Here is a 57,671-nt window from a genome sequence, read left to right on the forward strand (position 1 = left end):
CGCTCTCAGTCTCCCGAAGGAAACCTACCGCTCGGCTTGCATGTGTTAGGCCTCCCGCTAGCGTTCATCCTGAGCCAGGATCAAACTCTCCATTGTATGTTTTTCCTGACCCGCTCAAAGTTTATTACGCTTTAGTTTTTTTCTTACTTGGTTGTTATATTGTATGTCAATGATCTTTTTTCTTTCCGCAATCTATAAGGAATCTTTTCTGTCGTTCTGTTCCTTATTTGCGGTTGCAAAAGTAAGTATTTATTTTTTAATGGCAAAATGTTTTTAAAGAAAATTTAAAGTTTTTTAACTAACCCTAAATCCTTTCAAAACCTTTATCCTTATTAACTTCTGCTCCCCGTTTAACCGGACTGCAAAGATACAAACTTTTTTAACTCCCACAACTTTTATTGCTAAAAATTTTAAAAGGTTTTTTCCTATATCCTAAAGTTAATCCTAAATAATTATGCTTATCTAAAAGCTCTTCTGCGCTACTGTATAACTCTCGTTTTTCAGTGGGGCAAAGATAACAACTTATTAATACGCAAAACAAACTTATTTAACATAAAATTCATGATTTTGTAATATTTAATTCTAAACAATTGATATTCAAATAGAAAAAGTTTAAACAATAGTTTAAACTTTTATGTTATTTATGCAGGAAAAGGCTTTATGGCTTATTTTGTGAGTAGATAAGGCTTAAGAATTCGGCAAAAGATTTTTCCAATCCTATAATATCGCCGGATTTAAGGTTTAATCCGCCAGTTCCTGAAGTGTCTGATTTTATTTTTGCTGAAGAAGCCTGAAAATACAGGTTTTCCTCATTGTTTTTAGGCTGAACTTTAATTGTAGACCCTAAAAGCTTCTTTGTAGATACTGTGTATATTTCTCCCGGAATAATATCAAGGGTAAGGTAAGACCTCGGAGCCAATACATAGTCCTTCTTATTGATATTAATTTTCTGATCTTTATCTGAGGAAGCAAAAACATACAACCTTCCCTTCTGCACCGCCAGATTTTCTTTAGGCGTATAGTAAAGGGCTATTCTATAGTTTGCCGGATTGAGAGGCTGCGGAGTTCCATCAATATTCTCAAACGGTTTAAGTGAAAATGTATTGGCTCCTATTTCTTTTGCCTTCTTATATATTAAGGAAAAAACTTCTGCATCATCATTTGAGAATCCCTGGACTTCAATTTCGCCCAAATATTCGGCACCTGTTACCGACTCTGCTTTTTTATAGAGAAACTTATCTGTATTGTCATTCGTTTTTTCAACTTTTGAAAGGTATACATTCTGCGCATTGCAGAAGGAAATACAGAATATGGAAAGGGCAAGTGCCAGATTCTTCATCATATTATGGGTGTATTAGTAATTTAACGGATTCTTCAAGACTGTTCTCCCAATGTTTAGGCTCAATCCTGTAGATTTCTTCTATTTTATCGAGAGACATTGTACTTCTGGCCGGTCTTTTAGCAGGCGTAGGATACTGTTCTGTTGTAAGAGGATTTAATTTAACTGATGACTCTGAAAACTCTGCAATCTTTTTTGCAAATTCAAACCAGGTTGTTTCGGGATAGTTTGAGAAGTGAAAGATTCCGAAAGTTTTATTGGGTGTTTCAATAATATCCATGATTGCTTCTGCAAGATCATTCGCGTTGGTAGGCTGGCCGAACTGGTCTGCTACAATTCCTAGTTCTTCTTTCTGAGAAAACAGGCTCAGCATGGTTTTAACAAAATTCTTATTGAATTCTGAATATAACCAGGAGGTCCTTAAAATGATGGTCTTTGGATTGATCTCTAACGCCAATTCCTCTCCTTTTCTTTTTGATTCACCATATATTCCTGTAGGATTGGTGAAATCATCTTCAGAATAAGGAAGATTGGTATCTCCGTCAAAAACATAGTCGGTAGAAATATGAATGAGGATGGTTTTATGGTCTGTACAGGCCTGCGCAAGATAGGCAACTCCATCAGCGTTCACGGCAAATGCCTTGTCTGCTTCTTTTTCTGCCTGATCTACGGCTGTATACGCTGAAGCGTTGATGCAATAGTCAGGCTTGTTATCATAAAAGAAACTACTGACCTTATCTTCGTCTGTAATATCTAAGGTTTGTGAATCTGTGAATATGAATTCGTATAAGTGTTCAAAATCCGGTGCTATTTTTCTGATACAGTTACCCAACTGTCCGTTACTTCCTATTACGGCTATTTTTTTCATCTGCAATATTATTAGTTTACTTTTCAAATGACTGCTAAAACTGATTTTTAGCTGATCAAGAATTTTTTGCGTTCTGGGATCTTAAGAACTTCACTCTCGGCTGGAAATCTTTCTGCTCAAGGTCTACATAGAACTTTCCGAAGGTTTCTCTGATATCTTCCGGATGAACTTCTGACCTTCTGGTTTTAAGATTAAAATAAATCACAGTCACCCACAGTACGGCATGAACTGTTTTTTCATCCAGGCTTTTCATGAGGATCTCAACTTTAGCGGTTCTGTCCTGAACTTCGATGGTTTTGCTGCTGATCACAACCTGGGTATTGTACCTTACTTCTTTCAGATAAGCAATTTCGTTCTGAATAGCAATCCATGTACATCCTGTCTTTTTGGTATATTCTTCGTACGTAAATCCATAAAATGTTTCTACATGGTCTTCTCTGGCATTGAACATATAATCCAGATATTTCACATTATTCAAATGCCCAATTGGATCACAATCGCTGAACCTGACTTTTACGGTTGTTGATACTTCTTTTTCCATAGCGCAAAAATAAAAAAACCGCCCCTAAAAGAGACGGTTAATTTATAAAACTTTGTTAATTTATTAGTTGATTCCTAATTCTTTCTTAACAGCAGCTGTTGCATCAGGACCTCCTTTGTAAACAAAAGCACCAGAATTTGCATCCAGGATAAATTCGTATCCGCTAGCTTTAGCTACTTTCTCGATAGCATCATTCAGTTTTTTCTCGATAGGACCGAAAGCTACATCCTGCTTACCTTGAAGATCTTTCTGAGCTTTGTCCTGCATTTGCTGGATTTCTTCTCCTAATTTCTTCATTTCAGCTTCTCTAGCTGTGTTTTCTTCAGCAGTTTTTTTAGGAGCTTCAGTTTGATATTGCTGATATTTAGCTTGAGCAGCATCCGCTTTTTTCTTGATTTCAGCTTGTTTTGTATCAAGGAAAGTCTTTATGTCTGCATCTGCTTTTTTCTTTTCAGGCATTGCATTAAGAATTCCCATTAAATCTACAGAAGCTATTTTCTGAGCTTTTGCCATACTTACCGATACAACCATTATAACCGCGGCAAATAATACACTTAATTTTTTCATAATTGGTAAAATAAATAATTTAATTTGTTTTTAGATTTTAATTTTTGGTAAAAGTTAATTGAGTGAATTACTTTTTACTTTTACTGCTTGTCTTTTCTTTTTTTTCTGTACCCTTCAGTAAGATGGTCAATACTTTTTCTGTATAATCGTATCTTGGAAGAAGGAAGATAACATTGTCACTAGTTTTATCAAGAACTGTGCCCAATCCGTTTTTCTCAGCCATGGTTTTTACAGCACTCCAGATCTGATCCTGAAAAGGTACCACCAGATTTGTTCTAAGCTTTGTAATTTCACCATTGACTCCAAAACGTAAGCTGGTAGTGGTTTTGATGTTTTTTTCAAGATCCATTACTTCTTTTTCACGAAGTTTCAGCTGATCTCCTATCAATAATACTTTTTCACTTTCAAATGCAGCTTTTTTTCTTTCGTATTCAGACTGCAGATTTTGAAGTTCTGACTGCCAAGTATCAATCTGCGAGTTTAATCTCGCTTCTGCTTCTTTGTATTGCGGCATTTTATCCAGGATAAGCTGCGTATCTACTACTCCTAATTTCTGGGCGTTGGAAAACCCGAAAACCAGGAACAATACAAATGTGAAAATGAATTTAAAATTTTTCATATTTATGATTATAATGATTGGTTCATCAAGAAGTGTGTCTTCCATCCGGATGGTTCTGTACCGCTCACGGTTCTGTCAAATCCATAAGCAAAGTCAAATCCGATCAAACCAAAAGCTCCCATGTAAACTCTTACACCAACACCTACTGATCTTTTCAGCTGGAATGGGTTGTAGGTACTCCACGAGTTCCATACGTTCCCCCCTTCTGCAAAGGTAAGTGCATAGATCTTAGCGGTCTGGTTCATAGAGATCGGGTATCTTAGCTCTAATGTAAATCTGTTGTAGATTGTACCTCCACCTCTTTGGGTAATATCGTCTCTTTCTCCTCCGTATGTGGAAGCATTTTCATAACCTCTTAAAGGAATCAGTTCTCGACCGTCATATCTACCACCGAATAAACCAGTTCCACCTACATAGAATCTTTCGAATGGCGGAGCTCCAAGTTTTTTGTTATATCCGTCCATGAATCCCATTTCTGCGGAAGATCTCAATACAAGTTTTCCTGCTACTTCATTATAAACATCAGCTTTGAACTTGATCTTGTAGAATTCCATCCACTTGTACTTGTCCACCGGTGTCATTGTAGAATAATCTTTATTGCTGAACAATGAATAAGGTGCCGTCAGTTTAGCGGAAAGTTCAATATTTGAACCCATTGTCGGGAATATCGGGTCAATACCGGCAGAGTTTCTGCTTAAACCTAAGTTAAGACTTAAGTTATTGGCATCTCCGTAATATTCCGTTGTATCTCCAAACTGGAACGGATAGTTCTTAAATGTATATTTCTGGAACTGAAGTCCTGTGTACAGGGAGAAATAATCATCCGGCCAGTTCAATAATCTGTTCAGACCTACTGATGCGGAGAAGATATTAAGCTTCTGATCGTTTCCACTGCTGTCATTATATTTTACTCTGGATGTATTCAAACTTACGGAAAGCGCGGTAGGTCTTGTACCGAACAACCATGGCTCAGTAAATGAGATCCCGTAGTTCTGGAAATACTGACCAGCCTGTGCCTGGATAGACAAAGTCTGACCGTCTCCCTGAGGTACCGGCTTAAAGTCTTTGAATTTAAGGAAGTTTTTTAACGAGAAGTTGTTGAACGTCAATCCAAGGGTACCGATAAAGCTGTTACCTCCGTAACCTGCCTGTAACTGTACCTGAGAAGATCCTTTTTCAACCAGTTTCCAGTTGATATCTACGGTATTATCCTGCTGATTCGGCTGAATATCCTGACCTACCTGCTGTGGATCGAAGAAGGTCATCCCTGCAAGATCGAAGTAGGTTCTTTTAATTTCTGTCTTTTTGAAAAGCTCACCCGGTTTTGTTCTCAGCGCTCTTAATACAACGTGGTCATGGGTAGTGGTATTTCCCTGCCAGGTTACTTTATTCCAGGTAGCCTGCTCTCCTTCGTTGATTCTGATCTCAAGGTTTACGGCGTCTCCGGACACAGATTTCTCTACCGGTGTTACGCTGGAGAAAAGGTAACCGTTATTCATGTAAACAGATTTGATATCTGAATCATCTTCTTTACCTCCGTCTTCTCCTACTTTTTTGTTGAAACCTACAGCATCGTAGATATCTCCTTTCTTATATCCAAGCAATCTCTGTAAGTACTCAGTAGCATAAACTGTATTTCCGGTGAATGTAACATCCCCGATATAATACTTCTTACCCTCATTAAGCTTTACATTGATTTCGAAATTGTTTCTTTTGTTTCTCCATACGGAATCAGAAACGATGGTTGCATCTCTGTATCCAAGGGAGTTATAATAGCTGATAAGACTCTGCTTATCTTCCTGATATTTTTCTTCGATGAATTTTGAAGATTTAAGGATTCCTCCGATACCAAATCTTCTTTGTTTGGTTTCTTTGAATGCCTTTTTTCTAAGCTTTGCATCCGTTACGCTCTGGTTACCCTCAAATTCGATATGGTCAATTTTTATTCTCTTGCCCTTATCTACAGTGATGGTCCAGTCTACCATAGACGGATCATTTGCATTGACTTTATCCTGAATGGTGATTTTAGCATCAGCAAACCCTTTTTTCACATAGTCCTTAGGCACTTTCGTTTTAAGGCTGGAAATCAGGTTTTGAGTGATTTTTGTTCCCGGTTTCAGGTTGTTGTCCTTTGTAAGTTTTTCATTTTTGGATTTACCAATCCCTCTCCCTGCGAATTTTACTTCTCCAAGTTCTTTAAGGTCTTCAAGGTAGAATCTTAAAACTACGGTCTGCCCTTCAATACTCTGAACATACACTTCAACTTCTGAAAAAGACTGGGTATCCCATAGCTTTTTAACAGCGTTGCTGATTTTCTGTCCGGGGATATCTACCACTTCGCCTTTCGTTAAGCCCGTAAATCGTAAGATCTGAGCCGGCGTATATTTTTTTACCCCATCTACAACAATGTCTTTAAGAGTGTAAGTTCCTGCTTCATTTTCTGCGTGTACAGCACTATTTACTTTGGTGCTGTCCTGAGGAGTTACTTGTCCATAAAAATGTGCCGAAGCAGCAAACATGATGATGGGTAATAGTCTAAACTTCATTTTATCGAGTCTTTCTTTTCTTTAAATTTATTGGGCTTTGATCTGATCGCCGGTTAATCCGTATCTTCTTTCCTTATTCTGATAATCTACGATACACTGGAAGAAGATATCTTTTGTAAAATCCGGCCATAAGACATTTAGAAACTGTAGTTCTGCATAAGCAATCTGCCAAAGAAGGAAGTTGCTTATTCTTATTTCCCCGCTGGTTCTGATCAGCAGGTCCACAGGAGGAAAGTCTTTTGTATAAAGGTAGCTTTCGAATAATTTTTCATCAATATTCTCAACATCTACATTTCCCTCTTTCACATCGGAGCTCACCTTTTTCACGGCCTCCAATATTTCATTCTGGGATCCGTAGCTTATTGCCAGTACCAGGTTTCCTTTTGTGTTTTCTTTTGTAAGCTCTATTACACGCTCCAGCTGCTCTCTCACAAGGAGAGGTAGTTTCTCAAGATTTCCTATCACATGCATTCTGAGTCCTTTGCTGAAGATCTCTTCTGCTTCAAGCAGTAAGGTTTCTACCAGCAGATTCATCAGTGTACTTACTTCCTCAGCCGGACGGCTCCAGTTTTCGGAAGAAAATGTATACAGTGTTAAATAGGGTATATCTATTTCATTACAGGCATTAATGGCATTTCTTACTGCATTAATGGCATTCTTGTGGCCGAAAGTTCTTTCTTCGCCACGAGTTTTTGCCCATCTTCCATTACCATCCATAATGATGGCGACGTGTTTCGGTAAATTCTCAGAATTTATTTTATCTTTAATCAACGACATATTAATTAATCACAATAGCATGGCGGTCTTCCGAATGAATAGGTAAGACCCAAACTGAAAGTATTCATCCAGTCTTTGGACCTTTCATCACCAATATTTCTTTTGCCTAAAAGTTCTTGTTCTCTTTCTTTTGAAACTGCATAATAGTTTCCTGACTGCAGCAGTGAACCACCGGTAGCAGGATCCAGAATATCTCCATTAAAACTGGACGTTAAATCACTAGACAATAGTCTGCTGTGATCCAGCTGATCCGTAAGTGTATATCTGAATGTAGCTTCCGCAAATATAGCCCAGCTGTGGTTGAACTTATATTTTAAACCTACCCCAAACGGGATATGCATTGTTACTTTTTTTCCTAATGAATATACCGGTGTACTTTTAAAGTCCAGTTCATTAAGAGGAGCCTGTGCTACCCCGTCTGCATCTCTTCTGAAATCATGCACAAGATCTGCTTTGGGAGCATCAAACATCAATGCACCGATACCTCCGAAGATGTATGGGCTCACCATGCTTACCTGCTCATTATTAACAGGGAAAAGATTGTATTCGAACATTAAGCTTGCTTCGTATACGTTATTTTTTCCGTATGAGTTTCTATTCACTCTATATTCTTCTTTCGCAGCTTTATCGCTGAACTGGATCTGGTTGTATCCAAGGTCCAATCTCACGGTTTGATGCGGATTAAAATTAAATCTATATAATAAACCTCCATAAAAGGGGAATCCCCACTCTGACATCCTGTCCAAATCCAACGGCTTTTGTAAAATATAATTGGTCCTCCCTATGTCCCCCACCAGGTTACTCATACCTAGACGAACTCCCAATTCGTTTCTTTGTGCTTTAACACTTACCATTCCAAGGAAGGCAATAAAGCTAAACAATAATTTTTTATTCATAAAAGAATATGGATTTATGGTTATTTTAAAATTTAATTTTTGCAAATATAAAACTTTTTTATATTAATGATATTCTTAATGTATAGTTAAAAATAAACAAAAAAACATAATTTGTTATAAAGTAAACGGCAAAGTGGCAAAAATATTCTTTTTTCCTTAGATTCCAAATACTGACCGTATAAAAAAACCCCCATTTGCTGAGGGTTTAAAACGCTATTTTTTATTAAATATTGTTTGTACCTTATTCCGTATTCTTATCAGTAGCGGTTCTTTATAATTTTTATCTTCATCAAAATAACCGTAGCCATATCCATATCCGTAACCATATCCGTAGCCCTGCTTCGTGTTATAATCATTATAAATAAGTCCTAAATGATTGATCTCTTCGCTATGATACTTCTCAGTGATCATTTTGAGCATGTATTTTTCAGTATATTCATGACGCACCACATAAATATTGGCATCAGAATGTTTCATCAGTTCATAGGAATCCGCTACCAGACCTACCGGCGGCGAGTCGATGATAATGAAATCATATCTTTCTTTAAGCTCTTCAATAAATTTGATATTCCTTTCACTCATCAGAAGTTCTGAAGGATTGGGAGGGATCGGTCCTGAAGTTGCTACGTCCAGATTCGGGATCTTGGTATTGTTGATGATCTGCTCCAGTCCTACTTCACCGGTAAGGTAATTGGAGATCCCATATTTATTATCAATTTTAAAGTCTCCGAAGATCTTAGGTTTTCTAAGGTCCATCCCGAGTAATATGGTTTTCTTATCGCTTAATCCTATTACTGAAGCAAGGTTGATGGAAACATATGTTTTTCCTTCTCCACCAATGGAAGAGGTCACCAAAATAGTTTTTCCTTTTCCTTCTTCCTTATTATTTTCCATCAGAAACCTTATACTGGCTCTGATTCCTCTGAATGCTTCTGATACTGATGACTTAGGCTGTTCAAGAACAGTAAGCATATTCTCGTTGCTGTTGTTTCCGATCACCCCAAGAAGCGGGATCTTCGTTGCGCTCAATAGTTCTTTAATGTTTCTGATCTTATTATCCAGAGCCTCTCCAATCAGGATGAAAAGCAACGGGAATAAGAGCAGCCCGCCCATAATTGCCAGCTTAATGGCTTTTACATTAGGGCCTATAGGAGACTGTCCAAGATTCTTGGCAGGGTCAATTACTGTAATATCAGACTGGTTGGTCGCTACTTTCATCTGCGCCTCATTCTGTCTGGACAACAAGCTATTGTATGTAGCTTCTATCATATTATATCCCCTTTCTGCATCTAAATATCTTCTTTCTTTTTCCGGATATGAGTTCAGATCACTATTAGCTTCAGCTACCTGATTGTCTATTTTACTGATCTCATCATAATATTTCGTATAATAATTTCTTAAAGTACCGTTTGCCCCCGTTTTGGCTTCATCAATAAGCCTGTTTACCTCTTTAATAGGTTCAGAATTGGGCCTGTAAATAGTGGCCATTTCTCTTTTCTTAGTATACAATGCTTTCAGTTCTGTAACGGATGCAGAAAAGAAACCGTCCTCAAAACCAGCAGCATTGGTGCTGATCATCCTATCAAAATCCTGGGCCTGAAGTGTTGATTTAATGCTGTTCAGAGAGGTTATTTTACTTATAATATCCGCTTTCTTGGCTTCAAGGTCTTTTATTTTATCCAAAGACTTTTCGTCTCTGTCTTTAATATTATATAGTTTCTCAGAGGTTTTCAGATAATTCAGCTCTGCCGCACTCGAATCCAGCTTTTTACGGATATTGTCAAGATTGGCCTGCAGATAAAGGTCTGTATTCTTATTAACGATATTCTTGTCGGCAAGTCTTTTCTTCTGAAGCTCAGTTACCGATTTATTTAAGAAGTTGACTGTACTGTTAAGGTTAAAGCCTTTTTTCTTAATGATCATGATGGTTCCAATTTCCTTATCGAAATCTACCCCAACTGTGGATATAATCTCATTAACGCTCTGATTGACAGAACTAAGCACAACAATAATGTTATCAACTTTTATTTTAGGGATCTCCGGGTTTCTAACCAGTCTGAACCTAAGATTCGGGGAATTGTACCATTCATTGATCTTTATGATCTTGTTGGCAGGTCTGTTATAACTGCTCACCGGCTGAAAACCTTCCACTTCAAAATTATACAAATTTGTAGATTGTCCCTCTTCCGGAAGAATCACTTCATAGGAATCCCCTCCTTTCGGGATCAGGGTAATCGCGTAATTGATCTGCTGAAGGTGCTTTTTGTCTATCTGCAGGAAAACCGGTGAATCCGTTTTGTCTATATAAGTTGATTTAATAACTCCTTTAGTCGAGTAATTAACGAAAAGATCAAGCTCTTTTACCAGGAACTCGTTATGAGATCTGGACAAAAGCATCTTTTTCAGGTACATTCCATCCTGATTTCCACTCTGCCCCCAGATAAAGTTGATAGACTGGTTGGGTGTAAAATAACTGGACGTATTATTGGACACACTCAATGAAAGGTCCGAAGAATAAATATTCTGCGCGTAATATTTACCATATACCCACGAAATGATATAACCTATCAGTAATACAAATGCAAACCAATACCAGTTTTTGAGAATTCTTTTCACAAAATGCTCCATATCAAATAATGCAAACGATCCGTACTTTTCCTTCGGGGTATCGTTTTTTGCTATTTTCGCGTCGTTCTCTGGAATCATGGTTAAAGGTTTTTAAGAAGCAGATAGATTGATAATGCTGTCGTAATCACCGATACCCCAGTCGTTAAAGTCTGTACAGGATCTTTTCCGAATCCGTTCAAGCTTTTTCCTCTGGTATTCAGATAGATCTCATCTCCATTCTGTACATAATAGTATGGGGAATTCATAATATCTTCACGGGTAAGGTCTATTTTTGCCACCTTGATTCCTTCCGGCAGTTTTCTGTGGATAACGATATTTTTACGGTCAATGGTCCTGTTTAAACCTCCGTTAATAGCTATCGCTTCTGTAATTGTCAGCGTATTTTTATGGGCTACTTTTTCACCTGAAAGGCCTGTAGTTTCCACATCTCCCAGTATATAATAAGTGATTCCGTCTGTATTCAGTCTTACTTCCGCTTTACCTTCCTGAAAGTTTTCATTTACTTTTTCCTGAAGCTCCAGGGTAATATCTTCAATTGTTCTTCCTTCAGCTTTTACATATCCTATTCCGAATACATTGATATCTCCTTTGGAATCCACCTTCAGACCATTAAAATAAAAACTGACGTTTCCTCCATTAGATCCACCGCCGCCGCCGATTCCTCCTACTCCACCACGGCCTCCCATTGGAGAGCTTCCGGAACCCGTAACGCCTCCCGAAGAGTTCAGAGAAGAATAAAACTGAGCCGCATCTCCTTTTGGAGTGGTCACAATATTAAGGTTAAGAATGTCGTTTTTGGTAATTCTGTACGTGGGAATATTGTAGGGAATAAGTCCTTCTTCATTAATGACCAGGCTTTCGCTGGGCTGCATGTATCTTACATCTTTTTTGGTGATGCAGGATGTAATAAAAAAGGGGAATAGTAAAAATAAATACTTTAAGTTCTTCATCATGTTTGAATGTATTGCAAAAGTAAAAATTAAATTGTTATTTTCTTATTATTTCGTAAACGATAGATCAAATCCGGTAAATATGCTCCAAAGAAACCTAATAAAACAATAATCAGCAGCAACAGATTGATATTAATATGCCTCAGATAATAAGCTACCGCTACGATCATGAGATAATACACAATAATATAAAATGTGGAACGCCTGTGCGTAAGATCCAGTTTCAGAAGTTTGTGGTGAATATGGTTTTTGTCTGCGTCGAAAGGCGATTTCTTATTGCAGAGTCTTATAATAATCACATTCAGGGTATCCACAATTGGCAGAATAAGAATTGCTACGGCTACCGCAGGAGCAGACTGAAGGTGATACCTCGGTACATTGGGAAGCTCTCTATCTATAAAAATATCAATAAAGCAAATGGAGGTAAAAGCCAGCAGGAAACCTAACAGCATAGATCCCGTATCGCCCATGAAAATTTTATTGGTTCTGTAATTGGATAAATTGTAATAAAGAAAAGCCAGCACGGTTCCTATAATGATTGCCGACAAAACGACCAGCGGATAATTATATTCCCCCAATCTGTAGTAGCTTATCCCGAAAAGAGCACTGCATATCACCGAATATCCTCCGCCCAGACCATCAATCCCATCAATAAGGTTGAATGCATTGATCAGAACAATAAACGTAATAATGCTGAAAATCACACTGACAATATATCCCATCTCATAGATTCCGAAGATCCCGAAAAGACTTCTGATCCTGATGTCCGATCCTATGACCACCAGTGAGGATACGATGATCTGTGCCACAAGTTTTTTATAAGCCCGCATGACCACAATATCATCCATCACCCCAACATATAAAAGGATAATTAAAGACGCGAATAAAAATTTATAGAGATCAAAAAGTTCATAGGCAAAGATTGATGCACAGATTCCGATGGAATAAAAAATGGCAATTCCTCCAAGATTGGGAATTTTTCTGAGGTGGGAACTCCTTATTCCAGGCTCATCCATAAGATTTTTTCTTCTGGAAATCTTAATGATGGTAGGTATAGAAAAAAAGGTGATTAAAAAAGAGAATAGAAAACCTAACCCTATTTTTACGTAAAAAATAGAAATCCCTGATTCGCTTAAGAACAATTCAAAATTCTTCATTTTTTTTTATCAAGTACAGCTCAATGCGTCTCATAAAACCTATCAAACAGCTCACAAGAAGCTATGTGTCAAAGTCTTGCTGATGGCTGAAACCATTGCACTTATCATTTGTGTTAAATTATTTTTCTTATCAGTTTCTTTTGCCCGGCAAAAAACAGCAGATAAAAAATCTTTTTTTTCAACGGCAAAGATAAAAGATAATTCTTACCAAAACGACTATAGTTCAATATATCTTGAATATTTATTTTCCTTTCTTTCATAAAAACAGCCAGTTCATCCGCCATTTTATTAAAAGTTTTCTCATCCTTCACAAAAGCGACATACGCGAGAAAAGAGTATACTCCTTCAAAGATCTGAAAATTTTTCAGTTCCTTTTTTTTATGGGAGTAAGCAGATTTTTCAAATGCATATTCCACATCTTTTACGGCTTTCAGGATATCCAGTCCTTTTTCGGTGTGCGTTTTCGTGATAGAATCCGTACGTTCCAGATACTGATAATGAAAATTCTGGGTCTGGGCAATAACAGGACATTCCAGAAGCAGCTGCGGAATGAGTTGAATATCTTCAAAATGAACTCCTTTTTTGAATTTCTTCTGATCAAAAAGTTCTTTTTTAAACAATTTGTTGCAGGCAAAATAACTGAGGTCTGAAAAAACGGAAAAATGATCTTCCATCTCTATCTTTTCAGCCATATTGGGAATCTGCGTCAGTTTTTGGGTGATTTCACCATTCTGATCCACTTTCTGGATATTGCAGATTACCATTTTAGCGTTATGTTTCCGGGCGAGCTGCAGCATTTCTTCAAACATCGTTGCTGTAACATAATCGTCGCTGTCCACAAAACCTATATATTCTCCCGAAGCTCTTTCCAGTCCGAAATTCCGGGCATCACTCAGACCGCCATTTGCTTTGGTGAAAGCTTTTATTTTATCAGGAAATTGAGCGGCATACTCATCAATGATCAGTGCAGAATTATCTTTGCTGCCATCATCCACCACCAGGATTTCGATGTCCTGAAGGCTTTGGTTCACCAGAGAATCCAGACATTTGGCCAGATAATTTTCTACATTATATACGGGAACTATAATTGAAACCATTATTTTACGCCTTCTAAATTAACGATACTTTTAGCTAAAAAATCACTGAATTTCTGATAACCCAGCTTATTTAAATGAAGCGGGTCCGCATATAAATTACGGTCTTTATCAAAATCACGGCTTACTTCATCAAAATTCAGCATCACTACTTTCTGATCCAGTCCGCTTGTTTTCAAATCTTCCTGTAAAGTCTTTCTGTAGTCAGGGATTTTAAATGCTGTGCCACCGTTCAAAACCAGCTCTGCGCTTTTGTTACTGAGTGCGCTGATGATATTTTTCCGTTTAAAATCTTCTTCCAGTCCGAACTCCGGCATGGAAACCACTACCGGTTTGATGTTGTAATTCAGCAGTGTTTTAATGATCATCACCATATGATGGCTGTAAAACTGAGGCCCCAAATGCATCGCAGCATCATTTACCCCAGCGATTACAATGCAATACTCCGGTTTTTCCTCGATGATTTTTTTGGAGGAAAATTCTTCACCATCCTCTTTAAAAAGGTTTTCGTAAATCCTTTTGGTCTTGGCTCCGGGATTTCCGGATGAATAAATTTTCGCGGGAACTCCCTGAGCTGAAAGCTTTTTTTCTAAAAGCGAATCCAGATTCAGCCGTACGACCCAGCTGTCGCCGAGAATACCGATCTTAAGCCCTTTTTCCGCCTTTGCTTCGGAAATGAAATAGCTTTTCTCGCCTGCATAGGAGTATTTATTCCAGAAATAGACCACAGTGAATATTCCTAACAGCAGAATAGCACTTAAAAATATCTTCTTTTTCATCTTGTTTGTGTATACTTAAAAGGTCAGCCTGGGATTAAGCGTTCCTCTTTTTGCTTCTTCAAAATCCTTTTTGGAACACGGAATACAATTTTCTATATTATCATCGTCTCCGAAATACCACAGATTGCTGAATGTATCCCGCTTGAAAGCATATTGGTCATCATCAATCAAAACATAGAACAGTTCAAAATGTCTTTCTCTCGGGTGCGACCTTTGGATATTGATTCCTTCGATCAGGTACCAGATCATCTGAGCCAGCAATTGATGATTCAGCTGGTTTTCTGAATAAATATTATAATTGAAAATTCCAACAGATTGTAAATTTTCGCTCAATCCGATTTCCTTCATGTAAGCACAGATTTCTCTTCTGTTCAGCCCATTCACCTGTGGATTCATTGAAAAAGGCTCACTGAAACTTTCAATGGCATCACAGTTCAGGGTAACCAGATCTGCCTTCCTGAAAAACGGCTCGGTTTTCTCTGTTGAATTCATCATTTCTGCCAGACGGACAATATCAAACTGTACTTCTTTAATCAACCTTACAGAATCTGTTTCGTTCAGATGTTTCTGATAGCCTAAATGATGATAGTTTTTAATCGAAAAATTCTTGGACCCCAATATTTTTCCTAAAAAGGTCAATTCATTAATAGTTTCGCCCTGCTGAAGGGAGATAATATTGCTGATCTGGGTATAGTTTATGTTTTTCTTGTGAAAATTCAGCGTTGAAAACATGGAAAAGGCAAAATCATTGGACCCGCCGATAACTACCGGCAGCGCTCTTTTGTAATGACACGCAGACAAAACCTCCTGCAGAATATAATGAGAATCCTGAACCGATTTCCCCGAAACCAGATCTCCAAGATCTACAATGGGAATATCAAAATCCAGTTTTGAAAGTTTATAAAATTCTTTTCTTACCGATGTGAAATCCTGTACTTCCGCATCACCGCCCGCTCCTCTGTAATCCGAAACAAAGAGAAGCACAATGCTGTCTTCTTTGATATCTTTCGTGATTCTGCTGCCGATCTGCCAGCTTTCTGCTTTGAAATTCCTTGGTGAAATGATAAAATCTTCAAAATCCATATTTTTAATCTGAAAACTTGAGAATAAGTTAGTGTATTAAATTACTTTTCCGAACAAACATACAAAAAAACCACAGCAAGTATACAGGCTGTGGTGTATTTTGTTCATAAAAAAAGCCGTCAACACTTAATGTTAACGGCTTTGTATACTTCTATTAATATTACTTCTTTTTTGCGGCGGTCTTTTTTACTGCCGTTGTTTTTTTAGCAGCAGGTTTTTTGGCAGCAGGCTTCTTTTTCTCAGCAAAAGCGTTCTTGTCCTGATCTGTGATCCACTTTTTAACCTCATCCAGGGATACATCTTTCAGCTCTTCCGCATCATATTTTGTATCATCTTTTTTCTTCGGAATCTTGAACATGGCTTTCCCGAATTTTACAAAAGGTCCCCATCTTCCATTCTCAATAGAGATTTTTTCTTTCTCCCATTGCTGGATATAACGGTTGGCTTCTTTTTCCAGTTTGGCATCAATCAGTTCATCGATGTCACTCTGGGAAAGGTTGTCGAAATTATATCTCTTCGGAACATTTATAAATATATCCTTGTATTTGATGAACGGTCCGAATCTTCCAGTTCCTTTTGTTACAGGATCTCCTTTGTAGCTGGCAATCGGAGCATCTGCTTTTTTCTTTTCGTTGATGATCTCTTCTGCACGCGCCTGGCTTACAGAAAGCGGATCTTCACCTTTTGGAATACTGATAAATGTTTCGCCCCATTTCACATAAGGTCCGAATCTACCTACTCCCACGGAAACGGGTTGTTCTTCAAATGCATTCAGTTCAAAAGGCAGTTTGAAAAGTTCCAGTGCCTCTGCCAGAGAGATGGTTGCAATGTTCTGCCCTGTCATCAGTGAAGCAAAGATTGGCTTTTCTTCATCTTCCGTCTCACCGATCTGGATCATAGCTCCGAATCTTCCGATTCTGGCATGAACATTTTTACCGGTTTTAGGATCTACTCCAAGAAGTCTGTCGCCATTCGCACGATCTGCATTTTCTTCTACATCTTCGATTCTCGGGTGGAACTTGGAGTAGAAATTGGTCATCATTTCCTTCCACTTCTGGTCTCCGTTGGCAATTTCGTCAAAACTTTCTTCTACTCTTGCCGTAAATCCGTAGTCCAGGATTTCTTTGAAGTTATCCGTAAGGAAATCATTCACTACTTCCCCGATATCTGTCGGTACAAATTTATTCTTATCGCCCCCGAATTTTTCTTCAAGAACTTCTTTTTTGATCTTATCTTTTGTAAGAGACATTCTCACCACTTCACGGGTTTGAGGATCTATCTCCCTTTTATCTACATATTCCCTGTTTTGAATGGTCTGGATCGTCGGTGCATACGTAGACGGACGTCCGATTCCCAATTCTTCCAGTTTCTTCACCAGACCTGCTTCCGTGTATCTTGCGCTTGGTCTTGTGAATTTTTCTGAAGCTGTGATCTTTTTGTAGCTTAAAATTTCGCCTACACTGACTTTAGGAAGGAGTTTTTCATTGTTTTCTTCATCATCATCCTCTGTTTTTACGATTCCGTAAGCTTTTAAGAAACCATCGAAAATGATCACTTCACCCTGCGCTTCAAAATGCTGAGGCAATGATGCATTCCCAATTTCAATCACCGTTTTCTCAATTTTGGCATTAGCCATCTGAGAAGCAAGGGTTCTTCTGTATATTAACTGGTATAATCTGTTTAATTGAGCATCCCCGATACTTTTCACGGCAAAATCTGTAGGACGGATCGCTTCGTGAGCTTCCTGTGCCGATGCAGATTTCGTAGTATAATTTCTTGGTGAGGAATATTCAGCTCCGTATTCTGAAGTAATCTGCTTTTTAGCGCCTTCTATAGCTTCCTGCGAAAGGTTCACAGAGTCCGTTCTCATATAGGTAATGTATCCTTCTTCGTACAGCCTTTGTGCCAGACGCATGGTATTGGTTACATTGTATCCCAGTCTTGAAGAGGCTTCCTGCTGCAGCGTGGAAGTGGTAAACGGTGCAGATGCGGAACGGGTTCCGGGTTTTGTTTCTACATTCAGAACTTTGAATTCCGTTGTTTTTGCTTTTTCAAGGAATTTTTCTGCGTCTTCTTCTTTTTCGAAATCTTTTTTAAGTTTGGCTGCGATTTCCTGTTCGTTGTTATTCAGGAAGATCCCGTCCAGCTTGAAACTTGCTTTCGGACTGAACTCTCGGATTTCTTTTTCTCTTTCAACAATCAATCTTACGGCTACAGACTGCACCCTTCCTGCGGAAAGACCCGGTTTTATTTTTTTCCAAAGAACGGGAGACATTTCAAAACCTACGATCCTGTCCAGAACTCTTCTTGCCTGCTGGGCATTTACAAGGTTCTGGTCAATATCTCTTGGATTATCAATGGCTTTCAGAATGGCATTTTTAGTAATCTCGTGAAAAACGATTCTTTTCCTGTTTTCAGGCTTCAGTTTCAACTCGTCAGCAAGATGCCATGCGATAGCTTCTCCTTCGCGGTCCTCATCGGAAGCCAGCCATACCATTTCGGCTTTCTTTACAGCAGCTTTTAATTCTGTAACCAGTTTCTTTTTGTCCGCCGAAACTTCGTAATCGGGACTGAATGTGGCAAGGTCAATTCCCATTCCTTTTTTCGGAAGGTCACGGATGTGTCCGAAACTTGATTTCACTTCAAAATCCTTCCCTAAATACTTCTGAATAGTTTTTGCTTTTGCCGGTGACTCTACGATTACTAAATTTTTCGACATTCTAAAAATTTTTTGCAAAAGTAAACCTTTTTTATTAGATAGGTTTTTGGAATTACATTTTATTTAGCAATTCAAGGGGAGCAACAAACACTCTATAAAGAATTCCCTCGAATGTAAAACCTCTTCCCGACATCTCGACTCTGTAGATTAATGAGAAAATAATAATGAACAGTGTGATATAAAAGCTTTTATTAATAACGATAGGTCTAAACACGTATGCACAAACGTTTTTCTCTAATAATAAAGCAAAAAGTACAATCGTAAGCATCATGTGAATATACATCCACCTCCCCCAGTCTATAGCCAGATAAAACAGTGGAAAAGAAAATAAGAACGCACCAATTAATAAAATAGATACCACCTTTCGGTTATTTAGATATTTTAAATAATACCCGATATGAAAAATACTTAAACCCAGGCTTATCAAATACAACAGGTATTCGTTAAGATGCTGTTTAATATAATCTCTTTCATTTATATTCCAATATAAAATTCCGTAGGTAGGATGAACTCCCTTTTTGGCAAGAATCTGCAGGGACATTCCTTCGTTGATATTCTTACCGAACTTTAAAATCAAAAGTGCAGGGATTCCAACCGAGAGGAAATATTTAATATATCTTTTAAATTCCCGCTCCCCGGTTTTCAGATATAATGCAATGGCAAAATAAGGAACATAAAACAAAACCACTTCATGAAAAAAAGTTGCTAAACAAAGTGTAGCACAGAAAATATATTCTTTATTTTTCGAAAGCTTTTCATTATCCAGAAGGTATACAAACCATGTGAATAAAAGAAAAACTATAAATTCTTTTTTTCCTACATAACTCACTGTATTTAAAAGCCCTACAAATCCTATGGGTGAGAGCAGCAGTGACAGATAAAGAAAGTCAGTAAATTTATACCGGATGAGCTTAATGAACAGTAAAAAAAATCCTGAAATAATTGAAAACTGGGCCAAATAAACAAGATAATTGAGTCTTAAATTCGTAAAATCCTGAAGCAAAAAGAAGAAACTTCCCGACAAGCCTCTTCTTTTAAAACCGCCATCCTGATAATTGATCAGCCAATCTGCAAGGATATATCCGTCGTCTTTAAGATTGTAATAATAAGTAAATAACAGTGTATAAGCAGCCGTAACTGCAACAAGAAGATAAATAAAAATCTTGAGATTGAAATAGGGTACAATTTTTTCTAGCATCATTTGTGTGTTTAAAATCTGGAACAAAAAAAAGAGAAACAAAACAGCTTTTGTTTGGATTTCATCATTTTAGAGCGTCTAAAATATTGAAATTAAACTAATTAGCTTTTTGTCTCTCCTTAATTACGTACCGAATTTCTTACCTATTTCTTGATAATTTTCACAATTTCTTTTAAATCATTAATTGTTAAAAAGTAGATACCGGAAATCAAAGAAGAAAGATCCGTTTTACCGTTTTTAAACTGCCCTGATTTTACAAGCTGACCAGACATATTAAAAACCTGATAATCATAATCTTTATTCTCCTGTGTCTGAATATGAAGCACATCCTTTACAGGATTCGGGAACAGGGAAATTTTGTTTTCACTTACTTTTTCCTTCACCTCATCACTGCTCAGCGCGACAGATTCTCTACCTGAAGCAAGAGCGGTGACCTGCTGTCCCGGGATAGGTCCGGCTTCATTGCCCCGAGCATCATACTTCATTTTTACACATCTGCAGCTGGCCCCGAAATAAGGATCATTATTATCGTTAAGCGCTATAAACCTGTTGGCTGAAGAGGCTGCATCAAACAGGACATTAATGGATCTGCCCAGATAATTCGCTGCGAGAGCACCCGTCCATGCTCCCGGATACTGGAAATTAACGGTATTAAATGTACCCTGAGCAGATTGGTTGGCAATCACACTTCTGAATCCTCTTGAGCCTGAGTTAGGAAAATTCCCTACTCTGTACGATGGACCTATGAACATATAGCCAATTGTAGATGTTGTAGAAGGGTTTCTCACCCTTGTTCCTGAATACTCCGTCATCACACTGTAAAAAGTACCTACCTTTTTATCTTTCTTATACCATGGTGACATTCCGAAGTCTTTATTTGAAACCAGTGCAACATCTGAAAGGTCCGGAATTCTCCAGCCTTCTGGACATGGGTCAAACGGGGATTTCTCTCCACCTCTTCCCCATCTGTCCGCAGCAAGATTAGGCTCATCTGCCAGCCAGTCTGTTCCGTTGGTATAATTGGGATTGGAGCCGTTATAAGACGCAAAAGCACTCGGAATCATGTATACCAGTGGGTTTTTCACTGAGTAAGATAATACTTTCGCAACTTTATCGGCAGGCCTGTCCGTACTCTGCACTGCTGAACCTGCTGCATAGGTATTGTAAGGAATGATATAACCTCCCGACATATTATTATACGCGGCCTGACTGAGCGTGGTATAGGTAACGGTGCCTTCACTGGACACCCTTCCCAGGAAAATACTAAAAGAAGCCCTGTTATCTGCATTCTGAAATGTAGGAATCGGGTCTTTTCTTCCCCACTGATAATGCATTCCGGTAGAAGCCCGGATTTTTGCCAGCTCTGAAGCGGTTGGAGTAAGCCCGTTAGCCACCATCGGGAACGCATCTACAGCTCCCAGATTCCTGTCCATAAATTCAGTCTGAAGCACGACATCTGCTTTATTCACATAATTGATATAATTGGTTGCCCCAGCCTCCGGAAGTTCTGTGACATAGTTAAAAGAACCTATTGCAGAATCTGTGATCCAGATGTGCCAGCTCCAGTAGACCGGAGCCGTAATATTTCCATTATGAAGGGTTATTACAGCGTTTCCACTCTGATTGGGATTGATCTCAACTGAAATCATTGAGGAACTGAGATCCTGCAGCGATGAAGGACTGGGTTTAATGACTGAAACTTTACCGATGAGCCCGGTATTTGTGCTCCATAATACGTTGGCTTTTAGATTATCAAAACTTGAAGGGATCAGTATTTCCGGATTGTTCAGAATCTGGCTTTGTACAGCAAATGCTTTGCTTACAGGAATATCAATCTTAAAACCCTGAGGACTTTTTACAGCCTGATAGGTATTGGGATTATTAATTCCCTCCCTGTATTCCTGCGGCGGGGCGAGATATTCTGTTGGGAAATCGTATTCATTGACAATATAGAGCGGATCTTTTATGCATCGGCAGCCATTGGCTTCGGAAGTATACATTCCTGACATCGGCATATAAAAATACCGCCCTACGATTCCGGGATAGCCGGGATCGGGAATATCAGGCTGTCCTTTATCGGGAATCATAAAAAGCCCTCTGGTAATAACTGCCGGTGAAGCGTCAAAATGCCTCGCCATCGTTGCCGTCCAAAGTGCCACATGATGCTGGTCGGTATACTGCCCCAAATGAGCTGCCCTGATCAGCTGCCCAGTTCCGGGGAAAACGCCCATATTATTGCCTCCTGCATTTGACAGATCAAAACCCAGATTAGGATATACTTTAAACCCGGTCATAAAAGCAGGAGCTCCAGCATCAGTAGGTTTTACAATATGGTATTTGCTTGCCTCAAAAACATTTTTGCCCATATTGGTCCTTACTCCAAAAGGAGAGAAATCCATCCTGATATCGTCAATATAGGACTGCGACCCTAAATTGGCAACAAGCATTGACGGAATTCTCCATCCGTTCGGACACGGATCATAGGAAGATTTATCCTTGTAAGGTTTTGCATTTCCATCGTTATTATACCCCGTGCTGATCATTCCCTCGGAATTATCGGACCAAAGATTAAGCTCCGAAAGCCGGTTATCCGGAAGTCCTGCAAAACGCCCAAACCAGTTGACCGGAAGATTCACGTTGTTGTTATAGTATGCCTGGCCGCTGTTATCATCTTTATTGACGTAAATAAGACTCAGGGGATTTTTTACAGCCGTTCTTACATTATTGATCACTTCCGCGCTTGCAAGCGGGATGAATTTCGTAAGGTTATCAATATTGGTAGCATTGGCAAAGTTCTTTGCTCCTCTATGTCTTACACGTCCTACGGAACCTGATACTTCATAGAAATCATTTCCTCTGGTGACAAGAGGTGGAATCGGGTCTTTTCTTCCCCACTGGAAGAGCAGTCCGCCGCTTCTGTTCCAGTCTGATGAAGTAATGGAGTTGCTTAAAGCTCCAAGATTACGGTCCATCCAGCCCCAATCGGAATCCGGAATAGTTTCTACTGTTCCATCCGATCTCATTCTGGAAATATTATCAAAACTTTTATAGACGGATCCGTTGGAAGGATCGTCAGTCACCCAGATATGCCAGCTCCAGTAAATCTCACCATTGACTCTAAAGGCTATGACTGCATTTCCTTTTTTGGTTTTATTGATGGGGACTTTTATTTTGGCATTCTGATCAGAATCCAGAATTTCAAGTGAATATTTGGTTCCTGACTTAATCAGTCCGTGAGTGTCTTCCCACAACACATCAGCTGTCACTTTTCCGGAAGGGATTCCGGTGCCTTTAATGTATTGATCTTCCGTCCACATGGCATATGCCTTTCTTACGGGAATCAGCAGGCCTTCACTGTTTTGAGCGGGGTCAAAAATATAGCTATTGGGGGCTTTCGTCCAGTCGGGAGCAGTTACCCTGGCTGCAGATGTACGTACTGTATCTGCTCTTGACGTTATGGTCTTCGTAAATGTATACGAAGGAAGAATTTCATTTAATTCTCTACTATTCTTGGAATAGGCACAAATCGACACTAAGCAAAAAATTGCCGCAAAATTTTTAACTGAATTTTTCATATCCTTGAACTTGTGTGCCGTTCAAGCAATACAACATTTAAGCCTTTACCGTAACAATAAATCATAAATAACACAAATAAAATCATAAATATTCTAATTGTATTACCGATAATCTAACAGTAAAAGATTACAAATACAAAAACGGCACAAATCGTTTCAGCTGCAAATGTAATTTTTTCAGCGTAAATAATTGAGCAGAAAAATTAAATTTAATGGAACCTTAAATCATAAACTGCAATACACAAAAAAAAGACAACCTTCAGGCTGTCTTTATATCATTTAATTCTATAAATCTGCTTTACGGGAGAATATGGTTGTTATAAAGTTCAATAGTAAATCTGCCGACTTTGATGTTATTAAAGTAAGAGAATACGACAAAATTGAAAATAACAAGGGCAATGATAAAAGAGTAAATCATTTTTTTCATCCCGCTCGACACCACATACATCGTATTGACAATGATCACATAAGAAAAACCAATAAATGCTCCCACAAGTCTGGATGAGAATACGGGATTATTCCTGAATATAAAGTAAAAACAGATCCCCACCACCGCATAATTCCTGTGGTATTCATAATACGGATAGAGCTCTTTCATCTTGGTATCGAAGAAGAACAGGAAGAATGTGAGAATCATCATCATGGCCTCAGGAATCCCGAATCCCCCGTTCAATCGTTCTATGGACTCATTCATATACCCGTTTAAGCCATCCACAAGAATGTTATCCGACGCCATACTGTTCATAAAATCCCCAAAAACCCGGTATACTTCAAACGGAGAGAGAAATACTGAAATGATGATCATAATCAGCATAATGGTTTTATTCAGCGGTACGCGCGCAAACCAGTACATGGGAAGAAACAGGTAACTCACGGTGTGAATCCCTGATGCTATAAATATGAAGAACAGGTAATGCCAGAGCTTCCGCTGTTTGATGTACCGTACGGCAAAATAAACAATAAATGTAGCAAGGTTCTGCCTGATCTGTCCGCTTTCCCCCACAAAGAAGTAAGGAATAAACATGAACAGGGTAAAAGTAAAGGGATAAAATGTATTGTCTTCCGTATATTCAATCTTAAAGAAAATAGCAAAGATGGATATGACTAAGGTGAGCGCAAAGAAAGGGGCATCAAAGACATTCAGAAGGATCTTATTAATTAAGGTATAGAGCCATTCCACATCCAGCTGGTCGGGACCTTCCATATGGAGCATCTTCATGAAAATACTGTAGTAGCTCTTCGTGTCGGAATAGATGTACAATCCTTTGTAACTTCCATAATCCGGTCCTACGTTGTTACGGAAACCTACCAGTAAAATAAGATAAATTCCCAGAAACCAAAACCATTTCTTATCTACTTTTTTTCCGAAAACCTCCTGTACACTGAAAAAGAGCATATAGGCAATGGCCACTATAAAATATGGATGCAGTATACTCATACGGATTCAAAGTTTTTAAACCGCTGCGGTATACAAAAGGAAAGCCCAGGCCTTGAAAAAGAAAGGCAGGACCGCAGAAAAGGGAATACTATTGATAATAGAAATCCGTTTATTTTTTCATCATTTTTTTTCAACATATCTAAAACAGATTCTTATTTCTTTTAAAATAATATGGGTTTAAAATATATTTTCTGAAAGGGAACTTTTGCAAAAGTAGAATATTTTTTTATTCTTCCTAGAATATTTTGTTGATTTTCAGACAAAACTTATAGCCTAAATGTTTTGAACTAATACTGAAAAAATTAAATTTGCAGACTTGATCTCACCATGTAATGCATCGCTTTTTTATTTTTTTATATTATCTGATTTCTAAAAACAGAATTCTTTCTGCAGTTATTGCTTTAGGAGTTGCTTTATTGTGTGGATTTTTTGCTTCAAAGATTAATTTTGAGGAGGATATCAACCAGATTATTCCTAAAAATGAAAAGTCTGACCTTACGGCAAAAGTTCTCAAACAGCTTAATTTTTCGGATAAGATCATCGTTATTATAGAAAACAAATCCAATGAAGACAGTTTTCAGCTTTCTGAAACCGCCGACACTTTTCTGCAGAAAACAGAGCCTTTAAAGAAATATATCGGTTCGGTTCAGGGAAAGGTGAACGACAGTGAGATTTCGGAAACATTTGATTTTGTCAATCAGAATCTTCCTCTCTTCCTTGATGAAAACGATTATAAGGAAATTGAAAGAAAGCTTCAGAAAGACAGTATTTCCAGGCAGGTAGAGAATAATTATGTGTCTCTGGTTTCGCCAACCAGTCTTGTCACAAAAGAATTTATCAAAAAAGATCCGCTAGGTATTACTTATTTAGGTATTAAAAAATTAAATGCTTTAAATATCAGCAAAGATTTCAAGCTGGAGGACAATTATATCGTTACCAAGGACGGCAAAAACCTTCTGCTTTTCATTGATCCGAAAAACAAAAGCAACGATACCAAGGGCAACGAAGTCTTCATTAATCAGCTTAATGAGATAAAAAACAGTATTAACAAACAATTCAAAGGAAAAACCGAGATCAGCTATTTCGGATCTCCGGTGATTGCCGTAGCGAATGCACAACAGATCAAAAAAGACATCCAGAACACGGTGATGATCTCCATGACCGTTTTATTGGTTCTGCTGATTTATTATTTCAGAAACTTTTTCACCCCCATCATTGTATTTCTTCCGACTGTTTTCTCAGTATTGCTGGCGTTGCTGATTCTTTACTTTATTAAAGACAAAATTTCAGCAATTTCTTTAAGTGTGGGAGCTATTCTTATAGGGATTACGATAGATTACGCACTGCATATACTGACGCATTACAAGCACAATAACAATATTGAGGAGCTTTACAAAGAAATCACACAGCCCATTGTTCTGAGCAGTGCCACGACGGCAGTTTCTTTTCTGTGTCTGGTTTTTGTACGTTCTGAAGCCCTGAAGGATCTTGGCCTTTTTGCCGCGATTACCGTTATCCTGTCTTCCGTTACCGCATTGATTATTGTTCCGCAGCTTTATAAACCCAAACCGACAGAAGAAAAACACAGCACGAATTTTATTGACAAAATTGGCTCTTACCCATATGAAAAGAACAAACCTTTAATCATAGGATGCTCTCTTATTATTATTGCCTGTCTTTTCGGTTTCAGGCATGTGGGTTTCAATGAAGATATCGGAGACCTGAATTATATTCCAAAAGAATTAAAAATAAGTGAAGCCAAGCTGCAGAAGCTTTCCGACATCACTTCAAAATCCATTTATACCATTTCTTACGGAAACTCAGAGGAAGAAGCACTGGCCAGAAACTCCCGACTGAGCAGTTTCCTCGACAAAGAAAAAAAGGAAGGAAAAATCCTGAGCTACAGTTCCCTCGGAAATGTGGTGCTCTCTGAAAAAGATCAGAAAAAAAGGATTGAAACCTGGAATACATTCTGGGATGCGGATAAAAAAAGCCGTACCGTTTCTGAACTGGTGAACAGCGGGAATCAGTTTGGGTTTAACAGCAGTGCTTTTGACAATTTTAATGAAGTTCTGAATAAAAATTATACGGAGTTAACTCTCAAAGATTACGAAAAAGTAAAAGCATTACAGATCTCCGAATTCCTGAGCAATGAAAACGGTTTTTACACGGTTTCCAATGTGGTGAAAGTAGATGAAAAGAAAAGAGATGCTTTCATCAGAGATGTTGAGAAAAACCATGATGCCCTTGCCATCGACCGCCAGCAGATGAATGAGAATTTTCTGGGATTACTGAAAAGAGATTTCAGCACGCTGATTAATTACTCGCTTCTGGCCATTGTTCTGACCATCATTGTTTTCTTCAGAAATTTTGAACTTACCCTTCTCACCATGTTTCCTATCGTACTGACAGGAATTGTAACCGCGGGGATTCTTTATTTTCTGGGTCTTGAGCTTAATATTTTCAGTACCGTTGTCTGTACGCTGGTTTTCGGTGTGGGTGATGATTTCAGCATCTTCCTGACCAAAGCCATGCAGAAAGAGCATACGACAGGAAAAAATGAACTTCCGACTTACAGAACCTCTATTATTTTAGCGGTTTTCACCACCATATTATCCATCGGATCCCTGATCTTTGCAAAACATCCGGCCTTACATTCACTGGCACTGGTGGCGCTGATCGGGATGTTCTCTGTGATCATCATTACCTCAACGCTTTATCCGTTCTGGTTCAGATTACTCATTACAAACCGGGCAAAGAAAGGGCTTTCTCCTATCACGTTCAGACTCCTGTTAAGATGCATTATTTCATTCACTTATTATGGATTGGGAGGATTGGTCTTTTCCCTGATCGGAAGTGTGTTTATCAAGAGATCAAAGGGGAAAACCTTGGATATTATTAAATTAATTTTAGCTAAATTCTTAACATCAGTACTGCACATCAGTCCTTTTGTAAGAAAAAGAGTGATAAAAAATCCGGCCGAAGATTTCAGCAGACCGGCCGTTATCATTGCCAATCATACTTCTTTCCTCGACACACTGGCCATTGCCATGGCAACGCATAAAATCATCTATCTGGTGAACGACTGGGTATATGATTCTCCGGTTTTCGGAAAGCTGGTAAGAGCACTTGGATTTTATCCTGTTTCTCAGGGGATAGAAAATGGGGTGGATAAGCTGAAAGAAAAAATTGCTCAGGGATATTCTCTGGTTGTTTTCCCGGAAGCAGAACGCTCTTACACGAATGATGTGAAAAGATTCCATAAAGGAGCATTTTATCTCGCTGAAGAATTCGGGCTGGACATTCTCCCGATTTATATCCACGGAAATTCCGAAGTCCTGCCAAAAGGAGATTTTATTATCTACGACGGAAGCATTACCGTAAAAGTAGGGGAAAGAATCAGCAAAGATGATTTGAATTTTGGAAAAACCTATTCCGAAAGAACAAAGAAAATCAATGCTTATTTCAGAGAGCAATTTGCAGCATTGAGGAATGAACTGGAAGATGAAAATTATTTCAGAAAAAAACTCTTCTTAAGTTATTTATATAAAGATAATGAAGTCGTAAACGAGGTTAAGGATGACTTTAACGCCAACAAATCCGTTTATTTTGAATTGAATAAACACCTTCCAAAGGATGCTTCTATTCTTCACATCGCAGATGATTTCGGTCAAAAAGATGTTCTTCTGACCCTTTACCAGGCAGAAAGAAGGATTTTCTCGCTCATTGATGATGAGGAAAGAAGACAAACCGCCATGCAGACGTATCTGGTGAAAAGGAGAAAAATCTATTATATCAAAAATGTTTCGGAAATTCACAAGAATATTGATACGCTTTTGGTTTCGGATCAGAATTTTAACATCAATACCCTGGAGAAGCTTCCGGAGACTATTATCCTGCTGAATACTATTCATTCAAGCTTTGATAATTCAGATTATTACCAGGAATTTAATTCAAAAGGAATAAAAATATTCAAAAAACACTAAATAAATATGAAAAGCATATTTTTGTAACCGCTAAAGAATATTAATGAAAAAAAATATACTCGTCATCTACTATTCACAGACCGGCCAGCTGGAAGATATTGTAAGGAATGTGGCCCAGCCTTTTGAAGCAAAAAAGGAAGAGTATGATGTAACCTATTACAATATTCAGCTCAAAGAAGACTTCCCTTTCCCATGGCCGGGTGATGTTTTCTTCAACACTTTCCCTGAATCCTACCTCCAGATCCCGAAAGAAATTTTTCCTCCTTCGGAAGAGATTCTGGGTAAAAAATATGATCTCATCCTGTTTGGATATCAGGTATGGTACCTTACGCCGTCTATTCCTATTATCTCGTTTTTAAAAAGCGGTTTTGCGGAAAAATTACTGAAAGGCACGGATGTGGTTACCATTTCGGGAACCAGAAATATGTGGATGCTTTCTCAGGAAAAATTAAAAGTATATTTAAAGGATCTGGGAGCAAAACTGGTAGGAAACATTGCTTTGGTAGACCGTCACGACAATTATACGAGTGTACTGACCATTCTTCGCTGGCTGACTACAGGACAGAAGGAAAAATCTGGAATGCTTCCTGCTGCGGGTGTTTCTGATGAAGAAATTTCAGGATCTGTAAAGTATGGCAGCATTATTGAAAAGCATTTTAAGAGCGGAAATCTTTCCGGGCTTCAGCCAGACCTGGTAGCCAACGGAGCCGTAGAAATCCGTGCTTTTCTGGTGAGAGTAGAAAAAGTGGGGAATAAAATATTCACCATATGGTCCAACCTCATTATAAAGAAAAAAGAGAAACGCCCATTGCTGATAAAATTCTTTAAGGTATATTTGATGGCAGCGATATGGATTATCTCACCAGTCGTGTTGGTTTTACACCTGCTGACAACCCCTATATTTTGGTCCAAAAGACAAAAACAAAAAAGATATTTACAAGGAATTAATTTAAAATAGAATGTACGACGTATTTATAACAAAAGCATCAACATACTTACCCAACAACCCGGTATCAAATGATGAAATGGAGACTTATCTTGGTCTGATAAATGACGCTCCTTCTAAAGCCAGATCACTGATTTTAAGAAACAACAAGATCACGACAAGATATTATGCTTTGGACAAAGAAGGAAATCCTACTCATACCAATGCACAGCTGACAGCAAAAGCTGTAGAAGGACTGTTCGATGAAAAATTCAAAAAGGAAGATATGAAGCTGCTTTCGGTAGGAACCACTTCTCCGGACCAGATGCAGCCTTCGCATGCTTCTATGGTTCACGGTGAGCTGAATATTGGTAAATCTATTGAAATTAATACCGCTACAGGTCTTTGCAACTCGGGAATGAATGCCCTGAACTACGGATTCCTTTCCGTAAGAGCCGGCGTACATGAGAATGCCATCTGCGCAGGATCAGAGAGAATGTCTGCATGGATGACTGCTGATAAATTCAACCATGAAGCTGAAAACCTGAAAGCTTTGGAAGAGAGACCGATCATCGCGTTCAAAAGAGAGTTCCTGAGATGGATGCTTTCTGACGGAGCCGGTGCTTTTCTATTGGAAAACAAACCAAGAGAAGAGGGAATCTCTCTAAAAGTAGAATTCATCGATTTCTATTCTTACGCCCACGAAATTGAAGCCTGTATGTATGCAGGATGCGATAAGCAGGAAGACGGAAGCCTTAAATCCTGGGCAGATTACCCGTCGGACGAATGGCTGAAACAGTCTATTTTTGCCATAAAACAAGATACAAAGATCTTAGATAAATACATTCTGGTAAAAGGAGCGGAAAGCTTAAGATCTTCTTTTGACAAGCATAATCTGGATCCGGACAAGATCGATCATGTTTTGGCTCATATTTCTTCAGGCTATTTTAAAGATGGCTTAAAGGAGGAATTTGCTAAAAAAGGCATGGATTTCCCGGCAGAGAAATGGTTTTACAATCTGTCTGATATCGGAAACATCGGAGCAGGTTCCATCTTTGTAGCGCTTGAAGAACTAATGAATTCCGGAACTCTGAAAAAAGGCGAAAAAGTACTTCTTTGTGTTCCTGAAAGCGGAAGATTTGCTTACTCTTGTTCTTTGTTAACAGTCTGCTAATGGAAAACAGACTGCCGACATCTGATCAGGATTTTGTAGGAAGCCTTATTCCGCAGCGTTTTCCGTTTGTCATGGTTCATGAGATTACGGAATACTCTGAGAATCATCTTGTATCAGGATTTGAAATCAAAGAAGACAATATTTTTGTTCAGGACGGGGTATTCCAGGCTTCAGGGCTGATTGAGCATCAGGCACAGAGTGTCGCGCTGCACACCGGATACAAGTATTATCTTTTAGGCAAGGAAGCGCCTACCGGATATATCGGAGCGATCAAATCTTTTGAAACTGAAATCCTGCCTGAAACGGGAGATCACCTGGTTTCAGAAGTTACGATCCTGAATGAAATTATGGGAGTAACGCTGGTAGACATCGTCACAAAACTGAATGGCGGGATCATTGCAAAATCCCAAATGAAAACTGCTGTAAAATAACTTTAATGGAAATCAAGGAAGACAATATCATCAATATACACAACTTTCTGCCGCACCGCGAACCGATGCTGATGGCAGATTATATCCTGGAACTGACCAAAGAAAAAGTTGTGACTTCCTTTGAAATTAAAGAAGATAATATTTTTGTCCACAATGGTGAGCTTGCTGAAGCCGGACTTATTGAAAACTTAGCCCAGACCTGTTCTTCAATTTTGGGACAGAGCTTTTTCGAAAACCCGGAAGCAGATACCAAAGTGATCGGTTTTATTACCAGCATTAAAAAGATTGATCTGTTTGCCCTTCCGAAAACCGGGAGTAAAATCATTTCAAAAGCTTCGCTGATTTCGCAGTATGAAAATATCTGTCATATTTTTTGTGAGACTTTTCATGATGAGGAATTGCTGATCAGGGCGGAGATTAATCTGTTTATTCAGGAGGTGAAATCTTAAGAAAACATTATTTAGAAATATAGAACCGTGCGATTGTCGTGCGGTTTTTTTGTTGTTTAACCACAGATGGCGCGGATTTTCACATATGATTGCGTGTAATTTATGCTGAATTGGGTTTTGGCTGAAGCCGGATTGGTTTTTCATTTATTTTGGATGAACGGGCTAAAGCCCGTTCCTATTCATGTGGCTATTCGTGAAAAAATTATGGAAACTTCTAATGATGAGGAATTGCTGATCAGGGCGGAGATTAATCTGTTTATTCAGGAGGTAAAATTTTAATACTCCATTTTAGTTAAAATATATAACCGTACGATTGTCGTGCGGTTTTTTTTAACCACGGATGGCGCGGATTTTCACAGATGATTGCGTGTAATTTATTCTGAATCAGGTTTTGGCTGAAGCCGGATTGGATTTTAATTTATTTGAGTGAACGGGCTAAAGCCCGCTCCTATTGATGTGGCTATTCGTGAAAAAATCGTTTTATATTTTTAACCATAGGTTTCAGACCTGCTTTATTGTTCCTTTAAACCTCATCAATTTGTATAATACACGATCAGACCTTGAAACCCTGTAGGTAACTTCCAGCCTCCATCTACCCTCTTCCGCCCCCAACTACTTAATAACCCTTATTTTTCGATATATTTGATGAAAATAAAAGTATGAGTGTAAAAGTAAAGTTCTATTCAGAAAATATAGAATTCGAATTTGAAAATTCTGTTGAGTTTCCCGTAGCTCCGCAGATTGGGGATGAAGTGAATCTTATTTCATTTTTTAAATACCAGACTTCTGAAAGATTAGAATACTACAGCAATATGGAAGAGCTTGATCTGTATAATGATGCGGTAGTTTCTCAGCTTACATGGTGCAATGATCTTGAGAAAAAAGAAGTGTATCTGCTGGTGAAACTAACTTACCGTCAAAACAGATAATTTTCTTCCAAATAATTCAGAAAATAAAAAAGCGGAACATTGCTGCCCCGCTAAAAAATTGATATCATAAAAGGTTAGTACCCGAAGATTTCTTCAAGAGAAACTTCCTGGAACGTTGCCATTTTATTGATGGATTCCATATTCAGGTTTTCTTTTTTACCAATGATCGCTGTATTGTATTTTACAGGCTTAACCTCGGCATCATAGAAACCTGTAAGCTGCGGCAGTGTCAGCCCCTGGATCTCAGAGTAAATATCTTTTCTGATATCATAATCTACTCCAAGCTTTTTCAGTGACAACTGATTAAAGAAAATATTTGTCCTGTTGATTCTGCTGGAAGCGATCTGCTTCAGTGCTGAACCTTTTGAATTCTCAAACTGTGCCGGAATCTGAGGCAGAGACACCATAAGATCGTTCATTGCACTCACTGCCAAAGGAAGCTTATTAGCTTGTGTTCCGATGTAATTGGTGATATAATTCGCATGTCCCCTTTCCGTTGCATTTCCATAAGAAACATAGGCAGTATAAGCAAGCGACTTACTTTCTCTAATCTCCTGGAATACGATAGAAGAAAGACCTCTTCCGAAATATTCGTTGAAAAGATTGGCTTTTCCGAAGTTATTAAGATTCAGATTACTCCCTTTGGCTACTTTGGCCATTTCCATCTGAACCATATCATAGTTCGTGAAATATACTTTCCCTTCTGTAGCCAGTTCCTGATAATCCTTAGCTTTTGCAGGCTGAACAGTTGTTTCGGTAATATAAGGCTTAACAGCTTTCTCTAAACCTGACTGATCCTGCCCGTAAAGCAATATCTCATACGGAGACTGGTTCAGTACTTTAACCTTCTTCATCAGCTCTGCAGCATCAATGCTCTCAAGACGTTCTTTAGAAACAATATCCGTCATTCTGGAATCTTTTCCGTATTTGGCGTAGTTTGTAAGAGCTGCCATAATCCTGGTTTTATCTTTTTTAGCCGCGCTTCTTGATTCAAGAATTGTTTTTACAGTTTTGGCATAGATCTCCTTATCCGCTTTTACGTTCGTCAGCCAGTGGTTCATAAGCTCCGTTCCTTTCTTCATATTGCTTTCCAGACCGCTCAGTGTAATAAAAATCTGGTCATTGGAAGTTCTGAAGCTGTATGTGATTCCAAGTTTGTAGAATTCACCTTTCAGCTGTTCCGGAGTATATTTGTCTGTCCCCAGATATTCGAAAAGCGTCACCGCCACAGAAAGCTCCTTGTCATTATCCGTTCCAAACGGGAAAACATAAGTGATCTGGGCAACGTCATTATATTTGTTCTTTACAAAGCTTAGTTTCTTGTCTTTGACCTGTGAGGTCTGGATCGCAGTTTTATAATCAACAAATTCAGGCTTGATGTCTGTCACTTTTGTTGCCAGAATATCTTTAAGGAATGGCGACTGTGCTTCTCTGTTCAGTTTAATCGGGGTAATTCCCGGATTCTGTACACGAACCAGTTTATCATTTACTCCTTTTTCCTTATAAACTACAACATAATTGTCCTTGAAAAATTCATTGGCGAACTTCACAACATCTGCCTTTGTAATTTTCTCGTACTGGTTGATGTCATCCAGTTCCTGCTGCCATGTTTTCTCGTTGATATAAGTATCGTAAAGAGTGGTTGCCAAACCGTCTGCTGTTTCCCAGGATTTCATACGCTGAACTTTTTTATCATTCACGATGGCTTTCAGCATCCAGTCCGGGAACTGTCCTTTTTTCACAAGATCCAACTGATCGAGAAGCAATTTCTTGGCTTCGTCAAAACTCTGCCCTTCTTTCGGGGTAACGCTCATTGCAAATGCACCATACATTTTATACGGTGATTCATAGGCTCCCGCTCCTAAAGTTTTCTGCTTTTGGTTAATATTAAGATCAATAAGTCCGGCATCTCCTCTATTGCTCAGAATTTCAGCCACTACATCTGCCAGTCTTGCTTCCTGTGTACCATTGGAATCTGTTCTCCAGGCCATGGTCATTCTTGGAGTACTTGGGCTTTTTACCGTTCTGGTAACGATGCTTGTCATTGGCGCTTCAGTGACCATTTTCTTCATCGGAAGCTCTTTGTATTTGAAAGAACCGAAGTACTGATCAACCAGCCTTATCGTTTTATCATAATCAAAATCTCCTACAAGCACTACAGCCATATTATTAGGAACATAATAGGTGTCAAAATACTTATGGATAGCTACCATTGACGGGCTTTTCAAGTGTTCTGATGTACCGATGGTTGTCTGCTGACCGTTCGGATGCTTAGGGAAAAGCGCTTCCATCATTGCATAATTCACAAGACGGCCGTCGTTATCCTGAGCCCTGTTGTATTCCTCATAAACCGCTTCCAGTTCTGTATGGAAAAGACGCAATACCAGTTCGGAAAAACGTTCTTTTTCTACTTTAAGCCATTTTTCAAGCTCATTGGCTGGAATATTATTTTTATAAACTGTTTCATCAAGCCATGTGTGGGCATTGGTTCCTGTAGCTCCCAATGATGAAATGGCCTTATCATATTCATTGGCAATCGCATATTTAGAAGCCTCCTGTGAAACTTCATCTATCTTTTTATAGAGTAATTTTTTCTTTTCAGGATCCTTTTCTGCTTTGTGCTGCTCGTAAAGATCAGAGATCTGCTGAAGCAATGCTTTTTCCTTTGTCCAATCCTGAGTTCCCAAATGGGAGGTTCCTTTGAAAACCATATGTTCAAGGTAATGGGCAAGACCCGTATTATCACTTGGGTCATTGTTGGATCCCGTTCTTACAGGAATATATGTCTGAATTCTCGGAGCATCATCATTTTTTGCCAGATACACCTTCAGTCCGTTTTTCAGGGTATAAACTCTTACCCCTGACTGGTCATTCTTTACCGTTTCATAAGTGTACCCCTGACTGTCTGTCATCTTCTGAGTATCAAACTTCTGTGCCATTGCATGAAGCATGCAGAAAAGCGAAACAGAAATAAAAAATTTCTTCATAAGTCTTATTTTATTTAATCCAATTTCTAAAACAGATTAGTCTATATTTATGATACACTTGTTACAGCAGATATGGTATATATTTTTTTAGGTTAAAGTTTGAATTCTTCTTATTATAAGCTCATTTTTGGCATTATAATTTAATATGATTTACATATAATGTATTTTCACTATTTTAGCCACCTGATTAAAAAGAATCAAAAAAGGTGAAGGATTTTCATCTTAAATTAAAAAAAAGAATACTGTTTACATGAAAAAGCAAGACCTGCCTCAGGACGAAAGCAATCTGAAGTCGGCAAACATGACCGAAGTCTTGTATGTGACCGATGAAAATGATAATTATACCACGGCCAACAGCATTGGCTGGGAGGCTAAAAAAGCAGCCCTGGAAGAATCCATGGAGCTTATTCATGAAAGAATTGAAGAAGCCAGACAGGACGTCGCCAATAATTTAGTAAGTCCTATTGTTTATTTCATGGAACTGAATAAGATGGATCTGGGCGTACTTTCCTCCTATGTCGGAATGTGGCAGTGGAGAGTGAAAAGACACGCAAAACCAAAAGTATTTAGAACACTAAACGAATCCGTACTGGAAAAATATGCCGATGCATTCGGGATTTCAGTGGATGAATTAAAGAACTTTGACGGAAAATAATACTGAAATGAAGCATAAGGCATTATGCCAATTTCATTTCGCCAATGAAAAAGATAAAAGCAGCAAATGAAACTTAACTTTGAACACCATCAGACCGCACATTGCGAAAACGGTGTCGCCTCCAATCTCTTATTAAATAAAGGCTTAAAACTCAGTGAACCAATGATCTTCGGGATCGGCTCCGGACTGTTTTTTGTCTATCTGCCCTTTCTGAAAGTCAATTTTGCTCCCGGCTTCAGCTATCGTCCGATGCCCGGTGCTATTTTCAGCAAAGCAGCCAAAAGATTGGGAATTAAAATCAAAAGAGAAAAATTTTCTAATCCTAAAGAAGCACAGTCTGCTTTGGAAAGAAATTTAAATCAGAATATCCCGACAGGACTTCAGGTAGGCGTTTTCAACCTTACCTATTTCCCTGAAGAATATAAATTCCACTTCAATGCCCACAATCTTGTAGTATATGGAAAAGAGGACGGAAAATTCCTGATCAGCGATCCGGTGATGGATTATACCACATCCTTATCCGAAGCTGAACTGGAAAAAGTAAGATATGCCAAAGGCGCCCTGCCTCCAAAAGGCCATATGTACTACCCTACTTATATTCCAGAACATGTGAATCTGGAAGAAGCCATCAAAAAAGGAATCAAAGATACCTGTAAAAACATGCTGGCTCCGGTTCCTCTTATCGGAGTAAAAGCCATGAGATGGGTCGCCAGAAGCATCCCGAAATGGGCAGAAAAGAAAGGAACCAAAGTCACCAACCATTATCTCGGCCAGCTGATCAGAATGCAGGAAGAGATCGGTACCGGAGGCGGAGGTTTCAGATTTATTTACGGAGCATTTCTTCAGGAAGCAGCTGTCATTCTTAAAAATGATGAATTAAAAGAGCTGTCTAAAGAAATTACTGCCATTGGTGATTTGTGGAGAGACTTCGCCGTGGATATTGCCCGGGTTTATAAAAACAGAAACTCAAAAAGTGATATCTACAACAACCTTTCAAAATCTATGCTCCATATTGCTGATCTGGAAGAAGCTTTCTATAAAAAACTGAGAAAAGCGATTTGATATGGCGGAGAATATGATTGAGATCAAAAATCTCTACAAAAAATACAAAAACTCCGAGGAGTTTTCTGTCAATGACATCTCGCTGAATATTGAGAAAAATGAGATCTATGGAATTCTGGGGCCCAACGGTGCAGGAAAAACCACGCTGATCTCCATGCTTTCCGGATTGATCAAACCGACTTCCGGGCAGTTTACCATCAATGGACTTTCTCCCCAGAAGGACAGTTTTAAAATCAAAGAAATTATCGGTATTGTTCCTCAGGAATACGCATTGTATCCTACGCTTACCGCTAAAGAAAATTTAATGTTCTACGGAAGCCTGTATGGTTTAAAACATAAAGAACTTAAAAAAACCATTGATGAATCTTTAGAGATCATGGGTCTTTCAAAATTTGCCGATAAACAGGTAGAACAGTTTTCCGGAGGAATGAAACGCCGCTGCAATCTTATCGCCGGAACCCTTCATAACCCGAAAGTTCTGTTTCTCGATGAACCGACCGTTGGTGTTGATGTTCAGTCCAAAAAAGTAATCATTGATTTCTTACAGGAGCTCAACAAAAACGGAACATGCATCATTTATACGTCCCATCACCTTTCCGAAGCGGAAGAGTTCTGTACAAAGATCGCTATTATCGACAGGGGAAGAATCCACGCGGTAGGAACCCCGGAAGAACTTGTGAACCAGATCGCCAACGCTGAAAACCTGGAAGACGTTTTCATATCATTAACAGGAAAAGAATTAAGAGATGTTGTTGTATAAACTTTGGAGAAGCTTCGTGAAGGAAATCCTTCTTCTGAAGAGAGATATTGGGGGAATTGTCATTATTTTCGTCATGCCCCTGCTGTTAATTGTAACGATCACTTTAATTCAGGATTCCACGTTCAAAAATCTGGAAGGTTCAAAAATCCCGATTATTTTTATTGACAATGACAAGTCCGAGGTCTCAAAAAGCATAAAACAGGAACTGGAAACCAGCAAAACATTCCAGCTGCTGACCAATTACAATGAAAAATCGGCACAGGATGCTGTATTTTCCGGAGATTATCAGATGGCTATCGTCATTCCTGAAAATTTAACGAAAGATTTAAATTCAAATATAGATTCCAAAGTTCAGACGATTGTAAGTTCGTTCGGACTGGAAGGAGATTCTGCGGCCGTTAAAAAAACAGCTCCGAAAGCAAAAGAAATTCATCTGTATTTTGATCCGGCTACCAATGCAGGATTTAAAAATTCAGTGATGAACTCAGTGAACAAAATGGTTTTTGAGATCGAGAACAAAAAGATCTACAAAGCTTTCCAGGATCAGCTCGGAACCGAAGAAAATCTTGAAGAAAATAAAAACCTGATCAGTTTCAAAGAGATTACTCCGAAAAAAGGAACCATGGACGTAATGCCGAATTCCGTTCAGCACAATGTTCCTGCATGGACGCTCTTTGCCATATTCTTTATTGTCGTTCCGCTTTCTATCAATTTAGTAAAAGAAAAAAGCCAGGGAACCAGCGTGAGAGCCAGAATCAGCCCGACGCCGTATTTTGTTCATATTTTAGGAAAAACATTTACGTATCTTATCATCTGTATCATTCAGTTTTTACTGATGGTCGCGGTAGGAATTTATCTTTTCCCGTATATGGATCTTCCGGCTTTCGATGTTTCAGGAAAAATGTTCCATCTTCTTGTGGTCACCCTGTTTTCAGGACTGGCGGCTATCGGATTTGGCGTTTTACTGGGAACGATTGCCGACACACAGGAGCAGTCTGCGCCATTTGGAGCCACTTCGGTAGTTGTTCTGGCGGCCATCGGAGGAATCTGGGTTCCGGTATTTCTAATGCCTGAATTTATGCAGACCGTGGCTAAATTTTCTCCAATGAACTGGGGACTAAATGCCTATTACGATATTATTTTAAGAAACAGCGGTATCGGTGGAATTGCCAGGGAGCTTGCCTTCCTTTTTGCATTCTACATTGCGATGGTCGCGATTTCTATTTTTTACGAAAGGAAACAAAATGCAGTCTAAAGAAAACCTATTAACCTGTACCGAAGAGGTAAGAGTAAGATTCAACGAGACAGATCCGCTGGGTATTGTCTGGCATGGACATTATATTGTGTATTTCGAGGACGGAAGAGAAGCTTTCGGCCGTGAGCACGGACTTACTTATCTGGATATTCAGAAGGCAGGCTTTGTAACGCCTATCGTAAAAAGCACCTGTGAACATTTTCTTCCTTTAAAATATGGAGAAACTTTCAGGATCGTTACCACTTTCGTGAATTCAAGATCTGCCAAGCTGATTTATACCTACGAACTCTTCAATCAGGACGATCAGTTGGTATGCAGCGGAGAAACCATCCAGGTTTTCCTTGACAGTAATGGCAGCTTATGCCTGTACAATCCTGAGTTTTTTCAGGCATGGAAAGATAAAATGGGATTATAATGAGGAAGGAAATTTATATTACAGATTACAACTGCGTCACTCCTTTAGGATTTGATGTTTCTTCTAACTGGAACCACCTGGAAGAAGGAAAATCAGGCGTAGCCCTCCATAAAGTTATTGAAAATCAGGAAGCTTTTTATGCTTCAATGATTGATACTGAAAAACTGGAAGAAGAATTCAAACACCATTTTGACCGTCAGGACTTTACAAGACTGGAAAAAATGTTTCTTCTGAGCTTAAAACCACTGGTTGAAAAACATGATATTTCGGAAAAAACCGCATTCATTTTGTCAACAACCAAAGGAAATATCAGCTTACTTAAAAACCAGACGGAATTACCGGAAGGCGTTTATCTTTCAAAATTAGCACAGAAAATTGCTGACTATTTTGGATTTAAAACAAAACCCATCGTGGTTTCCAATGCCTGCGTTTCAGGAGTAATGGCTATAGCTGTTGCTAAAAACATGATCCAGGCAGGAAAATATAAAGACGCTTTTGTGATTGCCGGTGATGAGGTTTCTGAGTTTGTGATCTCAGGTTTCAATTCTTTCCAGGCTATCGGAACAGAACCCTGCAAGCCTTATGATCGGAACAGGAACGGAATCAATATCGGTGAAGCAGCAGCGGCTATGTATATTACAGACAGTCATTCTTCGGCTCCACTCAGAATGACAGAAAACGAAAATTTTAGGTTTAAAATTCTTGGAGATTCCGCAGTGAATGATGCCAATCATATTTCCGGCCCTTCCAGAACGGGAGACGGACTGTATGCCAGCATTAAAAATGCGATGACAGAAGCCAATATCACATCGGAACAGATTGATTTTATTTCTGCACACGGAACAGCCACCCTATATAACGATGAAATGGAAGCCATTGCCTTCAACAGAATGGAACTTCAAAATGTTCCTCTCAACAGTATGAAAGGCTATTACGGACACTGCCTTGGCGCATCGGGACTTTTGGAAAGTATAATCTCCATGGAAAGTGCCCGTCATGAATTATTGATCCCTTCTAAAAACTTTCAGGAAATGGGAGTTTCCCAGCCGTTGAATATCATTAAAGAAAATCAGCCTGCAGCTATTCAGTATATTTTAAAAACAGCTTCCGGATTTGGCGGGTGCAATGCAGCGGTTGTTTTAGAAAAATGTTAAAATGAAAATGATGAAGAAAACTGACAGCTGTATCATAGAGCAATCAAAAATAACCGTTAACGGAGATCTCGTTTTTGAAAGCCAGAATCAAATTTTTCATGAATTTGCGAAAGAAGCCTATAAAGGTTTAGCACTCAGCTATCCGAAGTTTCATAAAATGGACAGCCTGAGTAAACTGGCTTTCCTCGCAGCAGAAATGATCCTGAAAGAGGAAGACCACAGTAGAACCGCAGTAGTTTTCGCCAACAGATCATCCAGCCTGGATACTGATTTTAAATACCAGGAAAGTATCAATTCACAGGAAAATTATTTCCCAAGCCCTGCCGTATTCGTTTATACTTTACCCAATATCTGTGTAGGCGAAATCAGCATCAGGCATAAAATGCAGACGGAAAATGCTTTTTTTGTTCTGGATGAATTGGATGAAGAATTTTTAAACAATTATGCAGAACAGATCCTCCTGTCCGGAAAAGCAGATAAAGTTCTTTGCGGCTGGACAGAACTTTATCAGGAAAATTATAAAGCTTTTGTATATTTGCTAACCTTATAAAAAATGTAATAATATAACAATGTAGCAATATAACAGTGTAACAATGTAACAATGATTGGTAAACTGGTACATTGCTAAATTGGTAAATTAAATAATTATGGAAAACTTAAAAACAGAATTGAAGCACAAAATCATTGAAGTCCTTAACCTTGAAGATGTTTCTGTAGAAGAGATCAAAGATACTGATCCGTTGTTCGGAGGAGGTCTTGGACTGGATTCTATCGATGCCCTTGAGCTTATTGTTCTTCTTGATAAAGATTACGGAATTAAATTGGCTGATCCTAAAAAAGGAAAGGAAATTTTCGCGTCTATTGATACAATGGCTGCGTTCATTGAAGAAAACAGAACGAAATAATTCATTCAATCTAGCAATGTATCAATCTAACAGTGTAACAATATTGGTAAACTGTTAGATTGATACATTGTTACATTATACAATAAAATGAGTCGAAAAATTGCCATCACGGGAATGGGTATCATTTCCTCCATCGGAAACAATGTGGAGGAAAATTTTATTTCGCTAAAAACCGGAAAACACGGAATTTCAGATATTGAAATGTTTGAAACCCGTCATGCCGGAACCATAAAAACAGGTGAAATAAAATGGTCCAATGAAGAGCTTGTACAAAAACTTCAGCTGCCTGAGGATAATAATGTAACGAGAACCTCTTTATTGGGGATGATCGCCGCAAAAGAAGCTGTAGAATCTGCCGGAATTTCAGATCTTAATGAATACAAAACCGGACTGATCTCTTCCACCAGCGTAGGCGGAATGGATATCACAGAAAAATACTTCTACTCCTACGAAAACTTTCCCGAAAAGCAAAAATACATTGACGCCCATGATGCAGGCAATTCATCTTTGGCTATCGCTGATTATCTGGGATTAAAAGGAATGGTTTCTACCATCAGCACGGCCTGTTCTTCTGCGGCCAATGCTATTATGATGGGGGCAAAACTCATTAAAAGCGGAGTACTGGACCGCGTCATTGTAGGCGGAACAGATTCTCTTTCAAAATTTACCCTGAATGGGTTCAACACCCTGATGATCCTTACAGATTCTTACAATACTCCGTTTGATAACGACAGGAAAGGTCTGAACCTTGGTGAAGCGGCTGCTTTTATCGTCCTTGAATCCGATGAGGTTGTAAAAAAAGAAAACAAAAAAGTATTAGCCTATCTTTCCGGTTATGGGAATGCCAATGATGCCCACCATCAGACGGCATCGTCAGAAAACGGACAGGGCGCCTTTTTAGCCATGCAGCAGGCTTTGAAAATATCCGGATTGGCAAAAGAAGATATCAATTATATCAACGTTCACGGAACGGCTACCCCCAATAATGATCTTTCGGAGGGAATTGCCATGATCAGGATCTTCGGTGAAGGGCAGGTTCCGGAATTCAGTTCTACGAAAGCTTTTACGGGACATACTTTGGCCGCGGCGGCAGGAATTGAAGCGGTTTATTCAATTTTAGCAATGAAGCACGGTCTTATTTTCCCGAATCTGAATTTCAAAACGAAAATGGCTGAATTTGATCTAACTCCGGTAACAGAACTGAAAGAAAAAGACATCCATCATGTGCTTTCCAATTCATTCGGGTTCGGAGGCAACTGTTCTACTTTAATTTTTTCAAAATCATGAGCGCAGTATACATCAACAGTGCATCCTGCATCTCGGTACAGGACACTTTAAAAGATCAGTTTTTCACGGATCTCACTTCCGAAAATTCCGCTCAGATCTTAAAAGCAGTGGAACCTAATTATAAAGAATTCATTCCGCCTGCTATGATCAGGAGAATGTCCAAAACGGTAAAAATGAGCTCCGTTGCGTCACATTATGCTTTGAAAGAAGCAGGAATTGAGCAGCCGGGCGCCATTATTGTTGGAACGGGAATGGGTTGCTCCCAGGATTCTGAAAAGTTCCTGAAAAATGTGATCGATAATAACGAGGAATTTTTGACCCCTACGTTTTTTATCCAGTCTACACACAATACGGTTGCAGGGCAGATTGCTTTAGGGCTGCAGTGCCATGCCTACAATTTCACTTATGTGAATACTTCGTCATCCCTGGAATTTTCATTTCTGGATGCGAAACTTCAGATCAATGACGGTGAGGCAGAAAATGTTCTTGCAGGCGCTGCAGATGAGCAGACCGACAGAACAATGGAACTGTACCGTTTAAACAATACCATTAAAAAAGAAGAAGATCTTCCAGCGGATTATTTACATTCGGCGACGGATGGCGTGATCTGGGGCGAAGGTGCCGCTTTCTTTGTGCTGGGGAAAGACCAGACAGAGAATTCCTATGCGAAACTTACGGACATTCAGATCAGTAACCGATCAGACATCGAAGAAATTCCGTCTTTTATTACTGATTTTTTAGCCAAAAACAAGTTGAAGAGTGAGGACATTGATGCAGTGATTTTAGGATTCAGCGGCGATGCAAAATCTGATGTTCATTATACAAAAGCAATGGATTTATTTCAAAATTCTTCGTTACTTTATTACAAACATCTGAGCGGCGAGTTTAATACGGCAAGCGGTTTTTCAACATTTATGGCCTGTCATATATTAAAAGCACAGCAAATTCCGGATATCATGATGATCAATTCAGAGAAAAAAGCTGAAATAAAGAATGTTCTTCTTTATAATCATCTGGCGGGAAGTGATCATAGTCTGGTGTTGCTGGAAAAAGTTTAAAGGCTAATTTGCTTATTGCTTATTGCTTATTGCTTATTGCTTATTGCTTATTGCTTATTCAAAGAACGACTAAAATTCAAAAAGATGAAACATTATCCATTCATTATATTTTATCTTTTCTGCAACGTTTTTATTTATGCGTTTCACGGAAGTTTCTGGGTATATCTGGCCTGTTTTCTTGCTTTTTCGGCAGTCGTGGTTTGGGGATCTTTTGATATTACGCTGGGTTATTTTGTGAACAGCATTACCCATAAAAGAACGAAAATCAATGAAGTAGCCCTCACATTTGATGACGGACCTACTGAATTCACTCCAAAATTTTTAGATCTGCTTAAAGATAATCAGGTGAAAGCTACTTTTTTCTGCATCGGAAAACAGATTGAAAAATATCCCGAAACATTCCAGAGAATCATTACGGAAGGCCACACCATAGGAAATCATACACTTTCTCATTCAAATAACACGGGTTTTTTATCTACTTCAAAAATGGTTGAAGAAATTGAAAAATGCGACGAAGTGATGGCTAAGACCGGAACTATACAAACGGATCTGTACAGGCCGCCTTTCGGGGTTACCAATCCCAGTATTGCAAAAGCGATCAAAAGGACTCATAAAAAAAGCATCGGCTGGAATGTCCGTTCACTGGACACGGTGACTGATGATGAAAAAAAGATCTACAGGAGAGTGACCAAAGGCCTGAGAAAAGGAAGCATTATCCTGCTCCACGACACGTCTGAAAAGACGTATCATGTATTGGTAGATTTATTGTTATTTTTGAAGGATAAAAAATATTCGACGTTTACGATCGATTCAATGACAAATTCAACGAAAAATGATTAAAAATATAGCGCTGGGAGCGTTTTTATTAGTGTCCGGATTCTTTTCTGCCCAGTTGACAGCGATGTCCGGAGCGGAAGCAAAAGCATTTGTGGCCAAAGTTTCTTCTGAAACCAAGGAGATCAAAACACTTCAGAGCGATTTTACCCAGACCAAAAAAATGGATTTTCTGGACAAAAATATCGTGACTTATGGAAAAATGTCTTTAAAATCTCCCAATATGCTGAGCTGGAAATATACCAAGCCGTACCAGTACAGTATTATTTTTAAAGACAGCAAAATTTTCATCAATGATCAGGGGAAAAAATCGTCTGTAGATGCCAAGAGCAAAACATTTGAAAAGATCAATAAGCTGATCGTGGGAAGCTCGAACGGAAAAATGTTCAGTGATCCGGAATTTACCGTTTCCTATTACAAAAACGGGAATTTCAATGTGGCGAAATTCACGCCTAAATCTTCCCAGCTGCTGAAATACATCAAGCAGATTGAACTGCATTTCCCGAAAAACCAATCTACGGTTTCTCAGGTGAATATGACGGAAGCTTCCGGTGATACTACAAATATTGTTTTCAAAAATACTAAGATCAATGCCGCGATTGCTGCTTCGGAATTTAGCCTGTAGCCTGATTCTCTTGGTGACTCTTTCCTGTAAGACGTATCAGCTTACAGAGGCAAAACCTGTTCAGAGTTCTGAAAAAACGGTTGAAAATTTATATTTTTCTTCCGGAGAAGATTATGTGTATAAATGCCAGATGGATATTTATAAAAACCATGTAAGCGGAATTCTGATCATCAAAAAGCTGAATGAAACCACGCACCGTGTGGCCATGACGTCAGACTTCGGGAATAAATTAATAGATTTTGAGATCTCTGAGAATGATTTCAAACTGAATTACGTGCTTCCCGATCTGGATAAAAAAATAGTGATTAATTTTCTTAAAAATGATTTCCAGCAGCTACTTAAAAGGAAATATCCCGTCAGTGAATATTTTGAGAACGGCCACGCTAAGATTTATCTGTCAAAAGCTGACAACAAAGCCTATTATCTGTTTTTCAATAAAGAAAACGGGATGCTGAAAGAAATCGTTTACACCAAAAACAATAAGGAGAAAATCGATTTTACTTTTGAGGCAAAAAAACATATCTTCGCGGATAGTTTGAACCTTCAGCACAAGGATTTCAAAATCAATATAAAACTATTTCAAATAACCGAAACGGAACAAAATTAACATGAAAAAAATTCTATTTTTAATCACCGCCCTGCTATCAGGTTTTGCATTTTCGCAGGTAGTTTTTACCCCGGGAATAAGAGCGGGAGCCAATTTCTCTCACTTTTCAAACAGTGAAAGTTTTAATTATTACTATTACGAAGAGCTTCCCAATGCTGCACAGCCTTATCTGGATTATAAAACCAAGACAGATTTTTACATTGGTTTTCTTGGAAATATCCGCCTGGCTAAATTTTATGCCTTGCAGCCGGAAATCAATTATTCCAGACAGGGAGCGAAACTTGATACGAATGTAAATAACTGGAATGGAAAAACCCTTTCCGTATCATATCTGGGCATGCAGCTGATCAATAAATTCTATTTCAATCAGTTCAACATACATGTAGGACCTACTTTGGAATTTGTGGTAGAGAAAAAGAATTTTGAACCTCAAAATGAAATCGACCTTGGCATTACCGCAGGTTTAGGATACGACATTACTCCAAATTTCGGGATTGAAGCGCGTGTAAAGAAAGGTTTCATCCCTGTGGACAGCTACAACAGCAACCATTGGAATGTTGTTTTTCAGACGGGGCTTTATTATACATTTAACATGAAAAAATAACATCATGCAGACGATTCTTACAGACTTTTACACCTTACAGTCATACGAAAAAGCAGAAAACGGAAGTTTTACAGCCTATATCCATCTGAATAAAGATCATGATATTTTTAAGGGCCATTTTCCCGGAAATCCGGTAACTCCGGGAGTTTGTATGATGCAGATTGTAAAGGAACTGACGGAAGAGTTTACGGCCTCAAAGCTGTTCTTAAAATCGGCCTCGAACGTAAAATTCATGGCCATCATTAATCCTTTTGAGACACCGGACCTGAAACTTCAACTGGATATTACTGAAGATGAACAAGGTGTTAAAGTAAAGAATATCACTTCTTTTGGCGAGACTATTGCATTAAAGATGTCTGTAAGCTATAAAAAATAATATTATGAACTTTTTATTATCCTTCATCACAGCTTTTATCTTTTTCTTCCAGACGAATATGGAAGCGGTAAGAAACAGCTATGCAAAAGCCAACCTTTCCAATGCCAATACGGAAGCTTTTATCAACCTTGCGGAAGAACAGCCCGGGACTGATGCGGTGACCAACGGATATAAAGCGGCGGCCAGTATCATGCGCGCAAAAATTGTTAAAAAGGACAGAAAAGCCCTGGTAAAAACCGGAGCAACCGCTCTTGAAGGCATTATCAGAGGGAATCCGAATAATATAGAACTGCGCCTGATCCGGTTAAGTGTTCAGGAAAACATTCCAAAAATCGTAGGCTACAGAAGCAGCATTAAGGATGATAAAACATTCCTGATCAATAACTACAGCAAGCAGAATGCAACATTGAAAAGCTATGTAAAAAAGTTTGTGATGCAGTCTAAATCCTTTACAGAAGCGGAGAGAGCCACTTTAAAATAAAACAATGACCCTTCCTGAAGTACGAAATGCAATTTCTGAAAAGAAAATCTGCATTTTAATACCTACCTACAACAATGAAAAAACTCTGAAAAGAGTGATAGACGGTGTTCTGGATTACACCGGAAACATTATTGCGGTCAATGACGGTTCTACCGATTCTACTTCAGAGATCCTGGCCTCTTATCCACAAATCACCATAATTTCCCTTCCTGAGAACAAAGGCAAGGGAAACGGACTGAAAACAGGTTTCAGAAAAGCCAAAGAACTGGGCTATCATTATGCCATCACCATTGATTCGGACGGACAGCATTACCCGGATGATATTCCCGTATTTGTAGAAGCCCTGCTTCAGGAAAACGAGGATGTTCTTCTGATTGGAAACCGGAATATGTCTCAGGACGGAATTCCGAAAAAAAGCAGCTTCGGGAACAGGTTTTCGAATTTCTGGTTCTGGTTTGAAACCGGAATTAAGCTTGAAGATACCCAATCCGGTTACAGATTATATCCCTTATTAAAAATTCCGAAGAAATATTTCACTCCAAAATTTGAATTTGAGATTGAAATCATTGTACGGACCGCGTGGAGGCATGTTCCTGTAAAAAATGTTCCGGTGAAGGTTTTGTATGATCCGGCAGAAAGGGTTTCTCATTTCAGACCGTTTAAAGATTTTACACGGATCAGCATTCTGAATACCATTCTTGTCACCATCACTCTGCTTTACATTATTCCGCGAAACTTCGTGAATAATTTCAAAAAAAAAAGCTTTAAAAGATTCTTAAAGGAAGATGTTCTTGAAAGCGACGGCAGCAACCGGACCAAAGCATTTTCTATAGCACTGGGTGTTTTTATAGGATTTTCTCCTTTCTGGGGTTTCCATACACTGCTTGTGATCTCGCTATCAGTTCTTTTTAAGCTGAACAAAGTGCTGGCTTTCGTTGCGTCCAATGTGAGCCTTCCTCCTTTTATTCCTTTTATTATTGCGGCTTCATTATATCTGGGTTCCCCTTTTGTACACGGTGAAAGTAATATTATAAGCGGTGAGCTGAATTTTGAGCTGATCAAGAATAATCTTCTTCAATATCTGATCGGAAGCTGTATTCTGGCCACCTCAATGTCTGCGCTTGCGGGAATAGCTTCATTTTTTCTATTAAATAAACTGAGCCCTGAGAACGATTAGGGAGATTTCAGATATCAGATATCAGATACCAGACATCAGACATCAGACATTAGATCTCTAGGTTGAGGCTAAGGCAAAGATTAAGTCGGATTTGAATTAAAACAATATCGCGTCGCTCTAAAACCCGCATCATATAACTCATAATTTATAACTCATAACTTCCTAAAACCCTCATACCCTAAAATGCTCTGACTCTCAAAACTGGAAACAAATCCCAAATCAAAAAAGCCCCGAAGCATGAACTCCGGGACTTTATCACATGAAAAATTATTTTACTTTTATTTTGAAACGATGATTTTCTGGCTGTAATCAATGGCGTTACCCGTGATTTTTACCATGTATGCTCCATTCAGCAATCTGTTAACATTAACGGTAGTCTGTTTGTTAAGATTAATTCTTTCCGTAGCCACAAGTTTACCTGTAAAATCATAAATGGATACGGTCGTAATTCCAGACAGATCCATTCCTGAAGGGGTTTTGATCGTAAATTCATTTTTCACCGGATTTGGATAGATTGAGATTCCTTTGGAATTTGACTCAGTTTCATTCACCGCCAGAGTTCCGCATTCTGCAGGGATGCTAAAGTTTTCCACCTGATCATCCAAATCCTGTCCGCTTCCAAAAATAAGTCCGCTAAGACCGCCCGGAGCTGCATTCACACCCAGTCCCCTTTTGGCAAAAACTTTCCAGATCATGCATTTATCCTGTCCGCCGGTTTTTGCCTGATCTGCTGCTAAAATAGCATCTCTTCCCTGCTTGAAGTTTGGATTACACGGTTGTAATTTAAGCGCATCTACCACCAGCTGCAGTACTCTTGCACTTCCACTGTTTGGATCGGCCATTACATCACTGTTATACCCGTATTTCTCAACGTACTTCCAATGAAGATCCCAAAGCATGGTAGCCCATACAAATCCGATGCTGTGAACATCAGGTTTTGATACGGGTATTCCTATAAAAGTACCAGGAACCTTCATCCCGTTCGTTCTTCCGTAGGTATAATTATTGACGGCAAAATCAGGTGAATATTTAGCTGGTCTTATTCCACTTCCATCAATCTGCTGTTCTTTCGCAAAAGTTCCTACTCCTCTGGCTACTGACGCATTGTCTCCAGGTCTGTTGGTTAGCATTAAGGCAAAAAAGTCCGACCAGCCTTCTCCCATTTGTTCATTCGAGGTCGTAGCAGACAGGCAGGCATTTCCTGTTCCCGTCATCCGGTTGGAAATACCATGCCCGTATTCATGAATTACAATACCATTATCCAGACTTCCGTCTTTATAAATATAATTGAGTTTGTCATATTTCAATGTTGAATTAATAACTGCCCCACCTGCAATTTCATTGGCTAAAAAAGCTCCTTCAGGATTTTCAATTAAAACAGATGGAATCGTTATGGAAGCATCAGTGCCACCCATTCCGCCAAAACCTACCGATGCCGGGACGTTATATATGACAGCTCCTACAGCTCCTTTCAGCTGGGCATTTTTTACTTTTACTGCAAATCCGCACGTTCCTCTTTGTATCACTGCTATTTTTCCCGTCAGATTTTCACTAATTGCAGTACAGCCGTCAGCAGGCGTAGTAAGAGCCAGATTGGCGGTTACAGGCGGAATAGTCTCAAGCTTTGGACCAAATTCCGCGGTTCTGCTTTTAAAAGTTCTTGATGTATAAGTGGAAGGAGAGTTGTAGAATAGATTCTGCATATTGTCCGGCTCCCACAGATACATCTGCATTCTTGGTGGAGTACCGTCAGCAGTGGGACTGAAATTGGCATTATTGTATCCGCCTCCATCCCATGCTTCGGCCAGAACAGCATCACCCTGAGAACTGCCTTTGCCAAAATTATTGGTCTGAAAATTTTTAGCTGTTTCTGTAAATCCAAACTTGTAAAATACATCATGCACTTTATTATTAACGTAGAACAGATTCGTGACTGATGCAGATTTGTAATTCTGTGCAGGCAGGCTGACATCCATCGGAAAGTTAAAATTTCTTGCCGTACCGCCATCCGGAGAAAACTGCGGTGTATTTGTATTATTTTCATCCGTATAGGCATACACATTGTTTCCTCTGGTATTGGTATACGTGTTCGTCCCGTCAGAATGCCATCCTTCAGGAGAGGCAGTAATCTCCCACGGATTATTGAGCAATGCACGGCTTCCAAAGGTAGGAGCTTCTACAGGGAAAGGCAGTACATTATAGGATGCATTGTCCGGCACCAGAACAAAATTATTGCTTCCTTTACCACTTCCGTAATTCAGATGTACAGGTCCCTGGACCGGATGAAACATTTCCGTATGATGCTCATAAGCATCTTCATGAAAATTACAGGAAAGAGTCCGTTTTTCTGTGTATAAAATGGTCCCGTCATCTGTGCTTATAATCACATCCCACATAGCGCCTGTTCCTTTTTCTTTTACATCAAACCGGTACCCAAGAATCAGCTCACCATCTTTTGCAAAGTAAACCGATTGGGTTTTTAAAGGTTCTTCCCTGCCTTCAATATTCGGGGCGGTAGAATATCCGTTGATTTTTTCGGCTGCTTCTGCAACTAATCCCTCTTTTCCGGCATTCTGCTTGCCTTTTACACGGGAAGGATATGTTTTGATAAAAGTATCTGCAAAGCTTAAGACTTTATCCTCTCTTATCAGAACATTAGCCGAACTTCCAAAGACCGGGATCCCATTAACAGTCTGCTGTATTCCTACAACATCACCTTTTAAACTTGTTGAATGGTCTACATTGACAATGGTAAATACTTTCAGTTCAGGATTTATTCTCTGGAATGTCTTTTCGGAATTAACGTATTCTTTGATAACCTGTTCATGGTTCTGAGCATTGGACCAGCCAAAACCGAATAAAGAACAAAGCAGTAAAAATCTGATACTTAGTTGATTTTTCTTCATATTGTTTTTTTGCAAAATGTAAATTCATTTCACCATAAAACATAATCAAAACACAATTAAATTGAATTATTCTCAAACAAAAATGCAAACAACAAAGAATAATTAAAATAATTTATTAAAATACTTCAAATGTATTTTTTTATAAACCTTTATGTGATTCAGCTGTATTGGAAAAACCAACTGAAATTGTTAAAATTAAACAAGCGTTTATTAAAGCGATATGAGATTCTCCGGAGAATGGATCAAATCTGGAAAATAATTAAGCTGTTACCCACCACAAAAAAGCCCCGAAACCTGAGCTCCGGGACTTAATGGTATGAAATTATTCTACTTTTATTTTGAAACGATGATTTTCTGGCTGTAATCAATGGCGTTACCCGTAATTTTTACCATGTATGCTCCATTCAGCAGTGTATTAACATTAACGGTAGTCTGTTTGTTAAGATTAATTCTTTCTGTAGCAACAAGTTTTCCTGTAAAATCATAAATGGATACGGTCGTAATTCCGGACAGATCCATTCCTGAAGGGGTTTTGATCGTAAATTCAGTTTTCACCGGATTTGGATAGATCGAGATTCCTTTGGAGCTGGAAGCAGTTTCATTCACCGCCAGAGTTCCACATTCTGCCGGGATGGTGAAGTCTTCCACCTGATCACTTAAAGCCGGCGCCGGCTGATTGAATCCTTGATACATTCCTGTAAGCGCGCCAGGAGCAGCGTTTACTCCCAATCCTCTTTTAGCAAATGCTTTCCAGATCATACATTTATCTGCTCCGTTTGTTTTTGCCATTTCAGCAGCCAGGATAGCATCTCTTCCCTGTATGAAATTCGGGTTACAAGGCTGTAGTTTAAGGGCGTCTACCACCAGCTGAAGTACTCTTGCGCTTCCGCTGTTCGGATCTGCCAGTACATTGCTGTTGTAACCGTATTTCTCAACATATTTCCAGTTAAGATCCCAAAGCATCGTTGCCCACACGAACCCGATACTGTGTACATCTGCTCTTGTAATAGGAAGAATTCCCAAAAGGATATCATTAACCTTCATTCCGTTGGTTCTTCCGTAGGTATAATTATTAACGGTAAAGTCAGGTGAATATTTGGCGGGTCTTATTCCTCCTCCAGTAATAGGCTGACTGGATGTGAAAGTACCAATTCCTCTGGCCACGGAAGCGTTATCTCCCGGTTTGTTGGTAAGCATTAAAGCAAAGAAATCAGACCATCCTTCTCCCATCTGCTCGTTGGAAGTTCCGTAATTCAGGCAGTTGCTTCCCGTACCCGTCATACGGTTGGTGATACCATGACCGTATTCATGGGCTACAACTCCATTATCTAAACTTCCGTCTTTGTATACGTAATTTAATTTATCATATTTTAAAGTGGCATTAATGACCGCCCCATTTGTAATTTCATTCACTAAAAACTCTCCTTCTGTTTTTCCGATCATAATCGTCGGGATCGTAATGGTAGCATCAGAACCTCCCAATGGTATCGCTACATCACTGTTCGGATGATACTGTACTACTCCAATTGCACCGGCATTCTGAAGATTTTTAGTTTTAACGGCAAAACCACAATTGGCAGGTCCTGCTGCATTAAGTACCGCTATTTTACCCGTTAAGCTACCCGCTGCTACGGCCGTACAGCCATCTGCAGGCACAGAAAGTGACAGATTTCCGGTTACCGGCGGATTTCCTTCCAGTCTCGGGCCAAACTGTGCTGTTTTGCTGAAAGGCGTTCTTGCTGTATACGCTGATGGTGAATTGTAGAAAAGATTCTGCATTTCTGCAGGCTCAAACAAATACATCTGCATTCTTGGTACAGATCCTTCAGCCGGAGACTGGAAATTCGCGTTGTTGTAAGCTCCGCCGTCTCTGGCTTCTGCTAAAACGGCATCATTCCCTGTTCCCCCTGCAGCAAAATTACTGGTCTGAAAGTTTCTGGCGGTTTCTGTAAATCCTAATTTATAAAATACATCATGCATTTTATTATTCACATAGAATAAATTGGTTACAGCAGCAGAGGTATAGTTTTGCGGAGGCAGCGTCACATCCATCGGGAAATCAAAAGCTCTTGCCGCGCCTCCATCCGGAGAGAACTGAACGGTATTGTTCCCGATTTCATCTGTATAGGCAAATACGTTGTTTCCTCTTGTATTGGTATAACGGGTGGTCCCGTCAAAATGCCATCCTTCCGGGGAAGCTGTGACATCCCAAGGATTATTCAGCAGTGCTCTGTTTCCGAAAGAAGGTGCTTCTACCGGGAAAGGCAATACATTATAGGATGCATTATCGGGAGCCAGAACAAAATTCTGGTTAAGCTTATTGGCGTTGATATCTAAATATTCCGGAAGACCGGCAGGCTGGGCATTCTGCTCTCCGGCAGGAAGTCCCGTTGGAAGATGTTCGTAGGCATCCTCATGGAAATTACAGGAAAGGGTAAGGTTCTCACGGTATAGAACTGAGCCGTCATCTGTACTGATCACCACAGTCCAAAGGTTTCCGGTTCCTTTCTCTTCGATATTGAACTGGTATCCCAGAATAAGTTCTCCTCCATTAACGAAATAAACAAGCTGGGTCTTAATCGGAACTTCTTTTCCTTCGCTGTTCTTTGAAGTGGTAAGTCCGTTGAATTTATTTGCTGTTTCAGCAACCAGTGCATCTTTTGCTGCACTCTGTTTTCCTTTTATGCTGGATGGGTAAGTCTTGATAAAAGTATCTGCAAAACTCAGGACCTTATCTTCTCTTACCAGAACATTGGCTGAACTTCCAAATACCGGAATTCCATTAATCGTCTGCTGTATTCCTACGATATCTCCTTTCAAACTTTTAGAAGGGTCAACGTTTATGATGGTAAATGCTTTCAGCTCAGGATTTATTCTCTGAAATGTTTTTTCAGAATTAACGTAATCTTTGATCACCTGCTCATGTTTCTGAGCGGACCATACGCCAAAACTTAAAAATGAACCAAGCAATAAAAGCTTTACACTGAGTCGAATTCTTTTCATATTTTTACTTTTTAGTGGAATTTAGGTTTAATTAATTCTATAGTTAGTAGTAAAAACAATATAATGTTACACTTTTAACACAAAAATTACAGAAATATTTCACTTATACTCCATAAAAAGTCTGCTTACCTTATAAATTTATAAAATAAGTCCAATTTTTTGAAATAAAAAATTCTACTTTAAAACAAACTGTATCAGGTCGTTCAGGAACTCCTGGTCCACATTTCCTTTGATTTCGTAATCTTTTGGAGCCGGCACTCCTGAACCTTTGATGAACAGATGATTTAATGAAGGATACAGGTGAAAAACTGCATTTTTATTATTTTTCAGCTGGTTTTTCCAAAGGCCGAAATCTTTTCCGGTCACCTGATAATCTCTTCCGCCCTGGGCAAAAAACATAGGTGCTTTTATGTTTTTAACCTCATCAAGGGGTTTATAGTGCAGAAGATAGTTCCAATAAGGCGCAGAAAGTCCCATCGGAAGTTCGGAGGTAGGTGTAGTAAGACTGAATCTGTCAGAATTCAACAGTGACACCTGTTTTTTTGTGGTATCCAGAAACTGTTCGGGAGCTTTTGAAGGATCTACTTTACGGATGTATTCCAGCTGTTCTACAATCAGATCCTGCAGCGGCCTTGCATTTCCAGCCATGAAAATATATTTGGAAGCGTTTGCTTTTTTTGCGATTTCAGGCATTAAATAGGCTCCCAGGCTGTGCCCGAGAATGATGATCTGGTACCCTTTAAAACTTTCATTATTTTTGAAATAGGCGGCGGCATTTACGGCATCACTGATGGTTTCCTGCTCTACCGTAGACTGTTCCGTGAACGTTTCCGGGTAAGAGTAGGTCCTTTTATCGTAACGGTAAGAAGTAATCCCGTTTTTGAAAAGTGCCTCTGCAATATCTTTGAAAGGCTTATTCTCACCAAGAGTCTCATCTCTGTCCTGCGGCCCTGAACCGTGGACAAAAATCACCAGCTTTTTTTTATTGTCCTGCTCCGGAATCAGCAGGGTTCCATTCAGCTCGATATCATCACTTTTGATTTTTAAAAAGGTTTTGTCATCTGCTCTATCAAAGGTTTTATGAGGGACAAATACAAATCCTATGATCTTATTACCGTCATTGAACGTGATCAGCATATCCAGTTTGGATTTATCAAATTCAGAATAATAGTAATAGGAATCTTTCTCGCTATTGACTTCCAGAATATTTTTAAATGATCCCAGATTTTCCTTGATCTGTTCTGTCACCGCAGTAAGATCCGCAGCTTTAAGTTCTCCCGCAATGGAAGGATCGAAGTAGGAATGGGCTTTTACCGCATTTTTTTCTATAAATAAGGTCTTAATAAAATCATTTCCGATCTCTTTTCTGCTCTGAGAAAATGCAAATAATGAAAATGAAATAAGGAATAGGGTTACTAGTTTTTTCATATACAATTATTTAAAAACAACATCCGAAAAAGATAACGGACTCATAATAAGGGTGACAAATATGGCGAGAATGATCAGCACCATCTGGTATTGGCTATGGGTTTTTGCCTGATCTTCTTCTTTCGCTTCAAAAGTAAATTTAATGGCATCCGGCTTTTTGATGATCCTCCAGATAAAGCCCAAAAGAATTAAGTTTAATGCAATGGGTGCAAAGAGGAACAGTTTGCTTCCAAACCCGTCGTTTTTCCCTCCATAGCCATGAATAGGGATAATATCCGGAATGGAACTGTACCTTGTCATCAGATAAGCGGTATAGCAGAAAATAATGGCAAAAGGAATACAAAACAGCAGTTTTATATGTTTCGGGATCATTTTAATTTTTTTAAAGTTTTTTTGAGATATTTCTCTACATTCTTCCGGTCCGGAACCGTGGTTATTTCTTTTGTCAGGGCTTTTTCAAAAGCAATTTTAGCATTTGTATATTCTTTCTTACTGTAATAATATTTTCCGGACTGATAATACACCAGCCAGAAATCAGGGTTCATGGATTGATAGTAAGGGATAAAATCATCTGTTAAAAAGATCTGATCATTATCTGTGGCAGCATTCACTTCTGTGCTCAGCATTTTATACATTTCGTAATTCTGATAGTCGTCGGAATCCGCAAAAGGATCTCTGGCGATATTCAGCCCGGTTTTCGCTTTCAGGCTTTCTTCCGCTTTTCTGCCGGAAAAAATCTCGTTCAGATCATAGCATACAAATTCTCCCAGCTGGTAAGGATTTGACGAAACCCATACCAATCTCTTCTCAGGGGAGAAAATGACAGCATGATGAGCCAGCAGCTGGTTGATGGCTTTTTCGTTTCCGTAGCCAATTTTCTCATCTTTCAAACCGGATTTTTCGCGTAAGATGGCAGCCATTTTCTCAGGATTCAGCTTTCTGTTTTCCTGAAGAAGCTCCTGAAGCTTTTCGTAGCGGTATTCGGAGTGGCTTTCTATTATATGCTTCTGGTTTCTTTTATCATCTTTATAAGCTTCGGACTGAAAATGATTGGTACAGAAAACCCGGCTGGTATTTTCAACCCTGTACACGCCGAAATTATCCGGTGAAACTTCAATGATAACGGCATTTTTGTCATGAGCACTTCCTACGAGAATAGATTCTGACACAAATACCTTTCTTTTTTTCGCAATGGCAATCGCCTCATCAATATTTTTCGCGTATTGCAGAATCTCCCTTGTCACAAGAGAAATCGGGGTTTTGGCCGTCAGCGGAATTTTAGATTTTCCGGCATTGATGGTCACGGTGATGCCTTCTTTATTCATCCCTGAAACTACGCCTATCATTCCCGGCCAGCTTACGGACATATAAGGAATTCCCGTATCGGGTTCTACAAATTCCACGAGTTTATTTTTAGCAAAATC

General features: G+C 39.0%; 48 protein-coding genes and 1 rRNA gene (1 of these 49 running past the window's edge). 24 read left to right on the top strand and 25 right to left on the bottom strand.

Annotation, left to right across the window (positions count from 1 at the left end):
• The 19 genes from JET18_RS10315 to JET18_RS10405 all read right to left on the bottom strand — a co-directional run.
• Positions 1-96, bottom strand: a 16S ribosomal RNA gene (locus JET18_RS10315); the annotation flags it as partial.
• Between the two features lie 562 nt (positions 97-658).
• Complete coding sequence (locus tag JET18_RS10320; RefSeq protein ID WP_228728531.1) at positions 659-1,342, bottom strand: hypothetical protein; 684 nt, start codon at positions 1,340-1,342, stop codon at positions 659-661.
• Position 1,343: 1 nt separating this feature from the next.
• Positions 1,344-2,252 (bottom strand): dTDP-4-dehydrorhamnose reductase, encoded by a 909-nt coding sequence (gene rfbD / locus JET18_RS10325; RefSeq protein WP_317193263.1) that lies wholly within the window; start codon positions 2,250-2,252, stop codon positions 1,344-1,346.
• A 10-nt stretch (positions 2,253-2,262) separates the two neighbouring features.
• Positions 2,263-2,748, bottom strand: coding sequence for an acyl-CoA thioesterase (locus JET18_RS10330; protein ID WP_202090792.1), 486 nt, complete (start codon positions 2,746-2,748; stop codon positions 2,263-2,265).
• 63 nt (positions 2,749-2,811) lie between these two features.
• The gene (locus JET18_RS10335) at positions 2,812-3,315 is read right to left on the bottom strand and encodes an OmpH family outer membrane protein (protein WP_202090793.1); all 504 of its coding nucleotides are present in this window, start codon (positions 3,313-3,315) and stop codon (positions 2,812-2,814) included.
• 67 nt (positions 3,316-3,382) lie between these two features.
• Entirely contained in the window at positions 3,383-3,934 is a 552-nt protein-coding gene (locus JET18_RS10340; RefSeq protein WP_202090794.1) for an OmpH family outer membrane protein, read from the bottom strand.
• Positions 3,935-3,942: 8 nt separating this feature from the next.
• Entirely contained in the window at positions 3,943-6,480 is a 2,538-nt protein-coding gene (bamA, locus tag JET18_RS10345) for an outer membrane protein assembly factor BamA (RefSeq protein ID WP_202090795.1), read from the bottom strand.
• Positions 6,481-6,507: 27 nt separating this feature from the next.
• A complete protein-coding gene (locus JET18_RS10350; RefSeq protein WP_202090797.1) occupies positions 6,508-7,257 on the bottom strand; it encodes an isoprenyl transferase in 750 nt (249 codons plus the stop codon).
• A gap of 5 nt (positions 7,258-7,262) precedes the next feature.
• Complete coding sequence (gene porG, locus JET18_RS10355) at positions 7,263-8,153, bottom strand: type IX secretion system protein PorG (protein ID WP_202090799.1); 891 nt, start codon at positions 8,151-8,153, stop codon at positions 7,263-7,265.
• 213 nt (positions 8,154-8,366) lie between these two features.
• Positions 8,367-10,859, bottom strand: a complete 2,493-nt coding sequence (locus JET18_RS10360; protein WP_202090801.1) for an exopolysaccharide transport family protein — start codon at positions 10,857-10,859, stop codon at positions 8,367-8,369.
• A gap of 2 nt (positions 10,860-10,861) precedes the next feature.
• On the bottom strand, positions 10,862-11,734 hold the full coding sequence (locus JET18_RS10365) for a polysaccharide biosynthesis/export family protein (protein ID WP_202090804.1): 873 nt from the start codon (positions 11,732-11,734) through the stop codon (positions 10,862-10,864).
• A 26-nt stretch (positions 11,735-11,760) separates the two neighbouring features.
• A complete protein-coding gene (locus tag JET18_RS10370; RefSeq protein WP_202090806.1) occupies positions 11,761-12,888 on the bottom strand; it encodes a glycosyltransferase family 4 protein in 1,128 nt (375 codons plus the stop codon).
• A gap of 113 nt (positions 12,889-13,001) precedes the next feature.
• Entirely contained in the window at positions 13,002-13,985 is a 984-nt protein-coding gene (locus JET18_RS10375) for a glycosyltransferase family 2 protein (RefSeq protein WP_202090807.1), read from the bottom strand.
• Positions 13,985-14,761, bottom strand: a complete 777-nt coding sequence (locus tag JET18_RS10380) for an SGNH/GDSL hydrolase family protein (RefSeq protein ID WP_202090808.1) — start codon at positions 14,759-14,761, stop codon at positions 13,985-13,987. Before JET18_RS10380 ends, JET18_RS10375 begins: the two co-directional genes overlap by 1 nt.
• Before the next feature lie 15 nt (positions 14,762-14,776).
• Positions 14,777-15,844 carry a formimidoylglutamase gene (locus tag JET18_RS10385; protein ID WP_202090809.1) on the bottom strand — a complete coding sequence of 356 codons (1,068 nt, stop codon included), beginning with the start codon at positions 15,842-15,844 and terminating at the stop codon, positions 14,777-14,779.
• 160 nt (positions 15,845-16,004) lie between these two features.
• Positions 16,005-18,563: a type I DNA topoisomerase gene (topA, locus tag JET18_RS10390; protein ID WP_202090810.1), complete on the bottom strand. Its 2,559-nt coding sequence runs from the start codon at positions 18,561-18,563 to the stop codon at positions 16,005-16,007.
• A 52-nt stretch (positions 18,564-18,615) separates the two neighbouring features.
• A complete protein-coding gene (locus tag JET18_RS10395; RefSeq protein WP_202090811.1) occupies positions 18,616-19,764 on the bottom strand; it encodes a hypothetical protein in 1,149 nt (382 codons plus the stop codon).
• Positions 19,765-19,904: 140 nt separating this feature from the next.
• Positions 19,905-23,336, bottom strand: coding sequence for a T9SS type A sorting domain-containing protein (locus JET18_RS10400; RefSeq protein WP_202090813.1), 3,432 nt, complete (start codon positions 23,334-23,336; stop codon positions 19,905-19,907).
• 298 nt (positions 23,337-23,634) lie between these two features.
• Positions 23,635-24,774, bottom strand: coding sequence for an EpsG family protein (locus JET18_RS10405; protein ID WP_228728533.1), 1,140 nt, complete (start codon positions 24,772-24,774; stop codon positions 23,635-23,637).
• 332 nt (positions 24,775-25,106) lie between these two features.
• Here JET18_RS10405 and JET18_RS10410 point away from each other — a divergent pair, with 332 nt between their 5' ends.
• From JET18_RS10410 to JET18_RS10440, 7 genes are all read left to right on the top strand, one after another.
• Positions 25,107-28,760 carry an MMPL family transporter gene (locus JET18_RS10410; RefSeq protein WP_202090815.1) on the top strand — a complete coding sequence of 1,218 codons (3,654 nt, stop codon included), beginning with the start codon at positions 25,107-25,109 and terminating at the stop codon, positions 28,758-28,760.
• A 43-nt stretch (positions 28,761-28,803) separates the two neighbouring features.
• On the top strand, positions 28,804-29,718 hold the full coding sequence (locus JET18_RS10415) for a dialkylrecorsinol condensing enzyme DarA (RefSeq protein WP_202090816.1): 915 nt from the start codon (positions 28,804-28,806) through the stop codon (positions 29,716-29,718).
• 1 nt (position 29,719) lies between these two features.
• Positions 29,720-30,859: a beta-ketoacyl-ACP synthase III gene (locus tag JET18_RS10420; protein WP_202090817.1), complete on the top strand. Its 1,140-nt coding sequence runs from the start codon at positions 29,720-29,722 to the stop codon at positions 30,857-30,859.
• Entirely contained in the window at positions 30,859-31,290 is a 432-nt protein-coding gene (locus JET18_RS10425; protein ID WP_202090819.1) for a hypothetical protein, read from the top strand. Before JET18_RS10420 ends, JET18_RS10425 begins: the two co-directional genes overlap by 1 nt.
• 5 nt (positions 31,291-31,295) lie before the next feature.
• Positions 31,296-31,739 carry an ABC transporter permease gene (locus tag JET18_RS10430; RefSeq protein WP_202090821.1) on the top strand — a complete coding sequence of 148 codons (444 nt, stop codon included), beginning with the start codon at positions 31,296-31,298 and terminating at the stop codon, positions 31,737-31,739.
• A 102-nt stretch (positions 31,740-31,841) separates the two neighbouring features.
• Positions 31,842-32,018, top strand: coding sequence for a hypothetical protein (locus JET18_RS10435; RefSeq protein WP_202090823.1), 177 nt, complete (start codon positions 31,842-31,844; stop codon positions 32,016-32,018).
• Between the two features lie 380 nt (positions 32,019-32,398).
• Positions 32,399-32,668, top strand: a complete 270-nt coding sequence (locus JET18_RS10440; RefSeq protein WP_202090825.1) for a hypothetical protein — start codon at positions 32,399-32,401, stop codon at positions 32,666-32,668.
• Between the two features lie 74 nt (positions 32,669-32,742).
• Here the strand turns inward: JET18_RS10440 and JET18_RS10445 are convergent, their stop codons facing one another.
• On the bottom strand, positions 32,743-35,655 hold the full coding sequence (locus tag JET18_RS10445; RefSeq protein WP_202090827.1) for a M16 family metallopeptidase: 2,913 nt from the start codon (positions 35,653-35,655) through the stop codon (positions 32,743-32,745).
• Between the two features lie 250 nt (positions 35,656-35,905).
• On the opposite strand from JET18_RS10445, the gene JET18_RS10450 reads away from it, so the two are divergent.
• The 17 genes from JET18_RS10450 (at position 35,906) to JET18_RS10530 (ending at position 48,910) form a co-directional block, all read left to right on the top strand.
• Complete coding sequence (locus JET18_RS10450) at positions 35,906-36,310, top strand: hypothetical protein (RefSeq protein WP_202090829.1); 405 nt, start codon at positions 35,906-35,908, stop codon at positions 36,308-36,310.
• 66 nt (positions 36,311-36,376) lie between these two features.
• Positions 36,377-37,372: a BtrH N-terminal domain-containing protein gene (locus tag JET18_RS10455; RefSeq protein WP_202090831.1), complete on the top strand. Its 996-nt coding sequence runs from the start codon at positions 36,377-36,379 to the stop codon at positions 37,370-37,372.
• A gap of 1 nt (position 37,373) precedes the next feature.
• The gene (locus JET18_RS10460; protein ID WP_202090833.1) at positions 37,374-38,132 is read left to right on the top strand and encodes an ABC transporter ATP-binding protein; all 759 of its coding nucleotides are present in this window, start codon (positions 37,374-37,376) and stop codon (positions 38,130-38,132) included.
• Positions 38,119-39,387, top strand: coding sequence for an ABC transporter permease (locus tag JET18_RS10465; RefSeq protein WP_202090835.1), 1,269 nt, complete (start codon positions 38,119-38,121; stop codon positions 39,385-39,387). The genes JET18_RS10460 and JET18_RS10465 overlap by 14 nt, the downstream gene beginning before the upstream one ends.
• Positions 39,377-39,802 (top strand): acyl-CoA thioesterase, encoded by a 426-nt coding sequence (locus tag JET18_RS10470; RefSeq protein ID WP_202090837.1) that lies wholly within the window; start codon positions 39,377-39,379, stop codon positions 39,800-39,802. The genes JET18_RS10465 and JET18_RS10470 overlap by 11 nt, the downstream gene beginning before the upstream one ends.
• A complete protein-coding gene (locus tag JET18_RS10475; RefSeq protein WP_202090839.1) occupies positions 39,802-40,956 on the top strand; it encodes a beta-ketoacyl synthase N-terminal-like domain-containing protein in 1,155 nt (384 codons plus the stop codon). Before JET18_RS10470 ends, JET18_RS10475 begins: the two co-directional genes overlap by 1 nt.
• Positions 40,957-40,966: 10 nt before the next feature.
• Positions 40,967-41,506, top strand: coding sequence for a beta-ketoacyl-[acyl-carrier-protein] synthase family protein (locus JET18_RS10480; protein WP_202092548.1), 540 nt, complete (start codon positions 40,967-40,969; stop codon positions 41,504-41,506).
• A 97-nt stretch (positions 41,507-41,603) separates the two neighbouring features.
• Complete coding sequence (locus JET18_RS10485) at positions 41,604-41,861, top strand: phosphopantetheine-binding protein (protein WP_202090842.1); 258 nt, start codon at positions 41,604-41,606, stop codon at positions 41,859-41,861.
• 87 nt (positions 41,862-41,948) lie between these two features.
• Positions 41,949-43,148: a beta-ketoacyl-[acyl-carrier-protein] synthase family protein gene (locus JET18_RS10490; RefSeq protein ID WP_202090844.1), complete on the top strand. Its 1,200-nt coding sequence runs from the start codon at positions 41,949-41,951 to the stop codon at positions 43,146-43,148.
• Positions 43,145-44,206, top strand: coding sequence for a beta-ketoacyl synthase N-terminal-like domain-containing protein (locus tag JET18_RS10495; RefSeq protein WP_202090846.1), 1,062 nt, complete (start codon positions 43,145-43,147; stop codon positions 44,204-44,206). Before JET18_RS10490 ends, JET18_RS10495 begins: the two co-directional genes overlap by 4 nt.
• Positions 44,207-44,290: 84 nt before the next feature.
• On the top strand, positions 44,291-45,046 hold the full coding sequence (locus tag JET18_RS10500) for a polysaccharide deacetylase family protein (RefSeq protein ID WP_202090848.1): 756 nt from the start codon (positions 44,291-44,293) through the stop codon (positions 45,044-45,046).
• Entirely contained in the window at positions 45,039-45,665 is a 627-nt protein-coding gene (locus tag JET18_RS10505) for a LolA family protein (protein ID WP_202090849.1), read from the top strand. Before JET18_RS10500 ends, JET18_RS10505 begins: the two co-directional genes overlap by 8 nt.
• Entirely contained in the window at positions 45,631-46,272 is a 642-nt protein-coding gene (locus tag JET18_RS10510; RefSeq protein ID WP_202090850.1) for a hypothetical protein, read from the top strand. The genes JET18_RS10505 and JET18_RS10510 overlap by 35 nt, the downstream gene beginning before the upstream one ends.
• Before the next feature lies 1 nt (position 46,273).
• Positions 46,274-46,876, top strand: coding sequence for an outer membrane beta-barrel protein (locus JET18_RS10515; protein WP_202090851.1), 603 nt, complete (start codon positions 46,274-46,276; stop codon positions 46,874-46,876).
• 4 nt (positions 46,877-46,880) lie between these two features.
• Positions 46,881-47,252 carry a 3-hydroxyacyl-ACP dehydratase gene (locus JET18_RS10520; protein WP_202090853.1) on the top strand — a complete coding sequence of 124 codons (372 nt, stop codon included), beginning with the start codon at positions 46,881-46,883 and terminating at the stop codon, positions 47,250-47,252.
• Between the two features lie 4 nt (positions 47,253-47,256).
• Positions 47,257-47,733, top strand: a complete 477-nt coding sequence (locus JET18_RS10525; protein WP_202090855.1) for a hypothetical protein — start codon at positions 47,257-47,259, stop codon at positions 47,731-47,733.
• 4 nt (positions 47,734-47,737) lie between these two features.
• Complete coding sequence (locus tag JET18_RS10530; RefSeq protein ID WP_202090857.1) at positions 47,738-48,910, top strand: DUF2062 domain-containing protein; 1,173 nt, start codon at positions 47,738-47,740, stop codon at positions 48,908-48,910.
• A 278-nt stretch (positions 48,911-49,188) separates the two neighbouring features.
• Here JET18_RS10530 and JET18_RS10535 read toward each other — a convergent pair whose 3' ends face one another.
• The 5 genes from JET18_RS10535 to JET18_RS10555 form a co-directional block, all read right to left on the bottom strand.
• Positions 49,189-51,816 carry a T9SS-dependent M36 family metallopeptidase gene (locus JET18_RS10535; protein WP_202090859.1) on the bottom strand — a complete coding sequence of 876 codons (2,628 nt, stop codon included), beginning with the start codon at positions 51,814-51,816 and terminating at the stop codon, positions 49,189-49,191.
• 333 nt (positions 51,817-52,149) lie between these two features.
• Complete coding sequence (locus JET18_RS10540) at positions 52,150-54,819, bottom strand: T9SS-dependent M36 family metallopeptidase (protein ID WP_202090861.1); 2,670 nt, start codon at positions 54,817-54,819, stop codon at positions 52,150-52,152.
• Between the two features lie 174 nt (positions 54,820-54,993).
• Positions 54,994-56,247 carry an alpha/beta hydrolase gene (locus tag JET18_RS10545; protein ID WP_228728534.1) on the bottom strand — a complete coding sequence of 418 codons (1,254 nt, stop codon included), beginning with the start codon at positions 56,245-56,247 and terminating at the stop codon, positions 54,994-54,996.
• 6 nt (positions 56,248-56,253) lie between these two features.
• A complete protein-coding gene (locus tag JET18_RS10550; protein WP_202090865.1) occupies positions 56,254-56,619 on the bottom strand; it encodes a hypothetical protein in 366 nt (121 codons plus the stop codon).
• On the bottom strand, positions 56,616-57,671 hold the 3' portion of the coding sequence (locus JET18_RS10555) for a C45 family autoproteolytic acyltransferase/hydolase (protein ID WP_202090866.1). It continues 627 nt past the right edge of the window; 1,056 of the gene's 1,683 nt are visible here — the last part of the coding sequence; the start codon falls outside the window, past its right edge; the stop codon is at positions 56,616-56,618. Before JET18_RS10555 ends, JET18_RS10550 begins: the two co-directional genes overlap by 4 nt.

The sequence above is a fragment of the Chryseobacterium endalhagicum genome (genome assembly GCF_016745235.1).
Taxonomy (GTDB): domain Bacteria; phylum Bacteroidota; class Bacteroidia; order Flavobacteriales; family Weeksellaceae; genus Chryseobacterium; species Chryseobacterium endalhagicum.

Excerpts from the sequence above, each read along its gene's own strand:
- JET18_RS10320 (WP_228728531.1), bottom strand. The coding sequence starts at position 1,342 with ATGATGAAGAATCTGGCACTTGCCCTTTCCATATTCTGTATTTCCTTC.
- JET18_RS10330 (WP_202090792.1), bottom strand. The coding sequence starts at position 2,748 with ATGGAAAAAGAAGTATCAACAACCGTAAAAGTCAGGTTCAGCGATTGT.
- JET18_RS10335 (WP_202090793.1), bottom strand. The coding sequence starts at position 3,315 with ATGAAAAAATTAAGTGTATTATTTGCCGCGGTTATAATGGTTGTATCG.
- JET18_RS10340 (WP_202090794.1), bottom strand. The coding sequence starts at position 3,934 with ATGAAAAATTTTAAATTCATTTTCACATTTGTATTGTTCCTGGTTTTC.
- bamA (WP_202090795.1), bottom strand. The coding sequence starts at position 6,480 with ATGAAGTTTAGACTATTACCCATCATCATGTTTGCTGCTTCGGCACAT.
- JET18_RS10350 (WP_202090797.1), bottom strand. The coding sequence starts at position 7,257 with ATGTCGTTGATTAAAGATAAAATAAATTCTGAGAATTTACCGAAACAC.
- porG (WP_202090799.1), bottom strand. The coding sequence starts at position 8,153 with ATGAATAAAAAATTATTGTTTAGCTTTATTGCCTTCCTTGGAATGGTA.
- JET18_RS10360 (WP_202090801.1), bottom strand. The coding sequence starts at position 10,859 with ATGATTCCAGAGAACGACGCGAAAATAGCAAAAAACGATACCCCGAAG.
- JET18_RS10365 (WP_202090804.1), bottom strand. The coding sequence starts at position 11,734 with ATGATGAAGAACTTAAAGTATTTATTTTTACTATTCCCCTTTTTTATT.
- JET18_RS10370 (WP_202090806.1), bottom strand. The coding sequence starts at position 12,888 with ATGAAGAATTTTGAATTGTTCTTAAGCGAATCAGGGATTTCTATTTTT.
- JET18_RS10375 (WP_202090807.1), bottom strand. The coding sequence starts at position 13,985 with ATGGTTTCAATTATAGTTCCCGTATATAATGTAGAAAATTATCTGGCC.
- JET18_RS10380 (WP_202090808.1), bottom strand. The coding sequence starts at position 14,761 with ATGAAAAAGAAGATATTTTTAAGTGCTATTCTGCTGTTAGGAATATTC.
- JET18_RS10385 (WP_202090809.1), bottom strand. The coding sequence starts at position 15,844 with ATGGATTTTGAAGATTTTATCATTTCACCAAGGAATTTCAAAGCAGAA.
- topA (WP_202090810.1), bottom strand. The coding sequence starts at position 18,563 with ATGTCGAAAAATTTAGTAATCGTAGAGTCACCGGCAAAAGCAAAAACT.
- JET18_RS10395 (WP_202090811.1), bottom strand. The coding sequence starts at position 19,764 with ATGATGCTAGAAAAAATTGTACCCTATTTCAATCTCAAGATTTTTATT.
- JET18_RS10400 (WP_202090813.1), bottom strand. The coding sequence starts at position 23,336 with ATGAAAAATTCAGTTAAAAATTTTGCGGCAATTTTTTGCTTAGTGTCG.
- JET18_RS10405 (WP_228728533.1), bottom strand. The coding sequence starts at position 24,774 with ATGAGTATACTGCATCCATATTTTATAGTGGCCATTGCCTATATGCTC.
- JET18_RS10410 (WP_202090815.1), top strand. The coding sequence starts at position 25,107 with ATGCATCGCTTTTTTATTTTTTTATATTATCTGATTTCTAAAAACAGA.
- JET18_RS10415 (WP_202090816.1), top strand. The coding sequence starts at position 28,804 with ATGAAAAAAAATATACTCGTCATCTACTATTCACAGACCGGCCAGCTG.
- JET18_RS10420 (WP_202090817.1), top strand. The coding sequence starts at position 29,720 with ATGTACGACGTATTTATAACAAAAGCATCAACATACTTACCCAACAAC.
- JET18_RS10425 (WP_202090819.1), top strand. The coding sequence starts at position 30,859 with ATGGAAAACAGACTGCCGACATCTGATCAGGATTTTGTAGGAAGCCTT.
- JET18_RS10430 (WP_202090821.1), top strand. The coding sequence starts at position 31,296 with ATGGAAATCAAGGAAGACAATATCATCAATATACACAACTTTCTGCCG.
- JET18_RS10435 (WP_202090823.1), top strand. The coding sequence starts at position 31,842 with ATGCTGAATTGGGTTTTGGCTGAAGCCGGATTGGTTTTTCATTTATTT.
- JET18_RS10440 (WP_202090825.1), top strand. The coding sequence starts at position 32,399 with ATGAGTGTAAAAGTAAAGTTCTATTCAGAAAATATAGAATTCGAATTT.
- JET18_RS10445 (WP_202090827.1), bottom strand. The coding sequence starts at position 35,655 with ATGAAGAAATTTTTTATTTCTGTTTCGCTTTTCTGCATGCTTCATGCA.
- JET18_RS10450 (WP_202090829.1), top strand. The coding sequence starts at position 35,906 with ATGAAAAAGCAAGACCTGCCTCAGGACGAAAGCAATCTGAAGTCGGCA.
- JET18_RS10455 (WP_202090831.1), top strand. The coding sequence starts at position 36,377 with ATGAAACTTAACTTTGAACACCATCAGACCGCACATTGCGAAAACGGT.
- JET18_RS10460 (WP_202090833.1), top strand. The coding sequence starts at position 37,374 with ATGGCGGAGAATATGATTGAGATCAAAAATCTCTACAAAAAATACAAA.
- JET18_RS10465 (WP_202090835.1), top strand. The coding sequence starts at position 38,119 with ATGTTGTTGTATAAACTTTGGAGAAGCTTCGTGAAGGAAATCCTTCTT.
- JET18_RS10470 (WP_202090837.1), top strand. The coding sequence starts at position 39,377 with ATGCAGTCTAAAGAAAACCTATTAACCTGTACCGAAGAGGTAAGAGTA.
- JET18_RS10475 (WP_202090839.1), top strand. The coding sequence starts at position 39,802 with ATGAGGAAGGAAATTTATATTACAGATTACAACTGCGTCACTCCTTTA.
- JET18_RS10480 (WP_202092548.1), top strand. The coding sequence starts at position 40,967 with ATGAAGAAAACTGACAGCTGTATCATAGAGCAATCAAAAATAACCGTT.
- JET18_RS10485 (WP_202090842.1), top strand. The coding sequence starts at position 41,604 with ATGGAAAACTTAAAAACAGAATTGAAGCACAAAATCATTGAAGTCCTT.
- JET18_RS10490 (WP_202090844.1), top strand. The coding sequence starts at position 41,949 with ATGAGTCGAAAAATTGCCATCACGGGAATGGGTATCATTTCCTCCATC.
- JET18_RS10495 (WP_202090846.1), top strand. The coding sequence starts at position 43,145 with ATGAGCGCAGTATACATCAACAGTGCATCCTGCATCTCGGTACAGGAC.
- JET18_RS10500 (WP_202090848.1), top strand. The coding sequence starts at position 44,291 with ATGAAACATTATCCATTCATTATATTTTATCTTTTCTGCAACGTTTTT.
- JET18_RS10505 (WP_202090849.1), top strand. The coding sequence starts at position 45,039 with ATGATTAAAAATATAGCGCTGGGAGCGTTTTTATTAGTGTCCGGATTC.
- JET18_RS10510 (WP_202090850.1), top strand. The coding sequence starts at position 45,631 with ATGCCGCGATTGCTGCTTCGGAATTTAGCCTGTAGCCTGATTCTCTTG.
- JET18_RS10515 (WP_202090851.1), top strand. The coding sequence starts at position 46,274 with ATGAAAAAAATTCTATTTTTAATCACCGCCCTGCTATCAGGTTTTGCA.
- JET18_RS10520 (WP_202090853.1), top strand. The coding sequence starts at position 46,881 with ATGCAGACGATTCTTACAGACTTTTACACCTTACAGTCATACGAAAAA.
- JET18_RS10525 (WP_202090855.1), top strand. The coding sequence starts at position 47,257 with ATGAACTTTTTATTATCCTTCATCACAGCTTTTATCTTTTTCTTCCAG.
- JET18_RS10530 (WP_202090857.1), top strand. The coding sequence starts at position 47,738 with ATGACCCTTCCTGAAGTACGAAATGCAATTTCTGAAAAGAAAATCTGC.
- JET18_RS10535 (WP_202090859.1), bottom strand. The coding sequence starts at position 51,816 with ATGAAGAAAAATCAACTAAGTATCAGATTTTTACTGCTTTGTTCTTTA.
- JET18_RS10540 (WP_202090861.1), bottom strand. The coding sequence starts at position 54,819 with ATGAAAAGAATTCGACTCAGTGTAAAGCTTTTATTGCTTGGTTCATTT.
- JET18_RS10545 (WP_228728534.1), bottom strand. The coding sequence starts at position 56,247 with ATGAAAAAACTAGTAACCCTATTCCTTATTTCATTTTCATTATTTGCA.
- JET18_RS10550 (WP_202090865.1), bottom strand. The coding sequence starts at position 56,619 with ATGATCCCGAAACATATAAAACTGCTGTTTTGTATTCCTTTTGCCATT.